Here is a 55,869-nt window from a genome sequence, read left to right as displayed (position 1 = left end):
CCCGCGCTGCTGTGGAACGATGTGCGCTCGGCACCCCAGGCCCGCCGCCTCACCGAGGAGTTGGGCGGCCCCGGGGCCTGGGCCGAGCGCACCGGCAGCGTGCCCGCCGCGTCGTTCACGGTCACCAAGTGGGCCTGGCTGGCCGAGCACGAGCCGGAGGCGGCACGGGCGACCAAGGCCGTGCGCCTGCCGCACGACTACCTCACCGAGCGGCTCACCGGCCAGGGCACGACGGACCGCGGAGACGCCTCCGGTACGGGCTGGTGGGCGTCGGGGACGGAGGCGTACGCCCCGGAGATCCTGGACCGCGTCGGGCTGGACTCCGCCCTGCTCCCCCGGGTGGTGCGACCGGGCGAGGTGGCGGGCACCGTGCGCGACCGTCACGACCTGCCGTTCTCCACGGGCACCCTGGTCGCCGCGGGAACCGGCGACAACGCCGCCGCCGCGCTGGGCCTCGGTCTGCTGCCCGGCGTGCCGGTGATGAGCCTGGGCACCTCGGGCACCGTGTACGCGGTCTCCCGGCGGCGTCCGGCGGACCCGACCGGAACCGTGGCGGGTTTCGCGGACGCCCGCGGCGACTGGCTGCCGCTGGCCTGCACCCTGAACTGCACGCTCGCCGTCGACCGGATCGCCGCGCTGCTCCACCTGGACCGCGAGGCCGTCGAGCCCGCGGCGGACACCACTCTGCTGCCCTACCTGGACGGCGAGCGCACCCCGAATCTGCCGGACGCCACCGGTCTGCTGACCGGTCTGCGCCACGACACCACGGCCGGCCAGCTGCTCCAGGCCGCCTACGACGGAGCCGTGCACGCACTGCTCGGCGCGCTCGACCTGGTCCTCGACGAGGAAGCGGACCCCTCGGCGCCGCTGCTGCTGATCGGCGGGGGTGCGCGGGGCCGGGCCTGGCAGGAGACCGTGCGGCGGCTGTCCGGCCGACCGGTGCGGGTGCCGGAGGCCAAGGAGCTGGTCGCGCTCGGTGCCGCCGCCCAGGCCGCCGGACTGCTGACCGGGGAGGACCCGGCAGCGGTGGCCCGTCGCTGGGACACCGCGCGGGGCCCGGTGCTGGAGGCCGTGGAGCGGGACGAGGCGGCACTGGCGAAGATCTCCGGGGTACTCTCCGACGGGGCCCCGCTGCTCCGGCGGGGGACGGAAACCCACTGAGGCACTTCGATCGAGGACTGGCTCCGGCATGACCGCACCGCCGCACGAGGCGCACCCGACCTCCGCCGGGCGCGCGCTGCCCGACACCCAGCAGGGCATGCGCCGCCGCAATCTCGCGCGGGTGCTGCACACGGTCAGCGCCGAGGGCCCGCTGTCCCGGGCCGCGGTCGCCTCGCGGATCGGACTGACGCGCGCCGCGGTGTCGACCCTGGTCGACGAGCTCATCCGCTCGGGCCTGTTGGAGGAACTGGGTCCGGAGCGCCCGGGGCGGGTGGGCAGACCCGGCTCCGCGCTCGCCGTCAGCGGGCGGGGCCCCGCCGGGATCGGCGCGGAGGTGGGGGTTGACCACCTGGCGGTCTGCGCGGTGGACCTGCGCGGCCGGGTACGGGCGCGGGCCGAGCGGCACGGCACCAACCGCGGCCGCTCCCCCGGCCCGGTGCTCGGCGAACTCGGCGAACTGGTACGCCGGGTGCTGGCCGAGACCGAAGCCGAGGGGCTGTGGCCGGCGGGGCTCGCGGTCGCCGTTCCCGGACTGGTGGCACGCGACGCCCGCACCGTCGTCCGCGCACCCAACCTGGACTGGCACGACACGGATCTGGGTCCGCTGCTGCCGGTCGGCTGCCCGCTGACCGTGGGCAACGAGGCCAACTTCGGTGCGCTGGCCGAACTCTGGCTCGGTGAGGGCACCCCCCGCGACTTCCTGCACGTCTCGGCCGAGATCGGCATCGGCGCCGCGATCGTCGTGGACGGGCGGCTGCTGCACGGAACGCGGGGTTTCGCGGGCGAGTTGGGACACGTGCCGGTGCGTCCGGACGGTCCCGCCTGCGCCTGCGGCGGCCGCGGCTGCCTGGAGCAGTACGCCGGTGAGGAGGCCGTTCTGCGGGCTGCGGGGATGGAGCCGGGCGAGGGCCGGGTCGGGCTGCTCGCCGAACGCGCCGCGGACGGTGACGAAGCGGTACGGCGGGCCCTGCGCGAGGCGGGTGAGGCGCTCGGCATCGCGCTGACGGGGGCGGTCAACCTGCTGGATCCCGAAGTGGTCGTGCTCGGCGGTGCGCTGTCCGAGCTGGCGCCGTGGCTGCTGTCCGCGCTGCGCGAGGAGCTGGCCCGCCGGACGGCGGGACCGGCGTGCCCGGTGGCGGTGTCGCGGCTCGGCCACGAGGGCCCGCTGCTCGGGGCCGCGCACTCGGTGGTACGCGGCGTCCTCGACGATCCCGCGGCCGCGGCCGAACGCGCCTGAGGCCGCCGGCCCGCTCCGGGTCGACCGGGAGGGGTGGCGTCAACGCGGTCCACCGGCCGCCGTTCCCCGCCAGGTGGCCCGCACCCTGACCCCGGGAGCCGCGGACGTCTTCCGCGCACACGCCTCCCTGCCCGCACGGCTCCCTGCACGGTCGGCCGTCCTGCACGGTCGGCTTTCCTGCACGGTCGGCTTCCCTGCCGGAACGACGTCGGCCGCCCGTCGCGGTGAATGCTCGGCTGCCGGGCCGGCCCGGGTCCCGCCCCGCGATTCGCCGCCCCCGGCCGGCCTCGGGGCCCACACGGCATCGGAGTCCTCGTGCGGCGGCCGCGGACTCCCCGGCTCAGGGCCGGAGGCTGCCGACCAGGTCCGCGGTGGCCGTGATCCCGCTGTGGATCGTGGGGGCGATGCTGCTGCCGGCCAGGAAGAAGCCGAGCAGCAGGCAGACCAGGGCGTGGGAGAACTTCAGTCCCCCGTTGCGCACGAAGATCACCACGAGGATCAGCAGCAGCAGTACCACAGAGATGGAAATCGCCATTGTTCGGCCTCCTCCGCCACGCCGCCGTCCCGGCAGGTCCGGTGGGCGGCGTCGGCGGCAAGTGTGGCGCAGCCGCGAGTCCGTCCGGGCGACTGACCTGTCCCCCGAACGTGTGGTGTTCCGCGCCCCGCCGCGCGGGTACGGCCCGACGGCGACGCGTCGCACACGCGCTCGCCGCTCCGGGGCCCGGAGCACTGCCGCCCGGCGCCGTGGGCGCGCAGCCCGCCCCCGGGCCCCCGGAGGCGGAGCCCCCTCCGTCCGGAGACCGGCGTGCCGGACCGTCCCGGACCGTGTCGGACCATCCCGGACCGTGTCGGACCATCCCGGACCGGCCCGCCCCCGCGGAGGGCGGGCCTCAGCCGAGGCGGCGCGGCCGGCTCAGGGGGCCTGGAGGCCGACCAGTTCGGCGACGGCGGCGCGGTGGGCGCCCGGCGTTCCGTAGGCGATCGAGTCGGCCTTGGCACGCTTGAGGTACAGGTGCACCGGATGTTCCCAGGTCATGCCGATGCCTCCATGGAGTTGCAGCGCCTCCTCGGCGGCACGGACGGCGACCGGGCCCGCGTATGCCTGGGCGACGGCGACCGCCAGCTCCGCCTCCGCGTCGTCCCCGCCCTGCGCGAGGGTGTCGGCGGCGTTGCGGGCGGCGGCCCGGAGGTGGACGACCTCCAGCCACGACTGGGCGAGCCGGTGCTTGAGGGCCTGGAAGCCGCCGACCTGCCGGTTGAACTGCTTGCGCTCCTTCAGGTAGCCGACCGTCTCGGTCAGCGCCCAGTCCGCGAGCCCGAGTTGCTCGGCGGCGAGGAGTCCGGCCGCGGCGCGCAGTGCGCGGCGCACTGCGGGGGCGGCCTCGCCGATCCGGCGGCCCTCGGTGCCGTCGAGGGTGACGGTGGCCACCGGCCGGGTCAGGTCGAGGGAGGTCTGCGCGGTGACGGTCGCGGCCCGGGCGTCGACCGCGTAGAGGCCGCCGTCCTGGGCGGGCACCAGCAGCACGTCCGCGGCGGCCGCGTCCGCGATCCCGGTCAGCTCTCCGGACAGCCGTCCGTCGACCTGCCGTACGGCGGGATGGCCGGCGCCCGGCGCCACGTGCAGCGCCACGGCGAGTACGCCGACGGTGCGTCCCGACGCGAGCCGGCCGAGCAGCGTCTCGTCCCCGCACTCCAGCAGGGCCTCGGTGGCGACCACGGCGCTGGTGAGATAGGGCACCGGGGCGACCGCGCGGCCCAGCTCCTCCAGCACCACGGCGGCCTCGCGGTGCGTGGCCCCCTGGCCGCCGAGTTCCTCCGGGACCAGCAGACCGGCCAGGCCCATGCCCTCCGCGAGGGTCTTCCACAGCTCGGGGTCGTGCGGTGCGTCGGTCTCCGCGCGGGCCAGCACGCCGGCGGCGTCGCAGTGGTCGCCGAGCATGTCCCGGACGGCGGCGCGCAGCGCCTCTTCCTCCTCCGAGTACAGCAGGTCGGGCTGGGTGCTCATCGGGCGAGGTCCTTCCAGGCGACGTCCTTGTCGGTGCGCGGCTCGGCGGGCAGGCCGAGGACGCGCTCGGCGACGATGTTCAGCAGGACCTCGCTGGTCCCGCCCTCGATGCTGTTGCCCTTGGAGCGCAGGTAGCGGTATCCGGCCTCACGGCCGGTGAAGTCCACCTGCTCCGGGCGGCGCATGGTCCAGTCGTCGTACAGCAGTCCCTCCTCGCCGAGGAGTTCCACCTCCAGGCCGCTGATCTCCTGGTTGAGGCGGGCGAAGGCGAGCTTCATGCCGGAGCCCTCGGGGCCCGGATGGCCGGCGACGAGCTGCTGGCGCAGTCGTTCGCCGGTGAGGCGGGCCACCTCGGCTTCCACCCACAGCTTCAGCAGGCGCTGGTGCAGGTCGTGGGTGCGCAGTTCGGGGCGCTCGCGCCAGGTCTTCGCGATCGGCCCGATCATGCCGCCCTCACGGGGCAGGCGCATGCCTCCGATGGAGACGCGCTCGTTCATCAGGGTCGTCTGGGCGACCCGCCAGCCGTCGCCGACCTCGCCCAGGCGGCGGTCGTCGGGGATGCGGACGTCGGTGAGGAACACCTCGTTGAACTCGGCCTCGCCGGTGATCTGCCGCAGCGGCCGGACCTCGACGCCGGGGTCGGTCATGTCGCAGAGGAAGTAGGTGATGCCCCGGTGCTTGGGCAGGTCCGGGTCGGTGCGGGCGATGAGGATGGCCCAGCGGGCGACATGGGCGCTGGAGGTCCACACCTTCTGGCCGTTCACCACCCAGCCTCCCCCGCTCCCGGTTCCGTCCGGGCCGGGGGCGCCTTCGTGCTCCCGGACGGCCCGGGTGCCGAGCGCCGCCAGGTCGGAGCCGGCGCCGGGCTCGCTGAACAGCTGGCACCACACCTCCTCGCCCGTCCACAGCGGGCGCAGGAAGCGCTGCTTCTGCTCGTCGGTCCCGAACCGCAGGATCGTCGGGGCGGCCATGCCGAGGCCGATGCCGATGCGGCGCGGGTCGTTGTCGGGTGCGCCGGCCGCCTCCAGTTCGGCGTCCACGACGGTCTGGAGGGAGCGGGGCGCGTCGAGTCCGCCGAGGCCCTGCGGGTAGTGCACCCAGGCGAGACCCGCGTCGAAGCGGGCCCGCAGGAAGTCCAGGCGCCCGGTCTCGGCAGGCGGGTGCGCGGCGAGGAGTTCCCGCGTGCGGCGGCGCAGTTCGGCTGCGTCGGTCATGCTGCTGCTCCGTTCTCCAGGGACGGCAGGACGGCGATGCGGCCCGTGGTCACGCCGTCGGCGACCCGCTGGACCGCTCCGGCTGCCGCGGTGAGCGGTACGCGTTCGCTGACCAGGGGCCGGATGGCGCCGCGGTCGGCCAGTGCGGTGAGCTGTTCGTGGCAGTGCCGGACCAGCTCGGGGTTCTTGGTGTTGTACAGGCCCCAGTGCAGGCCGAGGATCGAGTAGTTCTTGACCAGGGCGTGGTTCAGCGCGGGGCTCGGGATGACACCGCCGGCGAAGCCGACGACCACGATGCGTCCCTCGAAGGCGACGGCTTTGGCGGACTGCGCGTAGGCGTCGCCGCCCACGGGATCGAAGACCACGTCGGCGCCGCGCCCGCCGGTGGCCTCCTTGACGGCGGCGACCACGTCCTCGGTGCGCCGGTCGATCACCACGTCGCAGCCCAGCTCGCGGGCGACGGCGGCCTTGGCGGCTCCGCCGGCGACGCCGACCACCGTGGCTCCGGCCGCCTTGCCGAGCTGGACGGCCGCACTGCCGACGCCGCCCGCGGCGGCGTGGACGAGCAGCGTCTCCCCGGCCTGCAGCGCTGCCCGCCGGTGCAGGGCGAACCATCCGGTCTGGTAGCCGATGTGCAGCGCGGCGGCCTCCGCGTCGTCGAGGGCGTCGGGAGCGGGCAGCAGGGCGCGGGCGTCGGCGACGGCGTACTCGGCGAAGCCGCCGTGCGGCAGCGCCGGGTTGGCGAGCACCCGGCGCCCGTCCTCGGTCTCGCCGCAGATCTCCACGCCCGGTGTGAACGGCAGCGGCGGGCGGACCTGGTACTGGCCCCGGCACAGCAGGGCGTCCGGGAAGTTGATGTTGGCGGCGCGGACCCTCAGCAGGACCTGGCCGTCACCGGGGACGGGCCGTCCGACGTCCTCGAGGCGCATCACCTCGCTCGGCTCGCCGTTCTCGTGCACCTGCCATGCCTGCATGCGAAGCCTCCACCGACTGGGTCGTCCGTCCGGGATCGCTTCGCATACTAAGCGGTCGCTTGTCGATCGGGGAACAGCCGCACCGGTTTCGGCCGGTCGGGTCCGCCGCGCGGGCGGCGGCACCGGGTGTGGCTCCGGCGCCTTCGGTGCACCATGGCTCCATGCTGCTGCACCGGCTCGCCGACGTGTCCCGGGAGGTCGCCGCCACCGCCGCCCGGTCCCGCAAGACCGCGCTGCTCGCCGAGCTGTTCCGGGACGTGGAGGCGGACGACGTACCGATCGTCGTCCCCTATCTGGCCGGACGGCTGCCGCAGGGCCGGCTGGGGGTCGGCTGGAAGGTGCTCGGCCGGCCCGTGCCGCCCGCGGCCGAGCCGACGCTGACGGTGCGCGAGGTGGACGCACGTCTCTCGGAGGTGGGCGGATCGTCCGGCGCCGGTTCGCAGGCGGAGCGCGCACGGCTGGTCGACGCGCTGATGGCGGCGGCCACCCGGGACGAGCAGCGCTTCCTGACCGGGCTGATCACCGGTGAGGTCCGGCAGGGCGCCCTGGACGCACTCGCCGTGGAGGGACTGGCGGAGGCGACCGGGGCGCCCCCTGCGGACGTGCGGCGCGCGGTGATGCTGGCCGGCTCGCTCCAGCCGGTGGCCCGGGCGCTGCTCGCCGACGGGCCGGAGGCGCTGGACCGTTTCCGGCTCACCGTCGGCCGTCCCGTGCTGCCCATGCTGGCGCGCACCGCGCCCACCGTCACCGAGGCCGTGGAAAGGCTCGGGGCCTGCGCGGTCGAGGAGAAGCTCGACGGCATCCGCGTCCAGGTGCACCGGGACGGCGGTGCCGTCCGCGTGTACACGCGCACCCTCGACGACATCACGGACCGGCTGCCCGAGCTGACCGCGGCGGCCCGGGGCCTGCGGGGTGAACGCTTCGTCCTGGACGGCGAGGTGATCGCGTTCGGGGAGGACGGGCTGCCCCGCTCCTTCCAGGAGACCGCCGGCCGCGTCGGCTCCCGGGTGGACGTGGCGTCCGCCGCGCGCTCGGTCCCCGTCTCCCCCGTCTTCTTCGACGCGCTCGCCGTCGACGGACGCGACCTGCTCGACCTGCCCTTCACCGACCGCCACACGGAACTCGCACGGCTCGTGCCGGAGCCGATGCGGGTGCGGCGGACCCTGGTGTCCGGTCCCCGCGACGCCCGGGCCGCCGAGGAGTTCCTCGCCCGCGCCCTGGAGCGCGGCCACGAGGGCGTGGTGGTCAAGGCGCTCGAGGCCGGCTACAGCGCGGGCCGGCGCGGCGCGTCCTGGCTGAAGGTCAAGCCGGTGCACACCCTCGACCTGGTGGTACTGGCCGCCGAGTGGGGGCACGGCCGCCGCACCGGCAGGCTCTCCAACCTCCACCTGGGCGCCCGGACCGCGGACGGCGGCTTCGCGATGCTCGGCAAGACGTTCAAGGGCATGACCGACGCGATGCTGGCCTGGCAGACCGAACGGCTGCGGGAACTGACCGTCGAGGACCGCAGGTGGGGCGTGCGGGTACGGCCCGAGCTGGTCGTCGAGATCGCCTACGACGGCCTGCAGCGCTCCTCCCGCTATCCGGCCGGCGTCACCCTGCGCTTCGCCCGTGTCGTCCGCTACCGCGAGGACAAGCGGCCCGAGGATGCGGACACGGTCGAGACGCTGCTGGCCGCCCATCCGCGGGTGCGGCCGTGACCGCGCGGCGCAGCGCGGGACTGCTGCTGTTCCGGCGGACCGGCGAAGGGGTGCAGGTGCTGCTCGGCCATATGGGCGGCCCCTTCTTCGCCCGGCGGGACGCCGGGGCGTGGACGCTGCCGAAGGGGGAGTACGGCCCGGAGGAGCCTGCCTGGGAGGCGGCCCGCCGCGAGTTCCGGGAGGAGCTCGGACTGGAGCCGCCCGACGGGCCGGCCGTGCCGCTCGGCGAGGTCCGGCAGGCCGGCGGCAAGTCGGTCACGGCCTGGGCGATCGAGTCCGACCTCGACCCGGCGGCGGTCGTGCCGGGCACCTTCCGGATGGAGTGGCCGCCGCGCTCGGGGCGGATCCGGGAGTTCCCCGAACTCGACCGGGTGCGGTGGTTCGGCCTGGAACAGGCCCGCACGCTGATCGTCAGGGCCCAGATCGCGTTTCTCGACCGCTTGGCGGAGCACCCGCGCTGAGGGGACGCACCCGCGTTGCGGCACCGGCCGCCGCGCGGGAAGGTCGAGACACACCGCATCCACGGAGGTCAGCCATGCCCATCGCCACGGTGAATCCGGCGAACGGGGAGACGCTCAGGACGTACGAGGCCATGGGCGAGGAGGAGCTCGAACGGCGCCTCCAGCTCGCCGAGGCGACTTTCCGCACGTACCGGACGAGCACCTTCGCCGACCGCGCCCGGCTGCTGGACCGGGCCGCCGACCTGCTGGAGGAGGACCGGCAGGACGTCGCCCGGATGATGACCACCGAGATGGGCAAGCCGCTCACGCAGGCTCGCGCGGAGGCCGCGAAGTGCGCCAGGGCGATGCGCTGGTACGCCGCGCACGCGGAGGAGCTGCTGGCCGACGAGGAGCCCGCGGAGGCGGACGTGCGCGACTCGGGGGCGTCCCGGGTCCGGGTCCGCTACCGCCCGCTGGGCCCGGTCCTGGCCGTGATGCCGTGGAACTTCCCGCTCTGGCAGGTCGTCCGCTTCGCCGCGCCCGCGCTGATGGCGGGCAACGTCGGCCTGCTCAAACACGCCTCGAACGTCCCGCAGACCGCGCTGTACCTGGAGGACCTCTTCCACCGGGCGGGCTTCCCGGAGGGCTGCTTCCAGACCCTGCTGATCGGTTCCGCCCGGGTCGACGCCGTCCTGCGCGACGAGCGGGTGAAGGCGGCGACACTCACCGGCAGCGAGCCGGCGGGCCGGGCCGTCGCCTCCACCGCCGGTGAGATGATCAAGAAGACGGTGCTGGAGCTGGGCGGCAGCGACCCGTTCGTGGTCATGCCGTCCGCCGATCTGGAGCGGGCCGCGCAGGTGGCCGTGACGGCCCGGGTGCAGAACAACGGGCAGTCCTGCATCGCCGCCAAGCGGTTCATCGTGCACACCGACGTCTACGACGCCTTCACCGAACGGTTCGTCGCGGGCATGCGGGCGCTGAAGGTGGGCGATCCGATGGAGGAGGGGACCGATGTCGGTCCGCTCTCCAGCGAAAGCGGCCGGGAGGACCTGGAGGAGCTGGTCGACGACGCACGGCGGGCCGGAGCGAGCGTACTGTGCGGCGGCCGGCGGCCGGACGGGGACGGCTGGTACTACCCGCCGACGGTGCTCGCCGGCATCACCCGGGAGATGCGTATCCACCGCGAGGAGGCTTTCGGGCCCGTCGCCACCCTCTACCGGGCGGCCGACGTGGACGAGGCCGTGCTGATCGCGAACGACACGCTGTTCGGTCTGAGTGCGAACGTGTGGACGCGGGACGAGGGGGAGGCCGACCGGTTCGCACGGGACCTGGAGGCGGGCGGGGTGTTCGTCAACGGCATGACCGCCTCCCACCCGGCGTTCCCGTTCGGCGGGATCAAGCGCTCGGGGTACGGGCGTGAGCTGTCCGGGCACGGAATCCGGGAGTTCTGCAACATCACCACGGTTTGGCACGGTGCGTGACGGCGGCGCGGCTACGATCCCCGGTGTGAACGCCGAAGTGACTCTGCCTCTGATCGTCGACGACCGCGGGACGCTGCAGGTGGCTGCCGCCGATGTGAGCAAGCTGCTGCGGACGGTGGGTGGTCGGTGGCTGCGCCTGGTGGAGGGCGGGGAGGAGCGGCTCGACGAGGACACGGTGGCCGCACTGACCATCGAACTCGCCAAGCTGGCCGACCGGATCGACGTGGCCTGCATCGCCCACAGCAGCGGCACACCGTAGGGCCGGCACCGCCTCCCGACGGCCACCGCGGGCGGCCGGGCCCGGGCGGCGGGGTCCGGCCTTCCCCGTAACGGAGTAGTCCCGCGAGAGAGCACCGCTCCCCGGGGCGACCGCGGATGGGCACCCTCCCGATGTCCACCCGTGGGCAAGGTGACCGGCACGCACTCGCGCACCGCGTCCACCTTCGAGGTGGAGGCGCCGCCCGCTTTCGACGTCGGCACCCATGTGCACACGCGAAGTGAGGAGCTGTCCTGCGCCCTCGAAGGGGAGCTGGACGTACCGGCGTTCGAGCCCCGGGTGCGGACGCCCGACAACTGGCAGAGGTGGGAGTCGAGTCGGGGAGTGGCGTCCGGCGCGCACTCTCGGCACACCCGGACGCCGCGCAGAACCCTTCCCTTTCGCAAAGATGCCTAGCGGATGGGTACGCCCGCGAGGGTGCGGGCGATCACCAGGCGCTGGATCTCGCTGGTGCCCTCGAAGATCGTGTAGATGGCGCTGTCCCGGTGCATACGCTCCACCGGGTACTCGCGGGTGTAGCCGTTGCCGCCCAGGATCTGGACGGCCCGGGCGGTGACGTCCTTCGCGGTCTCGCTCGCGAACAGCTTGGACATCGAGCCCTCCGCGGCCGTGAACGGCCTGCCGTTGACCGCCATCCAGGAGGCGCGCCACACCAGCAGGCGGGCCGCGTCGATCCGGGTGCGCATGTCGGCGAGTTGGAAGGCCACGCCCTGATTGTCGATGATCGGTCGGCCGAACTGCTCGCGGGTGCGGGCGTAGTCGAGGGCGACCTCGTAGGCGGCGCGGGCGGTGCCGACGGCCATGGCGCCGACGGCCGGACGCGAGGCCTCGAACGTGGCCATGGCCGCGTTCTTCACCCGCTCCCCGCCGCCCTGCCTGGCCTTCTCCCGGGCCCGGGCAAGCCGCTCGTCGAGCTTCTCCTTGCCGCCGAGCAGGCAGGAGCCGGGGACCCGCACCCCGTCGAGGACGACCTCGGCGGTGTGCGAGGCCCGGATGCCGTGCTTCTTGAACTTCTGCCCCTGGGAGAGGCCGGGGGTGCCCGGCGGGACGATGAAGGAGGCGTGCCCCTTGGAACCGAGGTCCGGGTCCACGACCGCGACGACGACGTGGACGTTGGCGATGCCGCCGTTGGTCGCCCAGGTCTTCGTGCCGTCGAGCACCCACTCGTCCGCGGCCTCGTCGTACACGGCGCGGGTGCGCATCGAGGCGACGTCGGAGCCGGCGTCGGGCTCCGAGGAGCAGAAGGCGGCGACCTTGACGTCGTCGACGTCGCCGTACATCTGCGGGATCCAGGTGCCGATCTGCTCCTCGGTGCCGTTGGCGAGGACGCCCACGGCGGCCAGACCGGTACCGACGATCGACAGGGCGATGCCCGCGTCGCCCCAGAACAGCTCCTCCATGGCCATCGGAATGCCGAGGCCGGTCGGATCGAAGTACTGCTGGGCGTAGAAGTCGAGGGAGTAGATGCCGAGCTTGGCGGCTTCCTGGATGACCGGCCAGGGGGTCTCCTCGCGCTCGTCCCACTCGGCGGCCGCGGGGCGGATCACCTCGGAGGCGAACCCGTGGAGCCAGTCACGGACCTCCCTCTGTTCGTCGTTGAGCTCCATGGTGAACTCGGCCATGTCCCCTCCAGCGGCTGCGCAGGTGCGCGTTACTTACGGTAACTCGAGTCTGTTACCGGCTGGTAGGAAAAGTCAACTCCCGACGTCACCTCGGCATCCCGTTCGATGGAACGGGCCCCGTCAGTGTTAGTTTGCGCAGGCGTCACCGAACCAGCACGGGTGGGGAGAGCACATGGACACCACGCAGCGGACCGAGCAGCAGCGGTCCGCCGACCGCCGACGGCGCGAACTGCTGGAGGCCGCCGACCGGGTGGTGCTGCGCGACGGCCCGCACGCCTCCATGAACGCCATCGCAGCGGAGGCGGGCATCACCAAGCCGATCCTCTACCGCCACTTCGGCGACAAGGGGGGCCTGTACGCGGCGCTCGCCAAACGGCACACGGACGCGCTGCTGGACTCCCTGCGGGCGGCACTGGACGCCCCCGCGGACCGCCGGGAGCGCGTCGAGTCCACCCTCGACACCTACCTCGCGGCCATCGAGGCCCGCCCCCAGGTCTACCGGTTCCTGATGCACCCGGCGGACGGCGGCCAGAGCACGGACCAGGGCTTCGACGTCGGCAAGCACAGCGCGCCCCTGCTGCGCCGGATGGGCGAGGAACTGGCCACGGTCATCGCGGAGCGGCTCGACCTCGGGCCGAACAGCCAGCAGTTGGCACGGGTGTGGGGCCACGGCATCGTCGGCATGATGCACGCGGCGGGCGACTGGTGGCTGGGCGAGCGCCCCTGCTCCCGCGCGGAGTTGGTGCGGAGCCTGGCCGACCTGCTGTGGGGCCGGCTCGCCGCCGCCGGGGACAGGGTCGGCGGCCCCGGCTTCTGAGACACCGGTGCCGGCCGCACCGGCCGCCGGGCCCGGACCCGGCCTCCCTCCACCGCCCCGGCAGCTCGCGGGCCGGGCCCGCACCGGATGCCGAAGGCGCCGCGCCACACACCGCAGCTCCCGGCACCGCGCCGCCGCCGGACCGCGACGGCGACGACGCTCTCATCCGCTCCAGGAGGCGCGCGCCGCCTGCCGCAGCAGACGGCGGCGGCGCAGGCCGGTGAGCCGGTCCGCGTACACGGTGCCCGCCAGATGGTCGGCCTCGTGCTGCAGGCACCGCGCGAACCAGCCCGTGCCGTGCACCGTCACCGGCTCCCCGGTCACCGTGAACCCCTCGACCACCGCGTGGTCGTGGCGCTCGGTGCCGGCCTCCAGGCCCGGCAGGGACAGGCACCCCTCCGGGCCCCGCACCACCACGCCGTCCGCCACCACCAGCCGCGGGTTCACCACGTGCCCGAGGTGGCGGACGTCCTCGTCGTCCGGGCAGTCGTAGACGAAGACCCGCACCGGCTCGCCGATCTGGTTCGCGGCCAGGCCGACCCCCCGCGCCGCGTACATGGTCGCGAACAAGTCCTCCACGAGCCCGGCGAGTTCCGGGCCGAAGTCGGTGACCTCGGCGCAGGGCTGGTGCAGAATCGGGTCGCCGAACAGGGTGAGCGGCCGGACACGCCCGCGGGCGCCCGGGATCGAGCCGTGTCGCATGGCGGCAAGAGTACGGTCCGGGGGCCGGCCGGACGCCGCTCGGGCGGCTCGGCGGTCCCGAGATTCGGGAGTGCGAAGGGATCTCGATAGGCTGAGGTCCACACCACGTGGCCGTCAGGCTTCAGTCGCGGCGCGTACGCAAGGAGGATCCAGAACTGATGGCAGGCAACTCGGACCCGCTCACGCCGCGGGCCAAGCTGGCGGTGACCGCGGGCAAGGCGGTCGCGGCGGCGTCGCGCGCCGCGGGACGCGGCAGCGGATCGGTGATCGGCGGCCGAGTGGCCCTCCGGCTCGACCCCGATCTGCTGGCCCGGCTCGCCCAGCACCTCGACGTGATCCTGGTCTCGGCGACCAACGGCAAGACCACCACCACACGTCTGATCGCCGAGGCGCTGCGCGCCGCGGGCCCGGTGGTCTCCAACGCCCTCGGCGCGAACATGCCCGCCGGTATCACCTCGGCGCTCGCGGGCGGCTCCGAATCCAAGTTCGGCGTGATCGAGGTGGACGAGAAGTACCTGGCCGGAGTGGCCCGGGACACCGGCCCCAAGTGCATCGCCCTGCTCAACCTCTCCCGCGACCAGCTGGACCGCGCGGGCGAGACCCGGATGCTCGCCGAGGCCTGGCGTGAGGGCCTGTCCGGCTCCAAGGCCGTCATCGTCGCCAACTGCGACGACCCGCTGGTGGTGTGGGCGGCGTCCTCCTCCCCCAACGTGATCTGGGTCGCCGCGGGGCAGATGTGGAAGGACGACGCCTGGTCCTGCCCGTCCTGCGGCGGAGTGATGCAGCGCCCCGGCGACGACTGGTTCTGCAACGAGTGCGGCTTCCGTCGCCCGGCGCCGAGCTGGGCCCTCAGCGGCGAGCACGTCCTCGATCCGCACGGCTCCGCATGGCCGATCCACCTGCAGCTCCCGGGCCGCGCCAACAAGGCCAACGCCGCCAGCTCCGCGGCCGTGGCCGCGGTGTTCGGCGTGCCCCCGCAGGTGGCCCTGGAGCGGATGTACCAGGTGCAGGCCGTCGCCGGACGCTATGACATCGTCCAGTTCCAGGGCCGTGACCTGCGGCTTCTGCTCGCGAAGAACCCCGCCGGCTGGCTGGAGACGTTCTCGCTCATCGACCCGCCGCCGGCCCCGGTGATCCTCTCGGTGAACGCGCGGTCCGCCGACGGCACCGACACCTCCTGGCTGTGGGACGTCGACTACACCCGGCTGACCGGGCACCCGATCTGCGTCGTCGGCGACCGCAGGCTGGACCTGGCCGTGCGGCTGGAGGTCGCGGGCCAGCAGTTCCAGGTCTTCGACGACCTCGGGCAGGCCGTGGGGGCCTGCCCTCCGGGCCGGGTCGAGGTCATCGCCAACTACACCGCCTTCCAGGACCTGCGCCGCCGGGTCGGCAACTGAGCAACCGACGTATCCAGGGGACAGTGACTTCATGAGCGACAACAGCCTGCGGGTCGTCTGGGTCTACCCGGACCTGCTCAGCACGTACGGCGACCAGGGCAACGTGCTCGTCGTGCAGCGACGGGCGCGCCAGCGCGGCCTGGACGTGGCCCGGCTCGACGTGCGCAGCGACCAGCCGATCCCGACGTCCGGCGACATCTACCTGATCGGCGGCGGCGAGGACCGGCCGCAGCGGCTCGCGGCCGAGCGGCTGCGCCGGGACGGCGGCCTGAACCGGGCGGTGGAGAACGGCGCCATCGTGTTCTCCGTGTGCGCCGGCTACCAGATCCTCGGACACGAGTTCATCAACGACCTCGGGCAGCGCGAGCCCGGCCTCGGCCTGCTCGACGTGGTCTCGGTGCGCGGCGAGGGCGAGCGGTGCGTCGGCGACGTCCTCGGGGACATCGACCCGCGGCTCGGCCTGCCCCAGCTGACCGGGTTCGAGAACCACCAGGGCGTCACCCGCCTCGGCCCGACCGCCCGCCCCCTCGCACGGGTGCGGCTGGGCAAGGGCAACGGGACCGGCGACGGCACGGAGGGGGCGTACAACGACACGGTCTTCGGCACGTACATGCACGGGCCGGTCCTCGCCCGGAACCCGCAGATCGCGGATCTGCTGCTGAAGCTGGCACTCGACGTCAACGCGCTGCCGCCGACCGACGACCGCTGGTACGAGGCGCTGCGCGACGAACGCATCGCGGCCGCCCAGCAGCCCGCCTGAGCCCTTTCGGGGCAGCCGCCGGCCCGGTACCGCCACCGCGGTGCCGGGCCGCTGCCGTGCCGCCGGCGGTGCCGGTGGGCGGGCCGGCGCAGCGGGCCGGCCCGCGCGCCTTCCCGGGAGCGGCAGCGAGCCCGTCTGACGGTACATCCGCACAGGTGAGCGGGGTAGTCCAGCAGGCGGACGCCCCGTACGGAACCGCCCCCCGCAACCGCTAGGGTGTCGGGGATCGAGCCGGACAGCGCGGTCCGGTCCCCGGCCCACACGAGAAGGTTGTTTCGGGCTATGCGCATTGGTGTCCTCACGTCCGGCGGCGACTGCCCCGGCCTGAACGCCGTCATCCGGTCCGTCGTGCACCGCGCCGTCGTCGACCACGGCGACGAGGTCATCGGCTTCCGGGACGGCTGGAAGGGCCTCCTGGAGTGTGACTACCTCAAGCTCGACCTCGACGCCGTGAGCGGCATCCTCGCGCGCGGCGGCACCATGCTCGGATCCTCCCGGGTCCGTCCCGAGCACCTGCGGGACGGCGTGGAGCGGGCCCGGGGCCACGTCGAGGAACTGGGGCTGGACGCGATCATCCCGATCGGCGGCGAGGGCACGCTCAAGGCCGCCCGGCTGCTGTCCGACAGCGGGCTGCCCATCGTGGGCGTGCCGAAGACCATCGACAACGACATCGCCGTCACCGACGTCACCTTCGGCTTCGACACGGCCGTCGGCGTGGCCACCGAGGCGCTGGACCGGCTGAAGACCACCGCCGAGTCCCACCAGCGGGTCCTGATCGTCGAGGTCATGGGACGGCACACCGGCTGGATAGCGCTGCACTCGGGCATGGCGGCGGGCGCGCACGCCATCGTGGTCCCGGAGCGCCCCTTCGACATCGAGGAGCTGTCCCGCAGGGTCGGCGAGCGGTTCGAGGCGGGCAAGCGGTTCGCGATCGTGGTCGCCGCCGAGGGCGCCAAGCCGCGGCCCGGCGGCATGGACTTCGACGAGGGCGGCAAGGACGTCTACGGCCACGAGCGGTTCGCCGGGATCGCGCGGCAGTTGTCGGTGGAGCTGGAGAACCGCCTCGGCAAGGAGGCCCGGCCGGTCATCCTCGGGCACGTCCAGCGCGGCGGGACGCCCACCGCGTACGACCGCGTGCTGGCCACCCGGTTCGGGTGGCACGCGGTCGAGGCGGTGCACCGGGGCGAGTTCGGCATGATGACCGCGCTGCGCGGGACCGACATCGACATGGTGTCGCTGGCCGAGGCCGTGGAGACGCTGAAGACGGTGCCCGCCGAGCGGTACGCGGAAGCGGAGTGCGTGCTCTGACCCGCGCCACGGGAAGGTGAGCGGCGGGCGGTGCCCGGCCGCCGCCCGCCGTTTCTCCGACCGCCGTTTCTCCGACCGCCGCTTCTCCGTGCACCCGGACGCGCTGCGGGCGACCCGGCCGCGGCGGTGGACATCCCCGGTTCTAGTCTTGGTGCGGACAGACAGCGCACAACCGCACGAACCAGGAGCCGGTGGATGGATCACAGCGGGCACGGCATGACGATGGATCTGCCGCCGTTCACGCTGGCCCGGGGGCTTCAGTGGTCCACGGAACCGTTCTTCCTGACGGCCTGCCTGCTGGCGCTCGCCCTGTACGGCTGGGGCGTCCTGCGGCTGCGGCGCCGGGGGGACGCCTGGCCGCCCGGGCGGACCGTGGCGTACGTGACCGGCGTGCTCACCGTACTGCTCACCATGTGCACCGAGCTGAACGACTACGGGATGGTCATGTTCAGCGTGCACATGGTGCAGCACATGATCATCAGCATGCTGTCGCCGATCCTGATCCTGCTCGGCGCGCCGGTGACGCTGGCGCTGCGGGCGCTGCCGGTGGCGGGCCGGGGTCGCAGAGGGCCGCGGGAACTGCTGCTGGCGCTGCTGCACAGCCGCTATCTGAGCGTCGTCACCCACCCGGTGTTCACGATCCCGCTGTTCATCGCCAGCCTGTACGGCCTGTACTTCACTCCGCTGTTCGACTTCCTGATGGGTTCCAGGGTCGGGCACATCGGGATGATGGTCCACTTCCTCGCCGTGGGCGTGGTCTTCTTCTGGCCGATCATCGGCGTGGACCCGGGCCCGCACCGGCCGAACCACCTGATGCGGATGCTGGAGCTGTTCGCGGGCATGCCGTTCCACGCCTTCTTCGGCATCGCACTGATGATGGCGTCGACGACGATGGTCCGGACGTTCGAGAACCCCTCCACCTCGCTGGGCGTGGACCCGCTGTCGGACCAGAACGCGGCGGGCGGCATCGCCTGGGCGTTCAGCGAGGTGCCCTCCGTCCTGGTGCTGGTCGCCCTGGTGTTCCAGTGGTACCGGTCCGAGCAGCGGTACGCCAGGCGCTCGGACCGGGCCGCCGAACGCGACGGGGACCGGGAGCTCGAGGCGTACAACGCCTATCTGGCCTCGCTGCACGCGCGCAGCCGCTGAGCGGCGGCCCCCGGCGGGGCCCGTCCGGCTCGGCGGTGGGGAAAGACGTCCGCACGGGATCGCAACCGGGCGGGGCGGGGCACCATGGAGGGGAGCGAACCACGAGGAGGGTGTTGCCATGCACGGTTCCACGCCCGGTTCAACCAGGACCATGGGGGGTCTGACGATCGGCGGGCTCGTCGTGGTGACCGCCTACACGGTGGCCCTCGGCAGCAACGGCTGGCTGTGGTTCGGCTGGGTGGTGCTCGGCCTGATCACGCTCGCCATGGTGTTCACGCACAGTACGTGAGCGCGGTCACGGCGCGCTGAGCCGGCCATCGGGGTGCACGTCCGCCCGATGGCCGGCGGGCGCGGTCCGCGGGCGCGGAACACGTGCCCGGCGCGGCCGTTCACGCTGGTCCGGCTCGGTATGGTGCCGCCATGCACAGCAGGCCCACCGGGTTCGACGAGCTCGACCGGAAGATCATCACAGCGCTGATGGGGAACGCCCGGACGTCCTTCGCGGAGATCGGCGCGGCGATCGGACTGTCCTCGACGGCGGTGAAACGCCGGGTGGACCGGTTGCGGGACACCGGTGTGATCACCGGTTTCACGGCCACGGTGGAGCCGTCGGCGCTGGGTTGGCGCACCGAGGCCTACGTGGAGGTGTACTGCGAGGGCGCGGCGCCGCCCCGGCGGCTGGCGGAGGTGGTGCGCAACCATCCGGAGATCATCGCGGCGATGACCGTGACGGGGGGCGCAGACGCTCTGCTGCACGTCCGGGCCCGGGACGTGGAGCACTTCGAGGAGGTGCTGGAGCGGATCCGCACCGAGCCGTTCATCCGGAAGACGATCAGCATCATGGTGCTGTCCCACCTCCTCCCGGAGAGTCCCGAGGCGGGGGCGGACCGACCCGCACCCCACAGCGCACCAGACGTGCGCTGAACACCCAGAAGACGCAGCGTTGCTGCGCGAACACGCATGTTTCGTTCCTTGTCGCCCGTCTCTGTCGTTTCCTACCGTGGATTCGACCAGCTCACGTTTCCAGGAAGCGGAGGAACACCTCTGTGCCCGACAGCCGTGTGCCGCGCCGCCGGCGCTTCCTCGTCTGCGAACCCAGACACTTCGCCGTGCAGTACGCGATCAACCCGTGGATGCAACCCGACATCGCCGTCGACGCCTCCCTGGCCCATCAGCAGTGGCTGGCGCTGGTGCGCGCCTACCGCGCGCACGGGCACGACGTCGACACCCTGGAGCCGGCCCCCGGCCTGCCCGACATGGTCTTCGCCGCGAACTCCGCCGTCGTCGTCGAGGGCCGGGTCCTCGGCTCGCTGTTCCACGCGCCCGAGCGGCGCCCCGAGTCCGCCCTCTACGAGACGTGGTTCAAGGCGGCGGGATTCGACGTGTACCGGCCCGAGAACGTCTGCGAGGGCGAGGGGGACCTGGTCTGGACCGGGAGGTACCTCCTGGCCGGCACGGGCTTCCGGACGACCCGCGAGGCGCACCGGGAGGCGCAGGAGTTCTTCGGCGTCCCGGTGATCGGGCTGCACCTGGTCGACCCCCGCTTCTATCATCTGGACACGGCACTGTTCGTGCTCGACGACGACAACATCGCGTACTACCCGGAGGCCTTCTCGCCGGGCAGCCGTGAGGTGCTCGCGCGGCTGTACCCCGACGCCGTACTCGCCACCGCCGACGACGCGCTGGCGTTCGGCCTGAACTCCGTGTCCGACGGCCGTCACGTCTTCATGGCGCCGCAGGCCGAGGCGCTCGCCGCGCGTCTCGACGGCCACGGCTACGTCCCCGTCCCCGTCGACCTGTCGGAGTTCCGCAAGGCCGGCGGCGGCATCAAGTGCTGCACTCAGGAGATTCGTTCATGACCGCGCCAGTCCGTGTACCCGCCGCCCGGCGTTCCTCCGCCGACCTGATCGGCGCGGAGGCGCCGGTGCTGGCGCACAACTACCATCCGCTGCCCGTGGTGGTGGCCCGCGCCGAGGGCTCCTGGGTGGAGGACGTCGAGGGCCGCCGCTACCTCGACATGCTGGCCGGCTACTCGGCGCTCAACTTCGGCCACCGCCACCCGGCGCTGCTGGAGGCGGCCCACCGCCAGCTGGACCGGCTCACCCTGACCTCGCGCGCCTTCCACAACGACCGGCTCGCCGAGTTCGCCGAACGGCTGGTCGCGCTGACCGGCCTCGACATGGTGCTGCCGATGAACACCGGCGCCGAGGCGGTCGAGAGCGGCATCAAGGTGGCCCGCAAGTGGGCGTACGACGTCAAGGGCGTCCCGGCGGACCGCGCGACGATCGTGGTGGCGGCGGACAACTTCCACGGCCGTACGACGACGATCGTCAGCTTCTCCACGGACGAGACGGCCCGGGCGGGCTTCGGCCCCTTCACCCCCGGGTTCCGGGTCGTGCCGTACAACGACCTGGCCGCGCTGGAGGAGGCCGTCGACGAGACCACTGCGGCCGTGCTGATCGAGCCGATCCAGGGCGAGGCAGGGGTGATCATCCCGGACGACGGCTATCTGGCCGGGGTGCGGGAGCTGACCCGCCGCAAGGGCTGCCTGTTCATGGCGGACGAGATCCAGTCCGGCCTGGGCCGCACCGGCCGCACCCTCGCCGTGCAGCACGAGGACGTCGTGCCGGACGTGCTGCTGCTCGGCAAGGCCCTGGGCGGCGGGATCGTACCGGTGTCGGCGGTGGTGGCCCGCCGCGAGGTGCTCGGCGTGCTGCACGCGGGCGAGCACGGGTCGACGTTCGGCGGCAACCCGCTGGCCGCCGCGGTCGGGACGGCCGTGGTGGAGCTGCTGGAGACCGGCGAGTTCCAGCGCAGGGCCGCCGAACTCGGAGTGGTGCTGCGCGGCGGCCTGACCTCCCTGGTCGGCAAGGGCGTCCTCGGCTTCCGGGCGCGCGGGCTCTGGGCGGGCGTCGACATCGACCCGGCCATCGGCACCGGCCGCGAGATCAGTGAGCGGCTGATGCGGGAGGGCGTGCTGGTGAAGGACACGCACGGTTCGACGATCCGGCTGGCGCCGCCGCTCACCATCACCGGCGAGGAGCTGCAGTCCGCGCTCGGCACGCTGGAGGAGGTGCTCGCGCAGGGCGCATGAGTCCGGTCCGGGGGCCGTCCGGCGGGGCGGCCCCCCTTCCGCGGTGCCGCGTCCCGCGCGCACCCCGCGCCGGTCGGGGTGAGTATGGGGACAGGTGGTGGTGGACCACTCTCCGCGACAGAGAGGTCGGCCGTGGGTGCATACGAGAGGCCTCGTCTGGTCGGCCGATCGTTCGACGTGGCGGACGCGGCTCCGCTGCTGCTCGGCGCCCAGGGTTCGATCACCGGTTGGACCGGGGAGGCCGAACGGCTGCTGGGCCACGCCGCCGCCGAGGTGGTCGGCAAGCAGCTCGCCGATCTGCTGGTCCGGGAGGACGCCGTGCGGATGCCCAGGCTGCTGGAGCGCTGCCGCGCGGACGGCGGGTGGTCGGGGCTGCTGACCACCCGGCGGCGGGACGGCCGCCCGCTGCGCGTGATGGTGCGGATCTCCTCCGCCGAGGAGGCGCGGGGGCCGTCCCGCTGGCTGGTGCTGCTGTCGGAACTGGCCGAGGCGCACGGCTGGGACATGAGCCGCATCGTGCTGGAGCAGCTGGTCGCCCGGTCGCCGGTCGGCATCGCGATCCTGGACACCGACCTGCGCTACGTGTGGTCGAACGCGGCGCTGGCCGAGTTCGGCGGCGGTCCGCCGCAGGCGCGGCTGGGCCGGCGGCTCGCCGACGTGCAGCCCGGACTGGACGTCGAGGACATCGAGGCGCAGATGCGCAGGGTGCTGGCGACCGGCCGGCCGGTGGTGGGCTACGAGCACCTGGGCCGGGTGCGGTCCGCGCCGCTGCGCGAGACCGCGCACATGATGTCCTTCACCCGCCTGGACGACGAGCGGGGCCGCCCGATGGGCGTGTACTACACGGTCGTGGACATCACCGAACGGCACCGCGCCCGCGGTCGGCTGGCGCTGCTCGACCGGGCGGGCGAGCACATCGGCAGGACCCTGGACATCGGTCGCACCGCGCAGGAGCTGGCCGACGTGGCCGTACCCGACTTCGCCGACTTCGTCGCCGTGGATCTGCTGGAGGACGTGCTGCGGGGGGCGGAGCTGCCCCGCACGGCGGCCGACGGCTCGGGCACGGTGCCGCTGCGGCGGGCCGGCCACCAGTCGGTGAGCCCCGGAGTACCCGAGGCGGTCGTCGGTATCGGCGACATCGCCTCCTACCTGCCCGGATCACCGCCGATCCGCTGCCTGACCACCGGCCGGCCGTGGAGCGAGGAGCGGCTGGACCCGCTGGCCCGGGAGTGGGCCGCGGACCTCCCGGGGGGCCGCGAGGCGACCTTCCTCGAACTGGGGCTGCACAGCGTGCTCATCGTGCCGATCCGCGCCCGCGGCGTCACCCTGGGGGTCACCACGTTCTTCCGGCGCCGGCGCCACGAGCCCTTCGACCGCAGCGACCTGAACCTGGCCGAGGACCTGGTCGCCCGCGCGGCGGTGTGCGTGGACAACGCCCGCCGCTACAGCCGCGAACGCGATGCCGCCCTGGTGCTCCAGCGCAGCCTGCTGCCGCACCGGCTGCCTCAGCAGGACGCGGTGGAGGTGGCCGCCTGCTACCGCCCGGCCGACGAGCTGACCGGCCTCGGCGGCGACTGGTACGACCTGATCCCGTTGTCGGGTGCGCGGGTGGCGCTGGTGGTGGGCGAGGTGCCGGGGCACGGCATCGACGCGGCGGCCGGGATGGGCAGGCTGCGCACCGCGGTGCGCACGCTGGCCGCCCTGGACCTGCCGCCCCAGGAGGTCCTGGCCCATCTCGACGACCTGGTGGCGCGCACCGCACACGAGGAGGGCGTGCCGGAGGACGGCGAGGGCGCCTCCCAGGCGGTGGGTTCGGGCTGCGTCTACGTGGTGTACGACCCGGTCGGGGGGCGGTGCGCGATGGCCGCCGCCGGGCACCCGTCACCGGCCGTGGTCGAGCCCGACGGCACCGTCACCTTCGTGGAACTGCCGCAGGGTCCCCCGCTGGGCGCGGGCGGTCCGCCGTTCGAGTCGGTGGAGCTGGAGCTGGCGGAGGGCAGCGTGCTCGCGCTGCACACCGACGGGCTGCTGGCGCCCGGCGCCGCATGGGCGGCGGACGCGGACCGGGAGCCGCTGGGCCGCGCGCTGCGGCGGACGGCGGAATCGCTGGACCTGCAGTGCCGCACCGTCGTGGACGCGCTCGTCCCGGCCCGGCCGCAGGACGACGTGGCGCTGCTGATGGCCCGCGTCCGGCGTCTGGGCGCCCACCAGGTCGCGCTCTGGGACCTCCCCCGCGACCCGGCCGCCGTGGCCGAGGCCCGGCGGACGGTGGTCCGGCAGTTGGAGCGGTGGGGTCTGGACGAACTGGCGTTCACCACCGAACTGGTGGTCAGCGAGCTGGTCACCAACGCGCTGCGGTACACGGGCGGACCGATCGAACTGCGGCTGATCCGGGAGCGGTCGCTGATCTGCGAGGTCTTCGACGGCGGCGTCACGGCTCCGCGCCTGCGCCACCCCCGCGCCACGGACGAGGGCGGGCGGGGGCTGCTGCTGGTCTCCCAGGTGACGCAGCGCTGGGGGACGCGGTTCGCGTCCGACGGGAAGACCATCTGGGCGGAGCAGCCGCTGGCGGAGGCCCGGGCGTGACGCGGCGGCTGCCCGCGCCGCCGCGGGACGGAACGAGAATGCGGCGGCAGAGAGGGGGCGTCGAGCCACGATGACCACTTCGATCGACTACCGGGCGGTGTTCCAGGCGCTGCCCGGCATGGTGGCCCTGCTCACCCCCGAGCTGGTCTACGCGGATGCCAACGAGGACTACCTGAGACTGGTCGGGCGGCAGCGCGACCAGGTGGTCGGCCGGCACCTCATCGACGTCTTCCCGGACAACCCCAACGACCCCGCGGCGTCCGGCAGCCGCAACGTGCAGTCCTCGCTGTACCGCGTGCTGGCCACCGGCGAGCGCGACGCGATGGCGCTGCAGCGCTACGACATCGAGGATCCCGACCGGCCGGGAGAGTGGGCCGAACGCTACTGGAGCCCGGTCAACGCGCCGGTGCCCGGACCGGACGGCAAGGTGGTGCTGCTGGTGCACCGCGTGGAGGAGATCACCGAGCTGATCCGGGCGCGCGGCGGCCCGGCCTCCAGCCGCCGGCTGCTGGAGGCCGAGTTGTACACGCGGGCCCGGGAACTGCAGGAGGTCAACGAGCGCCTGCGCCAGGCGCACGCCCGCGAGCGCGAGGTGGCTTTGGCCCTGCAGGAGGCGATGCTGCCCGCCACCCGTCAGGGCCGCAGCCACCGGGCCGCCGTGCGCTACCGGCCGGCGATCGGCTCCCTGAACGTGTGCGGTGACTGGTACGACGTGGTGAACCTGGTCGGCGGCAACCGGCTCGGGGTGTCGGTCGGGGACGTCGTCGGGCACGGGCTGGCGGCCTCGTGCGTCATGGGCCAGTTGCGCAGCGCGCTGACCGCGGCCTCCCGGGTCGCCCTGGGGCCCGCGCAGGCTCTGGACGTGCTGGGCCACTACGCGCACGTCGTGGACGGCGCCGAGTCCGCGACCGCGGTGACCACGTTCATCGATTTCGACGAGCGCACCATCGCCTACAGCAGTGCCGGGCATCTGCCGCCGGCGCTGGTGCACGCCGACGGCCGGGTGGAGTTCCTCGACCGGGCAACCGATCCGCCGCTGGACGCGCGCCCCGACCCGAGGCCGCGCATCCAGGCGGCCACCCGCTACGCGGAGGGCGCCACGCTCGCCCTGTACACCGACGGCCTGGTCGAACGCCGCCGGGAGGACATCGACACCGGCCTGGCCCGGCTCGCGGACGCACTGCACAGGCACCGGCACGCGGAACCCGAGGTGCTCGCGGACGCGGTGCTGCTGGAGCTGCTGCCCCCGGGCGGGGCGACCGACGACACGGCGCTGGTCGTCGTACGGCTGTGAGGCGCGACCGGTGCCCGACCGCCGGCGGCGGTCGTGAACGCGCCACCCCGGGCCACCGGGTTGATGACTACCCGCCAGTAGGACCAGGCTGGTGCGGCGGCATCCCCATCACCCCCTGTCCGCGCCTACACTGGCCCCCACGAGAAGCCGGTTGACCTGCAAGAACGCGGCGGTTGAGCCACTACACCACGGTGAGGAGCGACCCCTTGTTCTACTATCTGCTGAAATATGTGCTGCTGGGCCCGCTGCTGAGACTGCTCTTCCGGCCCCGGATCGAGGGGCTGGACCACGTGCCCGCGTCCGGACCGGCCATCATCGCGGGCAACCACCTGTCCTTCTCCGACCACTTCCTGATGCCCGCCGTCCTCAAGCGCCGCATCACCTTCCTGGCGAAGGCGGAGTACTTCACCGGCTCCGGCCTCAGGGGCCGCCTGGTCGCGGCGTTCTTCCGCAGCGCCGGGCAGATCCCGGTCGACCGCTCCGGGAAGGAGGCCGGCCGGGCCGCGATCCGGGAGGGCCTCGGTGTGCTCCGCCGCAGGGAACTGCTCGGGGTCTACCCGGAGGGCACCCGTTCGCACGACGGGCGCCTGTACAAGGGGAAGGTCGGCGTGGCGGTGATGGCGTTGAAGGCCCAGGTGCCGGTGATCCCCTGCGCGATGATCGGCACCTTCGAGGCGCAGCCGCCCGGCCAGCTGGTTCCGAGCCTCCGCCCGGTCGTCATCCGGTTCGGCAGGCCCCTGGACTTCTCCCGCTACGCCGGCCTGGAGAACGAGAAGGCGGTGCTGCGCGCGGTCACCGACGAGATCATGTACGCCATCCTGTCGCTGTCCGAGCAGGAGTACGTCGACCAGTACGCCGCGGTGGCGAAGGCGGAGACGGCGGAGAAGGAGCGCAGGTTCCCGCGGCTGCCGCTCACCTGACGGCCCCCGCGCCAGGCGGCCGGAACGCCCCGGCCGCCTGCCGCCGGGCTCACCCCCGGGGCCCGCCCAGCAGGGCCAGCGCCTCGTCCAGCGCCCTCCGCAGCCGCAGCCCGTCCGGCGCCACCGCGCTGACCAGAGCGGCCGGCCCGGCGAGCGGCGCCAGTACGCACCCGTCGCCGACGCTGCGCACCGGAACCGGTTGCCGGGTGAACTCCGGCCGCACGACCACCAGCTGCCCCACCGCCCGGTGACCCGCCAGCACGGCGGGGCCCGCCCAGCCGCCCGGTGCGCCGGGACCGCAGGACAGCTCCTGGTCCAGGACCAGGCGCCCGGCGATGCGCACCCCGAGACGGCTGGTGAGCCGTCCGGGCTGCTCTCCCGCCCGGCCCAGCACCTGCTCCTCGCGCAGCACCAGCCGGCCTCCGGCCGCGACCTCGACGCGGGTGGTGACGCGCAGCTCGCTGCCGGCCGCCGCGATCAGCGGCTCGGGCAGCCACTCCGCCTCCGCCCCGTCGGCCACCCGCAGGTGCACGTCGTAGCGTGCCTCCCCCTTGTGCTGCCCCGGCAGGGCGATCGTCGCCGCGGCCGAGCCGACCCGGAGCCGGGCGTCCTCCCCGACCAGCGCCCGGACCGAGAAGTGGTCCCCGCCGAGCGGACCGCTCATCGCGCCCACCAGCATCACCCGCGCCTCGGTGCCGCTCCCCCGGGTCCGCCGGAGCGCGAGCGGCCCCTCACCGACCAGCTCGGGCAGGCGGGTGCGGCCGGCCGCGTCGGCGCGGGCGACGATCCGCGCGGTGGCCCTGACCCCGGCGCCGGTCACGCCGTCCACACGGCCAACCGGGTGCGCACCCAGTCGGCGACGTCCGCCACCCCGGACCCCTCTCGCAGCGACTGCAGGACGACCGGCAGTCCGCCCCGCCGGGCCTTGGCGTCGGCGGCCATCCGGGCGAGGTCGGAGCCGACGTACGGGGCGAGGTCCGTCTTGTTGACCACGAGCAGGTCCGCGGTGGTGACGCCCGGTCCGCCCTTGCGGGGGATGTCGTCGCCGCCCGCGACGTCGATCACGAAGACCTGCGCGTCCACGAGCCCCCTGGAGAAGGTCGCGGTGAGGTTGTCACCGCCGGACTCGACGAGGACCAGGTCCAGTGGACCGGTCTCGTCCTCCAGATCCTCCACGGCCTCCAGGTTGGCCGAGATGTCGTCCCGGATCGCGGTGTGCGGGCAGGCACCCGTCTCCACCGCGGTGATCCGCTCGGGCGGCAGCACCGCCTCGCGCAGCAGGAACTCGGCGTCCTCGCGGGTGTAGATGTCGTTGGTGACGACGGCCAGCGACAGTTCGTCCCGCAGGGCCCTGCACAGCGCGGCGACGGTGGCGGTCTTCCCGGACCCGACGGGCCCGCCGAGCCCGATCCGCAGAGCGCGGCGCGAACCGTCGGGCCGCCGGGCGTCGGCGCTGACGGCGGAGGGGCCGGCGTGGGAGTGGTCGAGGTGCATGTGCGGCTCCTGGGACTGGGAACGGTCGGGCGGGCGCCGGTCGGTGACCGGACCACGGGTCGGCGGGGGCGGGGACGGGGACGGGGCGATCAGGTGCGTGCGGCGGTCCGGCGCGTCCGGGTCCGCCCGGGGCGGGCCCCCACCGGTGGCGGAGCGGCCGGAGGGCCGGCGGACCGAACGGGCGCGGGCCGGCGGGTGCTACGAGGGGAACAGCCGCACGCTCCAGCCGGCGGGTGCTACGAGGCGAACAGCCGCACGCTCCAGCCGGCGTGCAGCTCCGCGCCGATCTCCAGCAGCGGCGCGGACGCCGCCGGCAACGCGTCGACGCCTTCGTCGAGCGCACGGCGCGCCGCGTCCACCGCCAGGTCCACCACCCGGTCCAGTTCCGGTGCCAGCCGGGCCAGCACGCGGGTCGCCTCGAACGGGTCGAGGCTCAGCAGCCGCACGGTCGCCGTCGCCGGGCCGCCGACGCTCTCGTAGGCCGCGCAGTGAGCGGCGTCCTCCGGCCCGAGTCCCGCGGCACGTGCGGTCAGCCCGAGCACCACCGGCTGGTGCGCGCCCTTGGGGAACTCGCGTGCGAGGGCGTCCAGTTCACCGGAGGGCCAGGTCGACCGAGCGGCCCGCAGCAACTGCCGGCCGAGCTTCCGGGCCGCGGTGCGCAGTGCCGGCGAGGGCGTGCGGGCCTCGGCGGCCGCGTGCAGTTCCGCCGGGTCCATGCCGAGTGCCGAAGCCGCGGCGAAGCCCGCCGCCACCAGACCGGCGGTGTGCAGCCGGCCCCGGCAGAACCGCTCCAGGTCCGCGGCGCCGGCGATGCGGCCGGCCCGCACCGCCTCCTCGGCGCCCCCGGAGTGCGCGTGCCCTCCGGCGGGAAAGCGGCCGTCCGCCAGGACGAGAAGTGCGGCCCTGGACATCAGAAGAGGAAGTAGCGCTGGGCCATGGGCAGTTCGGCGGCCGGTGCCGCCTCCACCAGCTCCCCGTCGATGCGCACGGCGAAGCTGTCCGGGTCGATCTCGACGCGGGGGCGGGCGTCGTTCTCCCGCATGTCCGCCTTGGACACCGAGCGGGTCGACTCGATGGCGAGGAACCGCTTGCCCAGTCCCAGCCGTTCCGGCAGACCGTCCTCGACGGCGGCCGGGGCGACGAAGTTGACCGAGTTCGCGGCGGGCGCCCGTCCGATCGCCCCGTACATAGGGCGCGGCAGCACCGGCTGCGGGGTCGGGATCGACGCGTTCGCGTCGCCCATCTGCGCGTAGGCGATCTGCCCGCCCTTGAGGACGAGGTGGGGCTTGACGCCGAAGAAGGCGGGTTCCCACAGGACGAGGTCCGCGAGCTTGCCGGTCTCCACGGAGCCGATCTCCCGGGCGAGTCCCTGCGCGACCGCCGGATTGATCGTGTACTTGGCGACGTACCGGCGCACCCGCAGGTTGTCCGCGGCGCCGTCGCCCGGCAGCGCGCCCCGCCGCCGCTTCATGACGTGCGCGGTCTGCCAGGTCCGCATGATCACCTCTCCGACCCGTCCCATGGCCTGCGAGTCGGAGGAGATGATGGAGATGGCCCCCAGGTCGTGGAGCACGTCCTCCGCGCCGATCGTCGACGGCCGGATCCGGGACTCGGCGAAGGCCAGGTCCTCCGGCACCGCGGGGTTGAGGTGGTGGCACACCATCAGCATGTCGAGATGCTCCTCGACGGTGTTGACGGTGAACGGCCGCGTCGGGTTGGTCGAACTCGGCAGCACGTGCGGTTCGGAGACCACGCTCATGATGTCGGGTGCGTGGCCGCCGCCCGCTCCCTCGGTGTGGTAGGCGTGGATGCTGCGCCCGGCGATCGCGGCGAGGGTGTCGCCCACGAACCCGGCCTCGTTGAGCGTGTCGGTGTGGATGGCGACCTGGACGCCGGTCCGGTCGGCCACGGTGAGGGCGGCGTCGATGGCGGCCGGCGTCGAGCCCCAGTCCTCGTGCAGTTTCAGGCCCAGGGCGCCACCGCGGATCTGGGAGAGCATCGCCTCGTGGGAGACGGTGTTGCCCTTGCCGAGCAGGCCGATGTTGAGCGGGTGGTCCTCCATCGCCTCCAGCATCCGGGCGAGGTGCCAGGGCCCGGGGGTCACCGTGGTCGCCTTGGACCCCTCGGCCGGTCCGGTGCCGCCGCCGACCAGCGTCGTGATCCCCGAGGACAGCGCCTCGTCGGCGATCTGCGGGCAGACGAAGTGGACGTGGGCGTCGATCGCGCCGGCGGTGAGGATCCGGCCGTTCCCGGCGATCACCTCGGTCTCCGGGCCGATGACCAGGTCGGGGTGGACGCCGTCCATGGTGTCCGGGTTGCCGGCCTTGCCGATGCCGGTGATCCGTCCGTCGCGGATGCCGACGTCGGCCTTGACGATCCCCCAGTGGTCGATGACGACGGCGCCCGTCACCACCGTGTCCGGGGTGCCCTCGGCACGGGTGGCCCGGGACTGGCCCATCGACTCCCTGATGACCTTGCCGCCGCCGAACACCGCTTCGTCGCCGGCGAGTCCGGGCCCACCGGAGCGGTCCTCCTCGATCTCGACGAGCAGCTCGGTGTCGGCGAGCCGGATGCGGTCACCGGTGGTGGGGCCGAACAGGTCGGCGTACGCGGCGCGCGAGATCTCAGGCATCGAGGGCACCTCCGGTCCGGCCGCGCAGGCCGGGTACGACGCGGGCGCCGGCCAGCGGGACGAGTTCGACCTCGACGGGGATACCGGGTTCGAAGCGCACGGCGGTGCCGGCGGGAACGTTCAGCCGCCTGCCGTGGGCCGCCGCACGGTCGAACTCGAGGCCCGGGTTGGCCTCCGCGAAGTGGTAGTGGGAACCGACCTGCACGGGGCGGTCGGCGGCGTTCAGCACGAGCAGTGCCGTGACCTCGCGGCCCGCGTTGCACACGATCGGACCGTCGGCGAAGAGGATCTCTCCCGGTGTCATCGCCGCCCCCTCAGACGATCGGCTCGTGCACGGTGACGAGCTTGGTGCCGTCCGGGAAGGTGGCCTCCACCTGCACGTCGTGGACCATCTCGGCCACGCCGGGCATGACGTCGTCGCGGGTGAGCACCTTCCGCCCGGAGGACATCAGCTCGGCGACGGTCCTGCCGTCGCGGGCGCCTTCGAGGAGGTGCGAGGTGATCAGGGCGACGGCCTCGGGGTGGTTCAGTCTCAGCCCTCGGGAGCGGCGCTTCTCGGCGACGTCGGCCGCCACGTGGATCAGCAGCCTCTCCTGCTCGTGCGGGGTCAGTTGCATGTCCCACCTCACCTCCTCGCTCCGGACCGTGCGGGGTCCGGCTGCCGCAGCCACCGCGCCAGGGAATACACGTAGCACACGGACGAACCGCGCGAACCTTCGCGAACCGGATACGAAAACCCCAGGTGGCGTGGTGGGGCAGGTTAGTTCGGTGGAGTTTCAACGACGTTAAACCGAACCTTGATCACCTCATGACCGCGTCCTGGCGTGCCGCATACCGCCGCACACGGGCGAGTCGCGCGCCGACCGGGTGACGGTCCGGGACAGAAGTCGTCCTCCGGGGCGCAGGACGCCCCGTGAGGCGGAGGACGGTCCCTGGGACGGAGGACGGGCGGGCGGCAGGGCGGCGGTCCGGGGCGGGGCGACGCACGGGAGGGGGCGGCTCGCCGGCCGCGCGCCGGGACAGCTCGTCGAGGGCGGGGCGACGCGCGGGAGGGGGCGGGCACCGGTTCGGGACGACGCGGGCGTCGGTTCGGGCGGGCGGGACCACACCCTGCCGGTCGGACGGCCGCGGTGCCTCCCGGCGCGGGCGGTGCGCCGCCGCGCGTCGGCGGTTGACAACCTCCGTTCGCGCCGCCCTGTACCGGACCCCGCGACGGGTCCGGCGCGGCCCCGTTGAAACGCGCCGAACGACGGTCCCCTCATCGGCGTATCCGCACCGGTTTTTTCGGGCTCGCCGCGGTTGCGCCGCCCTCCCGGCCCGGCAACCCGCCGTACGTCTACGCCGCTGGTCCGGGGCAGGTCCGCAGGGTGGACGCCGGGTCCGGCCGGCCCGCACCCACCCCAACGGAGGAAGGGTGACCAACGACACATAGGCCAGGTTCCGTTGTGATTCTCCGGCGCCCGTGGGTGAGGATCCCTGACTGACGGCAAGCCCCCGCCACAGACGGCGGGGCGGTCCGGGCGGACGCCGAGTCCTGCCGCCGTCCGGGCGACGGGTCGACAGAAGTGGATCGGCAGGAGTGGAGGACCCGAGCACGACGGGCTGCCGGAGCGTCAGTTCCGAGCGGTCCTTGGGGTGAAGTCGCCGCCACGGCGACCGGGCAACTTCGCCAGCCCGAATCCGACAGGTCATCCTTCACAGGCGGATGACGAAGGGTTGCGCATGACTGTGCCCAATCGTGTCCCGTCCCTCATGGCCCGCGCCGGGACCGCCTCGGCCCTCACGCTCGCCGCGGTCGGCGGCTCGGTCCTGGTACCGGGCTTCGCCCCGGACGCCGCGGCCGCCACGGTGGCGACGAAGGCGCTCCACGTGGCGGCCTCCAAGAAGGGCTCGCCCTACCAGTGGGGCGCCACGGGCCCGTACCGCTTCGACTGCTCCGGTCTGACGCTGTACTCGTACAAGAAGGCGGGTAAGAAGCTGCCCCGAACGGCGGCCCAGCAGTACAACCGCACCCATCACGTTGCCGCCCGCCACCGCAGAGTCGGTGACCTGGTCTTCTTCCACTACGGCCGGAGCGTCTACCACGTCGGCATCTATGCCGGACGGGGGCGGATCTGGCATGCGCCGAAGACCGGCGACGTGGTGCGGCTGCAGAAGATCTGGACCGGCAGCGTCTGGTACGGCCGGGTCCGCTGACGGCCGCGTCGGACGACGGCCGGGTCCGCCGGCGAGCAGGCCCGGCGGCGGCCGGGCGGGGGCGGCGGCCGGGCGGGGGCGGCGGCCGGGCGGTGGCGGCGGCCGGGCGGGGGCGGCGGCCGGGCGGTGGCGGCGGCCGGGCGGGGGCGGCGGCCGGGCGGTGGCGGCGGCCGGGCGGTGGCGACCAACGAGGTGCCGTCGAGGCCGTGTCCGCCGGGCGCCGCGTCGCGGGCCCGGGTGACGCCCGTACACGGCAGTGGCCGCGTGTACCGGGTGATGGCGGTGCGGGCCCCGGGCTCCCTCCGGGCGGGCCCGGGCCGGCCCGGCCCGGGCCGGACGTGCCGGTCGCGGGCGGAGCCCCGCCGGCACCGGTGCCGGCGTGAGCCGCGCCCCGCCCAGCGGGGGCTCATGGCTCGGGCCGGTGGACCGCGGGGACCGCGTCGACCGCGGTGACGGTCCACGGCAGGGCGATGGAGACGGTCTTCCCGCCCTCCGGCGTGGGGCGCACGGTGAGGCTCCCGCCGCACTCCGCGGTCAGGCATCGGATGATCACCATCCCGCGGCCGTTGTCCTGCTGAACGGCCGCGGGGAGCCGTCTGGGGAAGCGGGGATGGCTGTCGGTGACGCCGATGCGCAGCTCCTCGTCCCGTTCCAGGGTGAGGCCCACCGTGAAGGTCGGCGACTGGCCGAAGGTGTGCTGGACGGCGTTGGTGGCCAGCTCGGAGACGATCAGCCGGATGGTGTCGGCGGTGTCCGAGTCCTCCGCCAGCCCCCACTCCGCGAGGGTGCCGGCCACGAAGGCACGGGCCGCGGGTACCGAGGCGGGATCGCTCGGCAGAGTGACGGATGCTTCCAGAAGATCTGCCATGGCGACGTCGTCCTTTTCCCGCGGGACCGCGGTCCGGCACGCGAGGCGGATGGTTCGAGTACGGTCCCGGACTGGTGCTTGGCCGCCAGACTGCCACCACAGGGGCGCTCATGGGCGGCGATCCACCAAGATGTGCATATATCTGTCGCTCGAAGCGGTGAACTCTGTTACTGCAGCACATATTTGGCAGGGCGACAGGAGTAAAGGAATACGAGGAGGAGTGGCGCGATGCAGGACGGTCCCGCGGTCCGCCGCCGGAAGCTGGGCGCCGAACTTCGCTCCCTGCGCACCGGTGCGGGTTTCACCAGCGGCGAGGCGGCTCGGCTGGTGGGCTGGCACCAGTCGAAGGTCAGCCGAATCGAGACGGGCACGAGCGGCGCGAAACCGGCCGATGTGCGGTTACTGCTGGACGCCTACGGGGTCGAGGACACCGGGATCCGCGAGCTGCTGCTGGTGCTCGCCGGTTCCCGCAACACGGTGCGGGACCACTGGTGGCACGCCTACCGCGGGGTACTGCCGCCCACCTACCGCGACTTCATCTCGCTGGAGTCGCAGGCGAGCGCGATGCGGACACTGGAGACCTCGGTGGTGCCGGGACTGCTGCAGACGCCGGAGTACGCCCGCGCGGTGACCAGGGCCGCCGTGGACGAGGTCGACGACGACCGGCTGGACGCCCTGGTCGAGGTGCGGCTGGCACGCCAGGACGTGCTGCGGTCGGACCCGCCGCTCAGGCTCAGCGCGGTGCTGGACGAGGCCGTGCTGCACCGGGAGGTGGGCGGGCCCGAGGTGATGGCCCGGCAGCGGGCGCGACTGGCAGAGGCCGCCGGCCTGCCCCAAGTACTGCTCCAGGTGCTGCCGTTCTCCGCGGGGGCGCATATCGGCATCACCGGGCCTTTCGTTATCTTCTCATTTTCGAGCACTTCCGATCTGGATGTTGTCGTTATCGACCACTTGACGAGTAGCCTCCACCTCGAACGGAAAGAAGACCTCCGGGCTTACTCGGAGGCCTTCGACTCCCTGAGGGCGCACGCCCTTTCACCCGAGGACTCGCTGGAACTCATCGCCGCGACAGGTGACGGAACGTAGGGAGGACCCATGACCGCTCCGCCTCGCAACAAGTGGTCCGCTACCCAGCTGCCCGAGGTGCGCTGGCTGCGCAGCAGCTACAGCACCGGGGCCAACAACTGCGTCGAGACGGCACGGCCGGCACGGGGGCCGGCGGCCGGGCTGCTCGCCGTGCGCGACTCCAAGCATCCGGCCGGGCCCGCGCTGCTCTTCTCCCCCGGAAGCTGGGCGGACTTCACCGCCGCGGTGAGCCGGGCCTGACCCGGTACGGCCCCGCTCCCCCGGGGCGACGCACGGCCGTGGTACGCCGACTCATGGTCGCGTCTCGCCGATGACCCGTACAGCGCGCTCGATCTGCGCCTCGGAGAGGTCCGCTCGGGCGGTCAGCCTGAGCCGCGAGATCCCGTCGGGCACGGAAGGGGGCCGGAAGCAGCCCACGGCGAGCCCGGCCGCCCGGCAGTCCGCGGCCCATCGCACGGCCCCCTCGGGTGACGGCGCGCGCACGGAGACGACCGCGGCGTCGGGGCGTACCGCGTCCAGCCCCGCGGCCGTCAGGCGGTCGTGCAGCTCGCCCGCCACCGTGCGCGCCCGCACCGCCCGCCGCGGCTCCCGTCCGATCAGCCGGAGGGCGGCCAGCGCCGCTCCCGCCGCGGCGGGAGCCAGGCCGGTGTCGAAGATGAACGTCCGGGCCGCGTTGACCAGGTGGTCGATCACCCGGGCCGGACCGAGCACGGCGCCGCCCTGGCTGCCGAGCGACTTGGACAGGGTGAGCGTCACGACGACGTCCTCGGCTCCCGCGAGACCGGCCGCCGCGGCCGCTCCCCGGCCGCCGGGGCCGAGCACACCGAACCCGTGCGCGTCGTCGGCCACCAGACCGGCGCCGTGTTCCCGGCAGGCCGCGGCGAGCTCCGCCAGCGGAGCGGCGTCCCCGTCGACGGAGAACACCGTGTCGGACACCGCGACGGCGGTCCCGTCGTGCGTGTGCAGCGCCTTGCGCACGGCCTCGGGATCGGCGTGCGCCACCACCTGGGTGGCCCCCCGGGCCAGCCGGCAGCCGTCGATCAGCGAGGCGTGGTTGCCGCTGTCGGAGACGATCAGCGAGCCGTGCGGGGCGAGGGCGGTGACCGCCGCGAGGTTGGCGGCGTAGCCCGAGGAGAAGACCAGCGCGGCCTCGAAACCGCAGAATCCGGCCAGCTCCCGCTCCAGCTCGGTGTGCAGTTCGGTGGTGCCGGTGACCAGCCGCGAGCCGGTGGCGCCGCCGCCCCAGGTGCGGGCCGCCCGCGCGGCTCCCTCGACGACCTCCGGGTGGCGGGCCAGCCCCAGGTAGTCGTTGCTCGCGAGGTCCAGCAGCGGCGTGTCGGCCGGGCGCGGGCGCAGGGTCCGTTCGAGTCCGGCCCGGCGGCGCGTCCGCGCCTGCTCGTCGATCCAGCCGAACGCCATGGGCCCCTCCGGTCGTTTTGTAGGCAGTGCACAGACACTAGCGGCACGACCAGCCACCCAGGATGTGGCAATACCCACACGGTGAAGCGCCGCCGTTGTGCGGACTCTCCTTGGCCCGGGGCGGGTCCGTAGGACAGGATCGTGCCTCATGGACCTGCTGAACACGCTGGTGGACAAGGGACTGCGGCGCGAGACGCCGACCCGCGAGGAGGCGCTGGCCGTCCTCGAGACCTCCGACGACGACCTGCTCGATCTGGTGGCCGCGGCCGGGAAGGTGCGCCGCCACTGGTTCGGGCGACGGGTGAAACTCAACTACCTCGTCAACCTCAAGTCCGGGCTGTGCCCGGAGGACTGCTCCTACTGCTCCCAGCGGCTGGGCTCCAAGGCGGACATCCTCAAGTACACGTGGCTCAAGCCGGACGAGGCATCCCGGGCCGCCGCCGCGGGCCTGGCCGGCGGTGCCAAACGGGTGTGCCTGGTGGCCAGCGGCCGCGGACCGACCGACCGGGACGTGGACCGGGTCTCGGACACCATCAAGGCGATCAAGGACCAGAACGAGGGTGTCGAGGTGTGCGCCTGCCTCGGCCTGCTCTCCGACGGCCAGGCCGAGCGGCTGCACGCGGCCGGAGCCGACGCCTACAACCACAACCTCAACACCTCCGAGGACACCTACGCGGACATCACGACCACGCACACCTACGCCGATCGGGTGGACACGGTCGAGAAGGCGCACGCGGCCGGCCTGTCGGCCTGCTCCGGCCTGATCGCGGGCATGGGCGAGAGCGACCGGGACCTGGTGGACGTGGCCTTCTCGCTGCGTGAGCTGGACCCGGACTCGGTTCCGGTCAACTTCCTCATCCCGTTCGAGGGCACCCCGCTGGCCAAGGAGTGGAACCTGACCCCGCAGCGCTGCCTGCGGATCCTGGCGATGGTCCGGTTCGTCTGCCCCGACGTGGAGGTCCGCATCGCCGGCGGACGCGAGGTGCATCTGCGGACGATGCAGCCGCTCGCCCTGCACCTGGCCAACTCGATCTTCCTCGGTGACTACCTGACCAGCGAGGGCCAGGCCGGCAAGGCGGACCTGGAGATGATCGCGGACGCCGGGTTCGAGGTGGAGGGCGCCGACGAGGTGACCCTGCCCGCGCACCGGTCGGGCGGCGGCTGCGGATCCCACGAGAGCGACGGGTGCGGATCCCACGCCGAGGCGGGTTGCGGTTCGGCGCACGGGGCCGGCGGCTGCGGCTCACACGAGGGCGCCGGGGTGTGCGGTGCGGCACCGGCTCCGGCGGCACCGGCCGATGAGCCGCGCACGGATCTGGTCGCGGTGCGCCGGCGCGGTGCCGGAACGGATCTCGCGCCCAATGCCTGAGCCGGACCTGTCGGAGCTGCTGGACCTGGACCGGCGGCACGTGTGGCATCCGTACGCCCCGATGCCGGGGCAGGCCGATCCGCTCGTCGTCGCCTCGGCGAGCGGGGTCCGGCTCCGGCTCGCGGACGGCGGCGAGCTGGTCGACGGCATGTCCTCGTGGTGGTCGGCCATCCACGGCTACAACCATCCGGTGCTCAACGAGGCCGCCCGCGCGCAGCTCGGGCGGATGAGCCACGTGATGTTCGGCGGGCTCACCCACGAGCCCGCCGTGCGGCTGGCCCGGCTGCTGGTCGACATCGCGCCGGAGGGACTGGAGCACGTCTTCCTCGCCGACTCCGGCTCGGTGTCGGTCGAGGTCGCGGTGAAGATGTGCCTGCAGTACTGGCGTTCGCTCGGCCGTCCCGCGAAGCGGAGGCTGATGACCTGGCGCGGCGGCTACCACGGGGACACCTGGCACCCGATGTCGGTGTGCGACCCCGACGGCGGCATGCACGAACTGTGGTCCGGGGCGCTGCCCCGGCAGGTGTTCGCCGAGGCGCCTCCCGCCGAGTACGAGGAGGCGTACGCCGAGCACCTGCGCCGGACCGTCGAGCGGCACGCGGACGAACTGGCCGCGGTGATCGTCGAGCCGGTGGTCCAGGGGGCGGGCGGGATGCGGTTCCACTCCCCCGCCTACCTGCGGGTGCTGCGCGAGGCCTGCGACGCCCACGACGTGCTGCTGGTGTTCGACGAGATCGCCACCGGCTTCGGCCGGACCGGGGAGCTCTTCGCGGCCGGACACGCGGGCGTGGCGCCGGACGTGATGTGCGTGGGCAAGGCCCTCACGGGCGGCTATCTGACGATGGCGGCGACGCTGTGCACCCCCCGGGTGGCGGACGGCATCTCGCGCGGCGAGGTGCCGGTGCTCGCCCACGGGCCGACCTTCATGGGCAACCCGCTCGCCGCCGCCGTGGCCCGCGCCTCGGTCGAGCTGCTGCTCGGCCAGGACTGGCGGGCCCGGGTGGCGCGGATCGAGTCCGGGCTGCGGACCGGGCTGGCCGAGGCGGCGGAGCTCCCCGCGGTGAAGGACGTCCGCGTCCTCGGCGCCGTCGGTGTGGTCCAGCTCGACCGTCCGGTGGACACGGCGGCCGCCACGCGGGCCGCCGTGCGCGAGGGCGTGTGGCTGCGGCCCTTCCGCGACATGGTCTACACGATGCCGCCCTACGTCACCGGTGACGAGGACGTGGCGCGGATCGCCCGCGCGGTGTGCGCGGCGGCGCGGGAGGGGTGACATGCCGGTACTGGTGATCACGGGGACCGGCACGGAGGTCGGCAAGACGGTCGCCACCGCGGCGGTCGCCGCGGCCGCGGTCGCCGCGGGCCGGTCGGTGGCCGTGCTGAAGGCCGCGCAGACCGGCGTACGGCCGGACGAGCGGGGCGACGCCGGGGAGGTGGCGCGTCTCGCGGGCGCGGTCACCACCGCCGAGGTCGCCCGGTACCCGGAGCCGTTGGCGCCGGCGACGGCGGCCCGGCGGGCCGGGCTGCCGCCGGTGCGGCCGCAGCAGGTCGCGGCCGCGGCCTCCGGGCTGGCCGCCACGCACGACCTGGTGCTGGTGGAGGGGGCGGGCGGGCTGCTGGTGCGGTTCGACGACGCCGGCTCGACGCTGGCGGACGCGGCCCGGCTGCTCGGCGCGCCGGTCCTGGTCGTGGCGTCGGCGGGGCTGGGCACGCTGAACACCACCGAGCTGACCGCGCGGGAACTGCGGCGGGGCGGACTGGAGTTGCTGGGGCTGGTGATCGGCAGTTGGCCGGGCGGCCCGGACCTGGCCTCGCGGTGCAATCTGGCCGACCTGCCGGAGGTGGCCGGGGCCCCACTGCTGGGCGCGCTGCCCGAGGGGGCGGGGTCGCGGACGCCGGAGGACTTCAGGGCGGCGGCGCCCGGATGGCTGTCGCCCCGGCTGGACGGCACCTGGGACGCGGAGGCCTTCCGGGCGCGGGAGGCACCCGCGCCGCTGCGGGCCGGCGTGGACGGACCGGGCACCGGCGGAGGACAATCCGACTGAGGCCCGCCGCACGGAGGAGGTCCCCATGCCGCTACGGTCCACCGGCACCCGGAAGACGGCCCGCGATGCCGTCCACCACCCCGTGTTCGCCCGCTTCTACGCCCGGGTCAGTGTGAACGCCGAGACCGGGGCGGGCATGGCCGGGGTGCGGGAGCGTCTGCTGGCCGGTCTGTCCGGGCGGGTGATCGAGGTGGGCGCGGGCAACGGGCTGAACTTCGCGCACTACCCGCAGGCGGTCTCCGAGGTCGTCGCGATCGAGCCCGAGCGGCTGCTGAGGGCGTTGGCGGTGGAGTCGGCGCTGCGTGCGGAGGTGCCCGTCGATGTCGCGCCGGGCACGGCGGAGGCGCTGCCGGTCGGGAGCGGGGCCTTCGACGCGGCGGTGGTCTCGCTGGTGCTGTGCAGCGTGCGGGACGTGGCGCGGGCCCTGGCGGAGGTGCACAGGGTGCTCAGGCCGGGCGGGGTGGTGCGGTTCTTCGAGCACGGCCGGGGCGGCGGGCCGGTGATGGGGTTCACCCAGCGGGCGCTGGACCGCACGTTCTGGCCGCCGCTGTGCGGCGGCTGCCACGTCTCCCGGGACCCGGTGGGCGCCCTGCGCTCGGCGGGGTTCGAGCTCGGCCCCTACCGGCGGATGACGATGCCGGAGAAGGGGCCCGTGCTGCCGACCTCGCACTGCGTGCTGGGCACCGCCTGGCGGCCGGCGGAGCGGGGAACCGCACGCGGGCCGCAGGGTCGCGTGTAGGCCCCCGGTCGGCGGCTCGGACCGCGGCTGCCCGGCGTTGCAGCGGCAAGGACGTGCCGAGCGGCCGCAGCGGAGCCGCACGGTGCCCCCGCCCTGTCCGGATGGCGGAACTCCCGGCCCCGCACTCGCCCGCGTGATGGGATCGGGGCATGTCTGATCTGCGCATACGGGCCGCGGCGCCCGAAGACCTGGACGCCGTGCTCGCCTTCTGGAAGTCGTCCGCCGAGGGCGCCAGCATCAGCGACGACCTGGCCGGGGTGGAGCGGCTGGTCGCCCGTGACCCCGAGGCGCTGCTGCTGGCGGAACGGGAGGGCGAACTCGTCGCAACGGTGATCGCCGGGTTCGACGGATGGCGCTGCCACCTCTACCGGCTCGCCGTTCACCCGGACCACCGCCGCCGGGGAATCGCGGCGGCGCTGCTCGCGGCGGCCGAGGAGCGGTTCGTACGGCTCGGCGGGCGACGCGGGGACGCGATGGTGCTCACCCGCAACCGGACCGCCCACCGTGCCTGGCGGGCGGCGGGATACGCACCCGAGGAGCACTGGCGGCGCTGGGTGAAGCCGCTGACGGGCTGAGGCCGCCCGTCCGCCGGGCGCAGCACCCGCGCCGCGCCGGCGGCACTCCGACGGACCCCGTGTGCCCGCCGCCCCGGCCTGCCGCCCACTGCTCCGGCCGCCCCTCTTACAGGCGTCGACTTTGCCCGTACTTTACCCTTGGGGGACGAGACCGGTCCCCAGCGAAAGGTTGAGCGTCCGCACATGGGCGAGCCTCCCCCGGCGCGACATCGCGCGATCCCTCCCGCCCTGTCCGATCATGGGACGGAGGTGACCCGATGATGGAAGTGCTTCTGCTGCTGGTGGCGGTCCTGCTGTCGCTCGCCTGCGGCGCCTTCGTGGCGGCCGAGTTCTCGCTGACCACGGTCGAGCGCGGCGAGCTGGAGCGCGCCGCGGCGCGCGGCGAACGCGGTGCGGCGGGCGCGCTCAAGGCCGTCCGCCACCTCACCTTCCAGCTCTCCGGCGCCCAGCTCGGCATCACCGTCACCAACCTGGTCGTCGGCATGCTGGCCGAACCCTCGATCGCCCGACTGCTCGCCGGCCCCCTGGAACGGCTCGGCATCTCGGGGGGCACGGCGACCACCGTCGCGCTGGTGCTGGGCACGGCGCTGTCCACGGTGTTCCTGATGGTCGTCGGCGAGCTGGTGCCGAAGAACTGGGCGATCTCCTCGCCGCTGGCGGTGGCCAGACGGGTCGGCAACCCGCAGCGCTGGTTCAGCGCGGCCTTCCGCCCCTTCATCACGCACCTCAACAACACCGCCAACCGCGTGGTGCGCCGGTTCGGCGTGGAGCCCGCCGAGGAGCTGGCGTCCGCACGCAGCCCCCAGGAGCTCGCGGCGCTGGCCCGGCACTCCGCCCGGGAGGGCGCCCTGGAGGCGGACACCGCCGAACTCTTCGTCCGCACCCTCAACCTCGCCGACCTGACCGCCGAGAACGTGATGACGCCCCGCGTCCAGGTCATCGCCCTCGATGCGCAGGCGACCTGCGAGGACGTCGCGAACGTGACCCGCGCCACCGGCCTGTCCCGGTTCCCGGTGTTCCGGGGCGGCCTCGACACGGTGGTCGGCACCGCGCACATCAAGGACGTCCTGGCGGTGCCCGCGGAGCACCGTCCCCGGGTGCCCGTCACGGACCTGATGCGGGAGCCCCTGCTGGTACCCGAGTCGCTCACCGTCGACCGGCTCCTGGACCGGCTGTCGGGCCGGAACACCATGGCGGTGGTCATCGACGAGTACGGCGGCACCGCGGGCGTGGCCACTCTGGAGGACATCGTCGAGGAGGTCGTCGGCGAAGTGCGCGACGAGCACGACCCGCACGAGACGCCGGACCTCGCCCCGGCGGGCACCGACGAGCAGGGCCGCACCGTGTACAGCGCGGACGGCGCCGCCCGCACGGACCAGCTCGCGCGGGTGGGCCTCAGAACGCCCGAGGGGCCGTACGAGACGCTGGCCGGCCTGGTCGCCACCGAACTCGGCAGGATCCCGGCCGTCGGCGACACCCTGCACCTGGCGGGGTGGCGGATGGACGTGGTGGACGCCTCGGGGCACCGCGCGGCTCGCGTGCTGCTGCACGCTCCACTGGCCGACGAGGCTGCCGAGGACGAGGAGGAGGTGCAGCGGTGACCGCCGTGCAGTTGCTGATCGGACTGGCGACGCTGGTCCTCAACGCCTTCTTCGTCGGCGCCGAGTTCGCGCTGATCTCGGTACGGCGGTCCCAGATCGAGCCGCACGCGGAGGAGGGCGACCGGCGTGCGAGGGGCGTGCTGTGGGGTCTGCAGCACGTGTCCGCGCTGATGGCGGCCGCCCAGCTCGGCATCACGCTGTGCACCCTGGTGCTCGGTGTGGTCGCCGAACCCGCGATCGCGCACCTGCTGGAACCGGTGTTCCACGCGGCCGGGGTGTCGACGGGCACCGGCCACGTGGTGTCGTTCGTGATCGCGCTGTCCCTGGCGACCTATCTGCACATGCTGCTCGGCGAGATGGTCCCGAAGAACGTCGCGCTCGCCGAGCCGGTGCGCACCGCTCTGCTGCTCGGCCCGCCCCTGGTGGCGCTGGCCCGTGCGCTGCGCCCGGTGATCTTCACGGTGAACGCCTTCGCGAACGCGCTGCTGACGCTGATGCGCATCGAGGCCAAGGAGGAGGTCACGGCGACCTTCTCGGACGAGGAGCTGGCGCAGATCGTCAAGGACTCCGGCGAGGCGGGACTCATCGACGAACGCGCCCGGGAACGCCTGCGCGACGCGCTGGAACTCGGCAGCCGCCCGGTACGCGACGTGGTCCTGCCGGTGGAACGCGTGGTGTCGGCCGGGACGGGCGTCACGCCGGAGGAACTGGAGCGGCTGTCGGCCGAGTCCGGCTTCTCCCGCTTCCCGGTCGTCGACGACGACCGCCGGATCGTCGGCTACCTGCACGTGAAGGACGCGCTGGACGCCTCCCCGCGCAGGACGCCGTTCCGGCTGCGGGACATGCGGCCGATCGCCCGCGTTCGGGAGACCACGCCCCTGGACGACGTGCTCACGGCGATGCGGGGCAGCCGCACCCATGTGGCGGCGGTGCTCGACGCGGAGGGGCGGCTGGCCGGGCTGGTGACGATGGAGGACGTGCTGCGGGAACTGTTCGGGCAGCGGGCCTGACCGGCCGCCGGCCGGGGTGCCCGGGGCCCGGGGCCCGGGAGCAGGCCGACCGACCGACGGGTATGGACTCGGGTTACCATCGCTGACGCCATGCAGACGAACCCCACGTACACCAGCCTGGTCGCGGTCGGCGACTCCTTCACCGAGGGCATGTCGGACCTGCTGCCGGACGGCTCCTACCGCGGTTGGGCGGACCTCCTGGCGGCCCGGATGGCCGCCCGCACGCCCGACTTCCGGTACGCGAACCTGGCCGTGCGCGGCAAGCTGATCCGGCAGATAGTCGACGAGCAGGTCGACGCGGCGGCCGCCATGGGCGCCGATGTGGTCACCCTGGTCGGCGGCCTCAACGACACGCTGCGGCCGAAGTGCGACATGGGGCGGGTGCGCGGACTGCTGACCGAGGCGGTGGAACGGCTGGCGCCGTCCTGCGGACAGCTCGTGCTGATGCGCAGCCCGGGCCGCCGGGGACCGGTCCTGGAACGGTTCCGGCCGCGGATGGAGGAACTGTTCGCCTGCGTCGACGACCTCGCCGCCAGGCACGGCGCACTCGTCGTCGACCTGTACGGGGCGCCTTCGCTCGGCGACCCCCGGCTGTGGGACGTCGACCGGCTGCACCTGACCGCCGAGGGGCACCGCCGGGTCGCGGAGGCCGTCTGGCAGACGCTCGGCCACGAACCCGGGGACCCCGACTGGCGGCTGCCGCCGCCCGCGGCGGCCGCGCCGAACTGGGCCGCCCGGCGGATGGCCGACGCCCGTTTCACCCGCCGGCACCTGCTGCCGTGGATCGGCCGCCGGCTGACCGGCCGCTCCTCCGGGGACGGCCGGCCGCCGAAGCGGCCCGAACTGCTGCCGTACGAGGCGGTCGCCGACGCCGGCGCGTGACCGGCGCCCGAGCCCCCTCACGCAGCCGGCGTCGCGCACGCCCGGGCATGACCGGCGTCGCGCATGACCGACTCCCCACATGCCCTCACGTGACCGACGTCTCGTCGATTCCTCCGAGCCGGAGCGTGGCGCTGGCCTGCACGAACCGCCAGTACAATCAGGACGCGTGACTTCAGCGCCCGCCAAGCCCCGCATCCCGAACGTCCTCGCCGGACGTTACGCCTCCGCCGAGCTCGCCACGCTCTGGTCGCCCGAGCAGAAGGTCAGGCTGGAGCGCAGGCTCTGGCTCGCCGTGCTGCGGGCCCAGAAGGACCTCGGTATCGAGGTGCCGGAGCAGGCGCTCGCAGACTACGAGCGTGTCCTCGACACCGTCGACCTCGCCTCCATCGCCGAGCGCGAGAAGGTCACCCGGCACGACGTGAAGGCCCGCATCGAGGAGTTCAACGACCTCGCCGGGCACGAGCAGATCCACAAGGGCATGACCTCCCGCGATCTGACGGAGAACGTCGAGCAGCTGCAGGTCCGGCTGTCGCTGGAGCTGGTCCGCGACCGGACCGTGGCCGTCCTGGCCCGTCTCGGCAGGCTCGCCGGCGAGTACGGCGAGCTGGTCATGGCCGGCCGCTCGCACAACGTCGCCGCCCAGGCCACCACCCTCGGCAAGCGGTTCGCGACGGCCGCCGACGAGCTGCTCGTCGCGCACGGCCGGCTGGAGGAGCTGCTGGGCCGCTACCCGCTGCGCGGGATCAAGGGTCCGGTCGGCACCGCCCAGGACATGCTGGACCTGCTGGGCGGTGACTCGGCGGCGCTCGCCGAGCTGGAGCACCGGATCGCCGGGCATCTGGGCTTCTCCCGGGCCTTCACCTCCGTCGGCCAGGTCTATCCGCGCTCGCTCGACTACGAGGTCGTCACCACGCTGGTGCAGCTGGCGGCAGCCCCGTCGTCGCTGGCGAAGACCGTCCGGCTGATGGCGGGGCACGAGCTGGTCACCGAGGGGTTCAAGCCGGGCCAGGTCGGCTCCTCCGCCATGCCGCACAAGATGAACACCCGTTCCTGCGAGCGCGTCAACGGACTGATGGTCATCCTGCGCGGTTACGCCTCGATGACCGGGGAACTGGCCGGAGACCAGTGGAACGAGGGCGACGTGTCCTGCTCGGTGGTGCGCCGGGTGGCGCTGCCGGACGCCTTCTTCGCGCTGGACGGGCTGCTGGAGACCTTCCTCACCGTGCTCGACGAGTTCGGCGCCTTCCCCGCGGTCGTGGCCCGCGAGCTGGACCGCTATCTGCCGTTCCTGGCCACCACCAAGGTGCTGATGGGTGCCGTCCGCGCCGGCGTCGGCCGCGAGCTGGCGCACGAGGCGATCAAGGAGAACGCCGTCGCCACCGCACTGGCGATGCGGGAGCAGGGCGCCGAACGCAACGACCTGCTGGACAAGCTCGCCGCCGACGAACGGCTCCCGCTGGACCGGCGGCAGCTCGAGGAGCTGATGGCCGACAAGCTGTCCTTCACCGGCGCGGCCGCCGACCAGGTGTCCGCGGTCGTCGGCCGCATCGAGGAGATCGTCAAGCGGCACCCGGCGGCCGCGGACTACACCCCGGGGGCGATCCTCTGACCGTCCCGAACCGGCAGGAGCTGGAGGCCGCCCGCGACCGCCCGGTGGCGGACGTCGTCGCGGACGGCCTGCGGGTGCTGTTCTGCGGCATCAACCCGAGCCTGACGACCGCGGCGACGGGGCACCACTTCGCCCACCCCGGCAACCGGTTCTGGCCGGTGCTGCATCTGTCCGGGTTCACGCCGAGGCTGCTGCGGCCCGCGGAGCAGCGGGAGCTGCTGCACCACGGCCTCGGCATCACCAACGTGGTGGCCAGGGCCACGGCACGGGCGGACGAGCTGAGCGCCGAGGAGTACCGGGAGGGCGGGCGGCTCCTCGCGGAGAGGGTGGCCCTGCGGCGGCCTGGGTGGCTGGCGGTGGTCGGGGTGACGGCCTACCGGGCGGCGTTCGGCGACCGCAGGGCCCGGGTGGGTCCGCAGGAGCGGCGCGTCGGGGGCGCCCGGGTGTGGGTGCTGCCGAACCCGAGCGGGCTCAACGCCCACTGGACGGCGGAGACCATGGCGCGGGAGTTCGCGCGGCTGCGCGAGGAGGCGGCGCAGACCGAGTCGGTCAGGGCGGACCGGTCGCGGTGACGGTGAGCAGCAGCCGTATCTCGTCGGCGGGGTCCCGGTCGGCGACGCCCAGGACGATCCAGCAGCCGCACTCCGGCGCCTGCCAGACGTACGCGTCGCCCACGAGGTGACTGAGGCGGGCCCACGGCTCGGGTACCTCCTCCGCCGCGGTGCGCAGCAGCAGCGTCTGCAGGCCCAGGTGGAACGGCTCGCCCCAGTGCTCGGTCAGCTCGGCGGCCAGCGCCTCCCGGCGCTCGTCGAGCCGCTCCCATTCGGCCTCCCGCGCCACGGCGTCCGCGGTCCGCAGGCCGTGACTGGTCGCCAGCGCGGCGGTGCGGTGGCCCGCCCCGCCACGGCCTCCGTCCCTTCCGCGGCTCTCTCCGCCGTCGCCCGCGGGGAAGTCGCGTGCGCACGGCAGCCCGGTGACGGCGTGGCACTTCTCGCTACCCATGGCAGTCAGTAAACCGCCCGCCACTGACATATGGCGGGGCGTCAGCGGCCAGGGGACATCAGTTGCCGGGCGGCGTCGGCGGTCGGGGGTCGGGGGACGTCGGCGGTTGCGGGGCGCCCGGCCTCCGGATGGGGGGCCGCACGGCGGTCCGGGGCGGTACCCGCGACCGGGACGAGGCGGATGGCCGGGGCGGGGCGAACCACCGGGCCGGGGCGGACGGCCGGGTACACGCGGGGAACCGGCACGGTCGGAGGGCCGGGCATGCGGGAAACCCGGACGGCCGGAGGGCGGGGTGCCTGACGGGGCCGCGCGGAGGCACGGGACGGCGTGCGGGGAGGCGCGCGGCAGGGACAGCCCGGCCCGCCGGACGGGACCGCTCGCCGGAGCTGCCCGTTCCGAGTAGCATCCGGGCGACACGCGCACGAGCTGGGAGGACGGACGGTGGGGCGGCTGAACGGCGGGGATCCCTCGCTGCTGCGGAGGATCAACTCCGCGGTGGTACTGCACGCGCTGCGCGCCACCGACAGCGCGACGCTCACCGAGATCGCCCGCGTGACGGGGCTGTCCCGGCCCACCGTCGAGGGCGTGACGGAGGACCTCATCGGGGCCGGTCTGGTCGTGGAGAAGGCCGCCGAGGAGGGCGCCGCGCGGCGTCAGGGGCGGCCGGCGCGCCGGTTCCGGTTCCGGGCCGAGGCGGGCCACCTGCTGGGCCTGGAGATCGGCGCGCACCGGGTGGCCGCGCTGCTGGCCGACCTGGACGGCCGGGTGGTCGGCGCGCAGGCCCGGGACGTGCAGGAGACGGCCGAGGCGGACGAGCGGCTGGAACGGCTGCGCGGTGCGGTCGCCGAGCTGCTGCGCCGGGCCGGAGTGCCGCGCGGGTCGCTGCGGGCGGTGGGGGTGGCCACGCCCGGCATCGTGGAGGCGGACGGCACGGTGCGGCTGGGCACGGCGCTGCCGGAGTGGACGGGCCTGCGGCTGGGTGAGAGGTTGAGCCGTTCCTTCAGGTGCCCGGTGCTGGTGGAGAACGACGCCAACGCGGCGGCGGTGGCGGAGCACTGGAAGGGCGCCGCGACCGAGTCCGACGACGTCGTGTTCGTCCTGGCCGGGCTGAGCCCGGGCGCCGGGGCGCTGATCGGCGGGAGGCTGCACCGGGGCTTCGGCGGAGCGGCCGGGGAGATCGGGGCGCTGCACCTGCTGGGGCGGGAGGCCACTCCCGAGACGCTGCTGTCGACGACGGACGAACCACTGCACCCGCTCGACGAGCAGGCCGTGGCCCAGGTCTTCACCGAGGCCCGCCGCGGCGACCGGCGGGCCCGGGCCGCCGTGCACCGGTTCATCCAACGGCTGGTCCACGACGTGGCCGCGCTCGTCCTCGCCTTCGATCCGGAGCTGGTGGTCGTCGGCGGCTGGGCGGCCGGGCTGGACGATGTCCTGGAGCCGCTGCGCAGCGAGCTGGCGCGCTACTGCCTGCGGCCCCCGCAGGTGGCGCTGTCCATGCTGGGCGAGGCGGCGGTGGCGACGGGCGCGGTACGGCTGGCGCTGGACCACGTGGAGGAGCAGCTCTTCGCGGTGGAGGGCACGGTGACGGCCCGGCGCCGGGGCACCGGCCGCAGCGGGATCACGGCACCCGGGAGTCGGTGAGGGGGCGCGGCCCGGGCCCCCAGGGTGGCGCGCCCCAGGAGGGCGGGCGCGGCCGAGGTCGGTCGGTGAGGGGGTCTCCCGCAGGTGGCGAGCTGAGGCCCGGTGAGAGGCGCGGCGGCACACGGGCCGGGCCGCGCACGGACGGACCGGCGTCCGGGCGGCGCGCGGCCGCCCGGCACGGCTCAGCTGGCCTGGCGTTCCGGCCCGTGGTGTATCTCCACTCCGCCGCCGTCGCCGAAGGTCAGGCGGCAGGTGTCCGCCCGGTAGGTGGCCACGGACAGCGCCGCGGTGCGCCCCTCGGCGAAGAACCGGGTGGTGACCACCAGGACCGGCGCGCCGGGGAGGCGGTCCAGCGCCTTGGCGTCGTCGGCGCGGGCCGACCCCAGTTCGACGGCGCGGTCCTCGCCGTCGAGCCGGAGGCGGTACAACTCGCGCAGCACGGCCCGGGCGCGTGCGGTGCCCGAGGGGGCGTCGATGCCGGAGAGCGCGGGCACCGAGCCGCGGGGGACGTACAGCAGTTCGGCGGCGACGGGTTGGCCGTGCGTCATCCGGGTGCGGGACACCAGGTGCACCTCTTCGTCGCGGGCCGTCTCCAGGGCGTCGGCGACGGTCGCGGGCGGCACGGCCGGCACGCTGTCCCGGGGCTGCCAGTCGTCCCCGGACGCCCCCGGCCAGGTGCGCTGCTCGGTGCCGACGGCGACACCCACGCGCGGCGGGGCGACAGTGGTGCCGACGCCGCGGCGGCGCTGCAGCCGGCCCTCCAGTTCGAGCTGCTCCAGGGCCTGGCGGAGGGTGGCACGGGCGACGCCGAAGCGGGCGGCGAGCTCCCGCTCGTTGGGCAGGATCTCCCCCACCGCGAACTCGGAGTCCAGTGCCTCGCTGAGCACGGTCTTGAGGTGCCAGTACTTCGGTTCCGGCACCGATTCCAGCTGCGTGGTCCCCACCCTGTCCTCCGCGATCGCCGTGACCGGCGGCGTTTTAGCGCCCTTGTTTATTAAAGGTTGTTGCACTTGTCTGCGACCATAAGGCGGCCCTCCCCCTTGGTCAAGACCAATCGTCCGTCCCGCGCCGGAGCGGCGGGCCCGCCGCGGCGAAGCGTTCATGGGACGTTCGCCCGATGACACACACATGACGTGCAGGTCAGGCCCAGGTCAGGCCCCTCGGCAGGCCCGGGGCGCGCCGGGCCCGGGGCGCGCCGGGCCGGCCCGTGTCCCGGGCGGGACGGCCCCCGCCCGGGAGACAATGGCCGTGACGGCCGCGGCCGGCGGCGGTGCCGGTCTCGGCGACGGGAGGCAGCCATGCGGTACGCGGTACTGGGCACGGGCGAGGTCGGACGCACGCTCGGCGGCAAGCTGGTGGAGCTGGGTCACGAGGTGGTCCTGGGCTCGCGCAGCCGGGACAACCCGGCGGCCGCGGAGTGGGCCCGGCGGGTGGGCGGCGGTGCGCGGACCGGAACGTTCGCCGAGGCCGCGGGGGCGTCCGAGGCCGTGGTGAACGCGGTGGGCGGCCGGGTGGCGCTCTCCGCCCTCGGGTCGGTCGGAGCGGCGGGCCTCGACGGCAAGGTGCTCATCGACGTCAGCAATCCGCTGGCCTTCGAGGACGGCGGGGTGCGGCTGTCGCCCGCCGAGTCGGACAGCGTGGGCGAGCAGATCCAGCGCGCGTTCCCGAACGCTCTCGTGGTGAAGACGCTGAACACCGTGAACTGCCGGGTGATGGTGGACCCGGCACGGGTGCCGGGCGAGCACGTGCTGTTCGTCTGCGGCGAGGACACCGGCGCCAAGGAGCAGGTCACCACCCTGCTCGGGGAGTTCGGCTGGCCGGCGGAACGGGTCCTCGACCTGGGCGGCATCCGCGAGGCACGCGCGGTGGAGATGATGCTGCCGCTGTGGCTGGACCTGTTCCGGCGCTTCGGGCACCCGGACTTCAACCTGGAGGTCCGGCGGGCCCGTTGACCGGCGGGCGGCCCGTCGGCCGGACCCCCGAGGGGCTACCCGTGGGTAGTAATCGCTGACAAGCTGTCTACACGCCGTTCGTCAGCCAGCCCCGAGGAGCACCATGCCTGCCACCGTCTCCTTCAAGGTCCCCTCCGCACACGGCCCGCGCGCCGTCACGGTCGCCTACACGCGTGCGGGCCGCGGGGAGCCGCTCCTGCTGCTGCACGGCATAGGCCACCACCGCCAGGCCTGGGACCCGGTGGTCGACATCCTCGCCGCCGAGCGCGACGTGATCGCCGTGGACCTGCCGGGCTTCGGCGCCTCACCGGGCCTGCCGGAGGGCCTGGCCTACGACCTGCCGACCACCACCGCCGTGTTCGACGGGTTCTGCGCCGCGCTGGAACTGGACCGGCCCCACGCGGCCGGGAACTCGCTGGGCGGCCTGATCGCCCTGGAGCTCGGCCGCGAGCGGCTGGTGCGGTCGGTCACCGCCTTGTCGCCCGCGGGCTTCTGGACCGAGGCCGAGCGGCGCTACGCGTTCGGTGTACTGCTCGCGATGCGGCACATATCCCGGCGGCTGCCGCAGCCGCTGGTCGAGCAGCTCTCCCGTAGCGCGGCCGGGCGGACCGCGCTGACCAGCACCATCTACGCCCGGCCGGCGCGCCGGTCACCCGAGGCGGTGGTCGCAGAGACCCGGGCGCTCGCCGGCGCCACCGGTTTCACCGAGACGCTGCGGGCCGGGGCCGGGGTCCGGTTCACCGACGACCTGAGCGCGCTGCCGGTCACCGTCGCCTGGGGCACCCGGGACCGGTTGCTGCTGCGCCGCCAGGGCGTCCGTGCCAAGCACGTCGTGCCGCGGGCCCGGCTGGTGCGGCTGCCCGGCTGCGGGCACTGCCCGATGAACGACGATCCGGCGCTGGTCGCGCGCGTCATCCTGGACGGCAGCCGCTGAGCGGCGCGGAGCCGGGCCCCGGGCCACCCGAGCCCAGCACCTCACCGGCTCCGCCGAGGACGCTGCCGAGCGCTTGGACGAGCCCGTGGGAACCCGTGCCGACCAGCGCCGCGGTGGCGGCGGCCGGGACCGGGATCAGCCCGGAGAAGAGCGTGGGGCACTCGGCGCCGATCCGCTGCACCCCCTGTACCAGCACACGAAGCCGACGACGGTGACGACCGCCGCCTGCCACAGCAGCGCGGCGGTCCCGGCGCCGTCCGTCGGCCGCTGCCAGGCACCCCGTTCCAGCAGCAGACCGGCCGCGGCGGACTCCACGGCGCCGACGACGCACACGGCCGCCGGCAGCAGCCGCGGACCGAGCGGACGCAGCACCGTACGGCATCCGGGCGACCCGGGGCCCCAAGGCCGGTCACGCGGCTCCATGCACGACTCCGGGCGGCAGGGCAGACAGTGAGGCGGACAAGGGGACGCGCGCGCGGACACCGTCCTGGGAGGACGCTGCCGTGAGGTGCACGGCTGGATGCGCGACGGAGCGACGCGGACCGCGGGGGCCCTCCCAAAACCGGAGGTGATCCCGTCGGGTCGATGCCAGGATGTCAGTCGGTCGATGTACGGCGGACTCACGGGGTGGCGGTGGCGGGGACTTCGGTCGAGGCGGTGGACGCGGTGGACTGGAGCCGCTTCCGGACGGGCGTGTCGGAGCATCATCCGGTCGAGGAGGTCCCGCGGGCGCTGCGCCGCCTGGTCAGGCGGGGCCCGGCGGCGACGGAGGAGGACTGCCACCCGCTGTACTCCTGCCTGTTCGCCCCGGGAGGCGGGCTTCCATCAGCCGCGGCCGCGGCCCTGCCGTTTCTCACGGCGCTCGCATCCGACTCCGCCAACGGCGCACGCGTCACTCTCGTCGAACTGCTCGGCGCTCTGAACGGTGCGGCGCGCGAGGCCGGTGAACAGGGCACGCACGAAGCATGGCGGGAGGAGTGGCGGCGTCAGGGCGACAAGGTCACGGCGCTCCTCGCGGACCCCGCGCCGAGCGTCCGGCGGGCCGCCCTCCTCCTCGCGGACGACGACGCGCTGCTGGAACGGTGGCACGCCGAGAGGGACCCGGCCGTACGCCTGCCCGTCCTGCTGGCGCTGGGCACCTGCGCCGCGACGACCGCCGGGGCGCCCGGGACCGGGTCTCCTGGCGGCCGGCACCGGTTCAACGGCGCGGTGGAGGCGATGCTGAGCCGGGTGCTGCGCGACGACGAGCCGGTGATGAAGGTGGCGGCCGTGATCGCCTGGGCGTCCCTCGACCGCGACGTCCCCCTCCGGCATACCGACGTGCTGCTGGACGTCCTCGCCGATCCGGCCGTACGGCCCCGGTTCGAGCAGATCTGGTGGCTGCCTGACGTCGAGGTCCCCTTCACCCGTGACGACGTCGCCGCATGGGTGTCCGGTCTCCTCGACCACGTCCCCCCGGCCGCCCTGTCGTTCGTGACCCGGCTGGCTGAGGCGGCGGAACGCACCGCGGACGACGGGCTGCGCCGGGTCGTCCTGGACGAGGCGTGGCGGCACATGGTGCTGCGGCGTTCCGCGGCACCGACGGTGCTGCCCCTCGCGGCACGGCTGCTGGACTGCACCGACGACTGCGTGCGGCTCAAGGCCGCACACCTCCTCGCGATGCTCGCCCCTGACTCCGGCCCGTACGCCGACCGCCTGGCGGCACTGCTCGACGATCCCGGGACCGACACCGTCTCCTGGATCGAGGGGACCGTCGGCGACTTCGCCCGCTGGGCCCTGGTCCGGCTGGGCGACCCCCGCGGCCTCCCCGGCCTGGTCGAGTCGCTCTGGGCGCCCTACCGGGAGCAGTTCGGGCGCAGCTGGGTGGAAGGCGATCCGCGCCGGCCGGAGATGCACGAAGTCCTCGCGCCGCTGCGCGAGCACGCGGACGTCCTGCTGCCCGCGCTGCTGGAGGAGGTGCGCCAGGACCACGAGCGGCACGGCGGCCACGGCGTGATCATGGGCACCCTGCTGCACGTCGCCGAGGAGTGGGGGCCGGACGCGCTGCCGGTGCTCCCGGTCGTCCTGCCGCTCCTGAAGGACACGCGGTACTCGTTGCGCGTGATCGACGTGCTGCTGGCGATGGGTCCCGGTGCCGCCTCGACGGCGCCCGCCGTGCGCGACGCGGTTGTCCTCGGCCACCCGAGCAACCACCACACGACCGCGTGGGCCGCGTGGCGCATCGCGGGGGGTGACGACGGCACTGCCCTGCGAATCCTGGGGGAGGCGGTGCACGACGAGCAGGCGTCGCCGTACGGACCGGTCACCCTCCTGTCCGACTTCGGCCCCGCCGCCGCGGCGCACGCCGGCCGGGTGCGTGAGGTCATGGAGAACTCCGAGTACGGAAGGGTGGTGGCGGCGGTCGCCCTGTGGGCGATCACCGGCGATCAGGGAACCACCCTGCCGGTGCTGGAGCAGGTCGTCGTGCGCTTCACCGAGGACGACGACCGCTACGGCGACTTGGCCGAGGCGCTCCGCGGGTTCCTGCGCATCGGCACGGTAACGCCCGCCGCACGGCGGGCACTGCGCCTCGTCGGGGCCCGCGATCTGCGGCTCTCCAACCACCGCGACTACCGGGCCGTCCTCGACGACCAGGAACTCCGCTCCGTCATCGCCGCGGTGCTCGCGCTCCCCTGACGTCCGGTGGCGCGGCGGGCCCGCACGTCATCGCCGAACTGCCGGAGCGCTTCGGTCCCGAGCGGGGTTCCGCGCCCGGCTCGACGTTGCCGGGATCGCCGTTCGCCTCCTGTCGGACTGCGCCCACACCGCCGACCCGGCGGAGGCGGACGCGGAACACCGGCCGGTGCGGCCGGTGGTGGGATACGCCCACCTGCCGCCGGCGCGGATCAGGGACGGGGTGCGGCCGGTGGCGGAGAGCGCCTCCGGTTGAGGACGGCCGGCCGGCTGCTCCCGCCCGGATCGCGCGGGACGGGTTCCCGGACACGACCATGCGCACATAGCGGGCAAAGAGTCGGAAGCATGCTTTACCCATCGGTCACAAGGCGTTCGTGATCAGGCAACAGCGCTCCTGCACAGTGGCTGCATGAATCGGGACATGACTGATGTGACACGTAAGAGAAACGGCCGGCCGGTCCATCACTGGCGCCGCGACCTGGTGGAACTCGCCGCGCTGTTCACGGCCGTCGCCGTGGCGGACGTGGTGGCGAACCTGATCGGGCACGGCCCCGACGGCCCTGCCCTGCTGGTGATCTCGGCGCTGGTCCTGGCGGCCACGGCGGGCTTCCACACCTGGTGGGCACGGCACCACGGGCACGCACCCCCGGCGGGCGATACCGGCGCCCGGTCGCCGTCCGCGGGACGGCAGACCGGGCCGTACGACCACGGCGCACCGCACGGTGCGGAGTCCGCGGCGGCGAAGACGCTGTGGCGGATGCGCACGACGGTACGGGACGCGCCGGGTGCCCTGGCGGCATTGTGCACGGCGCTGGCCGGCCACGAGGTCGACATCCTCAGCCTGCAGACGCACCCGCTGGGTGTGACGACGGTCGACGAGTTCCTGGTGCGCGCACCGGAGGAGCTGACCGCGGCCGACCTCACCCGCGCGGTGTCGCTGGCGGGCGGCAGTGGCACCTGGATCGAGCGGGCCGACGCCCACGACCTCGTCGACGCACCGACCCGGGTGCTCGGCCTGGCCACCCGGACCGCCCTGGACACTGCCGAACTTCCGCTGGCGCTCAGGCAGTTGCTGGGGCGGTGCACCATCCGCTCACTGCCCGTAGGATCCCCCGGCCGCGGGTCGGTGCCGGTCGAGGGCGTGCTGGAGGACACGGTGATGCGGCTGCGGGCCCCCGGAGGGGGCGTGCTCACCGTCGAGCGCCCCCATCTGGCGTTCACCCCGACCGAGTTCGCGCGGGCCAGGGCGCTGGTGGAGCTGGACGCCCGCCTCGGTCCGCGGGTGCCCGTCGGCCGGGACGTCCTGACACTTCCGGAGGGCAGGGACATCACGGTGCGCCGCGCGGACCCCGGCGACCGGGCCGCCGCGAAGGCGATGCACGAGCGCTGCTCGGCGGAGACCCTGTCCCGGCGGTACCACGGGCCGGTCGGCGACGCCGACCGCTACCTCGGCCACGTGCTGAGCCCGCGGTTCGGACGCACCCTCGCCGTGCAGACCGCGTCGGGACGCATCGTCGGCCTGGGCCATCTGCTGTGGGACGGCGACGAGACCGAGGTGGCCCTGCTGGTCGAGGACGAGTGGCAGCGGCGCGGTGTCGGCGGCGAACTGCTGGGACGCCTGGTGGGCATGGCCGTCGAGGCGGGCTGCGAGAGCGTGTACGCGGTCACCCAGGCCTCCAACACCGGGATGGTGGCCGCCATGCGCGGCCTCGGACTGCCGCTCGACTACCAGGTGGAGGAGGGCACCCTGGTGATCACGGCGCGCCTGGACTCGACACCGGTCGGTTCGCGCCTGCCCTACGACCGGCAGCAGACGGCCCCGCAGTACGGGGAACGGGTCGCCCGGGACTGACCGGGGACCCGTTCGACACGTCGGCGCATCGGCATGCCGGGGCTCTCGGGACGCCGGCTCGCCGGTCCCGGGGGTCCCGGGGGGAGCCTCGGCTCCCCCCGGGGAGCACCTCCCCCACGCGGGCCGTGCCGCAGGGCGGCCGGTGGCGGGAACCGGAG

53 protein-coding genes, 1 pseudogene and 1 riboswitch (1 of these 55 only partly in view) are annotated in these 55,869 nt (G+C 74.1%); of the genes and pseudogenes, 37 read left to right on the top strand and 17 right to left on the bottom strand.

The annotated features are described in order from the left end of the window. Both xylB and ACL02U_RS18425 read left to right on the top strand, forming a co-directional pair. Window positions 1-1,161: the 3' portion of a xylulokinase gene (gene xylB, locus ACL02U_RS18430; protein WP_412791949.1), read on the top strand. Its footprint begins 285 nt before the window's first position; only the last 1,161 of its 1,446 coding nucleotides appear in the window; its start codon lies off the left edge, out of view; it ends in the stop codon at window positions 1,159-1,161. Window positions 1,162-1,189: 28 nt separating this feature from the next. Continuing rightward, a complete protein-coding gene (locus ACL02U_RS18425) occupies window positions 1,190-2,398 on the top strand; it encodes an ROK family protein (protein ID WP_412791948.1) in 1,209 nt (402 codons plus the stop codon). Between the two features lie 340 nt (window positions 2,399-2,738). Here ACL02U_RS18425 and ACL02U_RS18420 read toward each other — a convergent pair whose 3' ends face one another. From ACL02U_RS18420 to ACL02U_RS18405, 4 genes are all read right to left on the bottom strand, one after another. Further along, on the bottom strand, window positions 2,739-2,933 hold the full coding sequence (locus ACL02U_RS18420) for a hypothetical protein (protein ID WP_412791947.1): 195 nt from the start codon (window positions 2,931-2,933) through the stop codon (window positions 2,739-2,741). A gap of 378 nt (window positions 2,934-3,311) precedes the next feature. Next, on the bottom strand, window positions 3,312-4,403 hold the full coding sequence (locus tag ACL02U_RS18415; RefSeq protein ID WP_412791946.1) for an acyl-CoA dehydrogenase family protein: 1,092 nt from the start codon (window positions 4,401-4,403) through the stop codon (window positions 3,312-3,314). Next, window positions 4,400-5,617 (bottom strand): acyl-CoA dehydrogenase family protein, encoded by a 1,218-nt coding sequence (locus tag ACL02U_RS18410; RefSeq protein WP_412791945.1) that lies wholly within the window; start codon window positions 5,615-5,617, stop codon window positions 4,400-4,402. Before ACL02U_RS18410 ends, ACL02U_RS18415 begins: the two co-directional genes overlap by 4 nt. Then, window positions 5,614-6,591 carry an NADPH:quinone oxidoreductase family protein gene (locus ACL02U_RS18405; protein ID WP_412791944.1) on the bottom strand — a complete coding sequence of 326 codons (978 nt, stop codon included), beginning with the start codon at window positions 6,589-6,591 and terminating at the stop codon, window positions 5,614-5,616. Before ACL02U_RS18405 ends, ACL02U_RS18410 begins: the two co-directional genes overlap by 4 nt. Window positions 6,592-6,752: 161 nt before the next feature. Here ACL02U_RS18405 and ACL02U_RS18400 point away from each other — a divergent pair, with 161 nt between their 5' ends. The 5 genes and pseudogenes from ACL02U_RS18400 to ACL02U_RS18380 all read left to right on the top strand — a co-directional run. After that, complete coding sequence (locus ACL02U_RS18400; RefSeq protein WP_412791943.1) at window positions 6,753-8,291, top strand: ATP-dependent DNA ligase; 1,539 nt, start codon at window positions 6,753-6,755, stop codon at window positions 8,289-8,291. Beyond that, window positions 8,288-8,752, top strand: coding sequence for an NUDIX domain-containing protein (locus tag ACL02U_RS18395; RefSeq protein WP_412791942.1), 465 nt, complete (start codon window positions 8,288-8,290; stop codon window positions 8,750-8,752). The genes ACL02U_RS18400 and ACL02U_RS18395 overlap by 4 nt, the downstream gene beginning before the upstream one ends. Window positions 8,753-8,826: 74 nt before the next feature. Continuing rightward, complete coding sequence (locus ACL02U_RS18390; protein ID WP_412791941.1) at window positions 8,827-10,212, top strand: NADP-dependent succinic semialdehyde dehydrogenase; 1,386 nt, start codon at window positions 8,827-8,829, stop codon at window positions 10,210-10,212. A gap of 25 nt (window positions 10,213-10,237) precedes the next feature. Beyond that, window positions 10,238-10,471, top strand: a complete 234-nt coding sequence (locus ACL02U_RS18385) for a DUF6213 family protein (protein ID WP_412791940.1) — start codon at window positions 10,238-10,240, stop codon at window positions 10,469-10,471. Window positions 10,472-10,612: 141 nt separating this feature from the next. After that, window positions 10,613-10,813, top strand: a pseudogene (locus ACL02U_RS18380) (cupin); the annotation flags it as partial. Window positions 10,814-10,881: 68 nt separating this feature from the next. On the opposite strand, the gene ACL02U_RS18375 reads toward ACL02U_RS18380, so the two are convergent. Then, complete coding sequence (locus tag ACL02U_RS18375) at window positions 10,882-12,111, bottom strand: acyl-CoA dehydrogenase family protein (protein WP_412791939.1); 1,230 nt, start codon at window positions 12,109-12,111, stop codon at window positions 10,882-10,884. Between the two features lie 172 nt (window positions 12,112-12,283). On the opposite strand from ACL02U_RS18375, the gene ACL02U_RS18370 reads away from it, so the two are divergent. After that, a complete protein-coding gene (locus ACL02U_RS18370; RefSeq protein ID WP_412791938.1) occupies window positions 12,284-12,928 on the top strand; it encodes a TetR family transcriptional regulator in 645 nt (214 codons plus the stop codon). A 162-nt stretch (window positions 12,929-13,090) separates the two neighbouring features. Here ACL02U_RS18370 and def read toward each other — a convergent pair whose 3' ends face one another. Next, window positions 13,091-13,630 (bottom strand): peptide deformylase, encoded by a 540-nt coding sequence (def, locus tag ACL02U_RS18365; protein ID WP_412791937.1) that lies wholly within the window; start codon window positions 13,628-13,630, stop codon window positions 13,091-13,093. 158 nt (window positions 13,631-13,788) lie between these two features. On the opposite strand from def, the gene ACL02U_RS18360 reads away from it, so the two are divergent. The 11 genes from ACL02U_RS18360 to ACL02U_RS18310 all read left to right on the top strand — a co-directional run bounded on the left by ACL02U_RS18360 (window position 13,789) and on the right by ACL02U_RS18310 (window position 26,135). Then, window positions 13,789-15,027: a MurT ligase domain-containing protein gene (locus ACL02U_RS18360; RefSeq protein ID WP_412791936.1), complete on the top strand. Its 1,239-nt coding sequence runs from the start codon at window positions 13,789-13,791 to the stop codon at window positions 15,025-15,027. Between the two features lie 31 nt (window positions 15,028-15,058). Next, window positions 15,059-15,787 carry a type 1 glutamine amidotransferase gene (locus tag ACL02U_RS18355; RefSeq protein ID WP_412791935.1) on the top strand — a complete coding sequence of 243 codons (729 nt, stop codon included), beginning with the start codon at window positions 15,059-15,061 and terminating at the stop codon, window positions 15,785-15,787. A gap of 282 nt (window positions 15,788-16,069) precedes the next feature. Next, window positions 16,070-17,095 (top strand): 6-phosphofructokinase, encoded by a 1,026-nt coding sequence (locus ACL02U_RS18350; protein ID WP_412791934.1) that lies wholly within the window; start codon window positions 16,070-16,072, stop codon window positions 17,093-17,095. Between the two features lie 195 nt (window positions 17,096-17,290). Beyond that, window positions 17,291-18,241: a cytochrome c oxidase assembly protein gene (locus ACL02U_RS18345; protein ID WP_412791933.1), complete on the top strand. Its 951-nt coding sequence runs from the start codon at window positions 17,291-17,293 to the stop codon at window positions 18,239-18,241. Between the two features lie 118 nt (window positions 18,242-18,359). After that, window positions 18,360-18,530: a hypothetical protein gene (locus tag ACL02U_RS18340; protein ID WP_412791932.1), complete on the top strand. Its 171-nt coding sequence runs from the start codon at window positions 18,360-18,362 to the stop codon at window positions 18,528-18,530. Between the two features lie 131 nt (window positions 18,531-18,661). Then, window positions 18,662-19,165 carry an Lrp/AsnC family transcriptional regulator gene (locus tag ACL02U_RS18335; protein WP_412791931.1) on the top strand — a complete coding sequence of 168 codons (504 nt, stop codon included), beginning with the start codon at window positions 18,662-18,664 and terminating at the stop codon, window positions 19,163-19,165. Window positions 19,166-19,287: 122 nt separating this feature from the next. Beyond that, on the top strand, window positions 19,288-20,100 hold the full coding sequence (ddaH, locus tag ACL02U_RS18330) for a dimethylargininase (RefSeq protein WP_412791930.1): 813 nt from the start codon (window positions 19,288-19,290) through the stop codon (window positions 20,098-20,100). Next, a complete protein-coding gene (gene rocD, locus ACL02U_RS18325) occupies window positions 20,097-21,335 on the top strand; it encodes an ornithine--oxo-acid transaminase (RefSeq protein ID WP_412791929.1) in 1,239 nt (412 codons plus the stop codon). Before ddaH ends, rocD begins: the two co-directional genes overlap by 4 nt. Before the next feature lie 132 nt (window positions 21,336-21,467). Then, the gene (locus ACL02U_RS18320) at window positions 21,468-23,921 is read left to right on the top strand and encodes a SpoIIE family protein phosphatase (RefSeq protein WP_412791928.1); all 2,454 of its coding nucleotides are present in this window, start codon (window positions 21,468-21,470) and stop codon (window positions 23,919-23,921) included. Between the two features lie 70 nt (window positions 23,922-23,991). Continuing rightward, a complete protein-coding gene (locus ACL02U_RS18315; protein ID WP_412791927.1) occupies window positions 23,992-25,215 on the top strand; it encodes a PP2C family protein-serine/threonine phosphatase in 1,224 nt (407 codons plus the stop codon). A gap of 206 nt (window positions 25,216-25,421) precedes the next feature. Continuing rightward, window positions 25,422-26,135 carry a lysophospholipid acyltransferase family protein gene (locus ACL02U_RS18310; RefSeq protein WP_412791926.1) on the top strand — a complete coding sequence of 238 codons (714 nt, stop codon included), beginning with the start codon at window positions 25,422-25,424 and terminating at the stop codon, window positions 26,133-26,135. Between the two features lie 49 nt (window positions 26,136-26,184). On the opposite strand, the gene ACL02U_RS18305 is transcribed toward ACL02U_RS18310, so the two are convergent. From ACL02U_RS18305 to ACL02U_RS18280, 6 genes are all read right to left on the bottom strand, one after another. After that, on the bottom strand, window positions 26,185-26,964 hold the full coding sequence (locus ACL02U_RS18305; protein ID WP_412791925.1) for an urease accessory protein UreD: 780 nt from the start codon (window positions 26,962-26,964) through the stop codon (window positions 26,185-26,187). Beyond that, window positions 26,952-27,629: an urease accessory protein UreG gene (gene ureG / locus ACL02U_RS18300; RefSeq protein WP_412791924.1), complete on the bottom strand. Its 678-nt coding sequence runs from the start codon at window positions 27,627-27,629 to the stop codon at window positions 26,952-26,954. The genes ACL02U_RS18305 and ureG overlap by 13 nt, the downstream gene beginning before the upstream one ends. Window positions 27,630-27,865: 236 nt before the next feature. Next, window positions 27,866-28,540 (bottom strand): urease accessory protein UreF, encoded by a 675-nt coding sequence (locus ACL02U_RS18295; protein ID WP_412791923.1) that lies wholly within the window; start codon window positions 28,538-28,540, stop codon window positions 27,866-27,868. Then, the gene (locus ACL02U_RS18290; protein WP_412791922.1) at window positions 28,540-30,261 is read right to left on the bottom strand and encodes an urease subunit alpha; all 1,722 of its coding nucleotides are present in this window, start codon (window positions 30,259-30,261) and stop codon (window positions 28,540-28,542) included. Before ACL02U_RS18290 ends, ACL02U_RS18295 begins: the two co-directional genes overlap by 1 nt. Further along, window positions 30,254-30,565 carry an urease subunit beta gene (locus tag ACL02U_RS18285; protein WP_412791921.1) on the bottom strand — a complete coding sequence of 104 codons (312 nt, stop codon included), beginning with the start codon at window positions 30,563-30,565 and terminating at the stop codon, window positions 30,254-30,256. Before ACL02U_RS18285 ends, ACL02U_RS18290 begins: the two co-directional genes overlap by 8 nt. A gap of 10 nt (window positions 30,566-30,575) precedes the next feature. Beyond that, complete coding sequence (locus ACL02U_RS18280; RefSeq protein WP_412791920.1) at window positions 30,576-30,878, bottom strand: urease subunit gamma; 303 nt, start codon at window positions 30,876-30,878, stop codon at window positions 30,576-30,578. A gap of 898 nt (window positions 30,879-31,776) precedes the next feature. Then, a riboswitch (cyclic di-AMP (ydaO/yuaA leader) is annotated at window positions 31,777-31,980 on the top strand. 3 nt (window positions 31,981-31,983) lie between these two features. Between ACL02U_RS18280 and ACL02U_RS18275 the strand changes: the two genes are divergently transcribed. Next, window positions 31,984-32,457 (top strand): C40 family peptidase, encoded by a 474-nt coding sequence (locus tag ACL02U_RS18275; RefSeq protein WP_412791919.1) that lies wholly within the window; start codon window positions 31,984-31,986, stop codon window positions 32,455-32,457. A gap of 406 nt (window positions 32,458-32,863) precedes the next feature. Here ACL02U_RS18275 and ACL02U_RS18270 read toward each other — a convergent pair whose 3' ends face one another. Further along, on the bottom strand, window positions 32,864-33,325 hold the full coding sequence (locus ACL02U_RS18270) for an ATP-binding protein (protein WP_412791918.1): 462 nt from the start codon (window positions 33,323-33,325) through the stop codon (window positions 32,864-32,866). Between the two features lie 228 nt (window positions 33,326-33,553). On the opposite strand from ACL02U_RS18270, the gene ACL02U_RS18265 reads away from it, so the two are divergent. After that, a complete protein-coding gene (locus ACL02U_RS18265; RefSeq protein WP_412791917.1) occupies window positions 33,554-34,411 on the top strand; it encodes a helix-turn-helix domain-containing protein in 858 nt (285 codons plus the stop codon). 9 nt (window positions 34,412-34,420) lie between these two features. Next, entirely contained in the window at window positions 34,421-34,651 is a 231-nt protein-coding gene (locus ACL02U_RS18260) for a DUF397 domain-containing protein (RefSeq protein WP_412791916.1), read from the top strand. Between the two features lie 51 nt (window positions 34,652-34,702). Here ACL02U_RS18260 and ACL02U_RS18255 read toward each other — a convergent pair whose 3' ends face one another. Then, window positions 34,703-35,830, bottom strand: a complete 1,128-nt coding sequence (locus tag ACL02U_RS18255; RefSeq protein ID WP_412791915.1) for an 8-amino-7-oxononanoate synthase — start codon at window positions 35,828-35,830, stop codon at window positions 34,703-34,705. Between the two features lie 148 nt (window positions 35,831-35,978). Here ACL02U_RS18255 and bioB point away from each other — a divergent pair, with 148 nt between their 5' ends. The 10 genes from bioB (at window position 35,979) to mug (ending at window position 46,229) form a co-directional block, all read left to right on the top strand. Next, entirely contained in the window at window positions 35,979-37,199 is a 1,221-nt protein-coding gene (gene bioB, locus ACL02U_RS18250; protein ID WP_412791914.1) for a biotin synthase BioB, read from the top strand. Next, on the top strand, window positions 37,192-38,469 hold the full coding sequence (locus tag ACL02U_RS18245; protein WP_412791913.1) for an adenosylmethionine--8-amino-7-oxononanoate transaminase: 1,278 nt from the start codon (window positions 37,192-37,194) through the stop codon (window positions 38,467-38,469). Before bioB ends, ACL02U_RS18245 begins: the two co-directional genes overlap by 8 nt. Window position 38,470: 1 nt before the next feature. After that, window positions 38,471-39,241, top strand: a complete 771-nt coding sequence (bioD, locus tag ACL02U_RS18240) for a dethiobiotin synthase (protein ID WP_412791912.1) — start codon at window positions 38,471-38,473, stop codon at window positions 39,239-39,241. A gap of 25 nt (window positions 39,242-39,266) precedes the next feature. Beyond that, entirely contained in the window at window positions 39,267-39,980 is a 714-nt protein-coding gene (locus tag ACL02U_RS18235; RefSeq protein ID WP_412791911.1) for a class I SAM-dependent methyltransferase, read from the top strand. A gap of 149 nt (window positions 39,981-40,129) precedes the next feature. Then, the gene (locus ACL02U_RS18230; RefSeq protein ID WP_412791910.1) at window positions 40,130-40,555 is read left to right on the top strand and encodes a GNAT family N-acetyltransferase; all 426 of its coding nucleotides are present in this window, start codon (window positions 40,130-40,132) and stop codon (window positions 40,553-40,555) included. 257 nt (window positions 40,556-40,812) lie between these two features. Continuing rightward, the gene (locus ACL02U_RS18225; RefSeq protein WP_412791909.1) at window positions 40,813-42,156 is read left to right on the top strand and encodes a hemolysin family protein; all 1,344 of its coding nucleotides are present in this window, start codon (window positions 40,813-40,815) and stop codon (window positions 42,154-42,156) included. Beyond that, a complete protein-coding gene (locus ACL02U_RS18220; RefSeq protein ID WP_412791908.1) occupies window positions 42,153-43,166 on the top strand; it encodes a hemolysin family protein in 1,014 nt (337 codons plus the stop codon). Before ACL02U_RS18225 ends, ACL02U_RS18220 begins: the two co-directional genes overlap by 4 nt. A 90-nt stretch (window positions 43,167-43,256) precedes the next feature. After that, the gene (locus ACL02U_RS18215; protein ID WP_412791907.1) at window positions 43,257-44,048 is read left to right on the top strand and encodes an SGNH/GDSL hydrolase family protein; all 792 of its coding nucleotides are present in this window, start codon (window positions 43,257-43,259) and stop codon (window positions 44,046-44,048) included. Between the two features lie 166 nt (window positions 44,049-44,214). Continuing rightward, entirely contained in the window at window positions 44,215-45,657 is a 1,443-nt protein-coding gene (gene purB, locus ACL02U_RS18210) for an adenylosuccinate lyase (protein ID WP_412791906.1), read from the top strand. Between the two features lie 44 nt (window positions 45,658-45,701). Continuing rightward, window positions 45,702-46,229: a G/U mismatch-specific DNA glycosylase gene (gene mug, locus ACL02U_RS18205; RefSeq protein WP_412791905.1), complete on the top strand. Its 528-nt coding sequence runs from the start codon at window positions 45,702-45,704 to the stop codon at window positions 46,227-46,229. On the opposite strand, the gene ACL02U_RS18200 is transcribed toward mug, so the two are convergent. After that, complete coding sequence (locus tag ACL02U_RS18200) at window positions 46,207-46,659, bottom strand: hypothetical protein (protein ID WP_412791904.1); 453 nt, start codon at window positions 46,657-46,659, stop codon at window positions 46,207-46,209. The two genes, mug and ACL02U_RS18200, sit on opposite strands and share 23 nt — an antisense overlap. Window positions 46,660-47,100: 441 nt before the next feature. On the opposite strand from ACL02U_RS18200, the gene ACL02U_RS18195 reads away from it, so the two are divergent. Beyond that, a complete protein-coding gene (locus tag ACL02U_RS18195) occupies window positions 47,101-48,300 on the top strand; it encodes an ROK family transcriptional regulator (protein ID WP_412791903.1) in 1,200 nt (399 codons plus the stop codon). Window positions 48,301-48,482: 182 nt separating this feature from the next. Here the strand turns inward: ACL02U_RS18195 and ACL02U_RS18190 are convergent, their stop codons facing one another. Next, on the bottom strand, window positions 48,483-49,244 hold the full coding sequence (locus ACL02U_RS18190) for a GntR family transcriptional regulator (protein ID WP_412791902.1): 762 nt from the start codon (window positions 49,242-49,244) through the stop codon (window positions 48,483-48,485). Window positions 49,245-49,598: 354 nt separating this feature from the next. On the opposite strand from ACL02U_RS18190, the gene ACL02U_RS18185 reads away from it, so the two are divergent. Both ACL02U_RS18185 and ACL02U_RS18180 read left to right on the top strand, forming a co-directional pair. After that, window positions 49,599-50,252 carry an NADPH-dependent F420 reductase gene (locus ACL02U_RS18185; RefSeq protein ID WP_412791901.1) on the top strand — a complete coding sequence of 218 codons (654 nt, stop codon included), beginning with the start codon at window positions 49,599-49,601 and terminating at the stop codon, window positions 50,250-50,252. A gap of 103 nt (window positions 50,253-50,355) precedes the next feature. Beyond that, entirely contained in the window at window positions 50,356-51,186 is an 831-nt protein-coding gene (locus tag ACL02U_RS18180; RefSeq protein WP_412791900.1) for an alpha/beta fold hydrolase, read from the top strand. A 135-nt stretch (window positions 51,187-51,321) separates the two neighbouring features. Here ACL02U_RS18180 and ACL02U_RS18175 read toward each other — a convergent pair whose 3' ends face one another. After that, window positions 51,322-51,558 carry a hypothetical protein gene (locus ACL02U_RS18175; protein ID WP_412791899.1) on the bottom strand — a complete coding sequence of 79 codons (237 nt, stop codon included), beginning with the start codon at window positions 51,556-51,558 and terminating at the stop codon, window positions 51,322-51,324. Window positions 51,559-51,819: 261 nt separating this feature from the next. On the opposite strand from ACL02U_RS18175, the gene ACL02U_RS18170 reads away from it, so the two are divergent. After that, on the top strand, window positions 51,820-53,862 hold the full coding sequence (locus ACL02U_RS18170; protein ID WP_412791898.1) for a hypothetical protein: 2,043 nt from the start codon (window positions 51,820-51,822) through the stop codon (window positions 53,860-53,862). Between the two features lie 418 nt (window positions 53,863-54,280). Then, the gene (locus tag ACL02U_RS18165) at window positions 54,281-55,711 is read left to right on the top strand and encodes an N-acetyltransferase family protein (RefSeq protein WP_412791897.1); all 1,431 of its coding nucleotides are present in this window, start codon (window positions 54,281-54,283) and stop codon (window positions 55,709-55,711) included. Window positions 55,712-55,869: the final 158 nt, after the last annotated feature.

Origin of the sequence: Streptomyces sp. MS06 (assembly GCF_047200655.1) — a bacterium.
Lineage (GTDB): Bacteria > Actinomycetota > Actinomycetes > Streptomycetales > Streptomycetaceae > Streptomyces.
Note: the sequence above shows the minus strand (reverse complement) of the source record. Positions and strands in the feature narration are given on the sequence as shown.

Coding starts and splice junctions, on each gene's coding strand:
- ACL02U_RS18425 (WP_412791948.1), top strand. CDS start 1,190: ATGACCGCACCGCCGCACGAGGCGCACCCGACCTCCGCCGGGCGCGCG.
- ACL02U_RS18420 (WP_412791947.1), bottom strand. CDS start 2,933: ATGGCGATTTCCATCTCTGTGGTACTGCTGCTGCTGATCCTCGTGGTG.
- ACL02U_RS18415 (WP_412791946.1), bottom strand. CDS start 4,403: ATGAGCACCCAGCCCGACCTGCTGTACTCGGAGGAGGAAGAGGCGCTG.
- ACL02U_RS18410 (WP_412791945.1), bottom strand. CDS start 5,617: ATGACCGACGCAGCCGAACTGCGCCGCCGCACGCGGGAACTCCTCGCC.
- ACL02U_RS18405 (WP_412791944.1), bottom strand. CDS start 6,591: ATGCAGGCATGGCAGGTGCACGAGAACGGCGAGCCGAGCGAGGTGATG.
- ACL02U_RS18400 (WP_412791943.1), top strand. CDS start 6,753: ATGCTGCTGCACCGGCTCGCCGACGTGTCCCGGGAGGTCGCCGCCACC.
- ACL02U_RS18390 (WP_412791941.1), top strand. CDS start 8,827: ATGCCCATCGCCACGGTGAATCCGGCGAACGGGGAGACGCTCAGGACG.
- ACL02U_RS18375 (WP_412791939.1), bottom strand. CDS start 12,111: ATGGCCGAGTTCACCATGGAGCTCAACGACGAACAGAGGGAGGTCCGT.
- ACL02U_RS18370 (WP_412791938.1), top strand. CDS start 12,284: ATGGACACCACGCAGCGGACCGAGCAGCAGCGGTCCGCCGACCGCCGA.
- def (WP_412791937.1), bottom strand. CDS start 13,630: ATGCGACACGGCTCGATCCCGGGCGCCCGCGGGCGTGTCCGGCCGCTC.
- ACL02U_RS18360 (WP_412791936.1), top strand. CDS start 13,789: ATGGCAGGCAACTCGGACCCGCTCACGCCGCGGGCCAAGCTGGCGGTG.
- ACL02U_RS18355 (WP_412791935.1), top strand. CDS start 15,059: ATGAGCGACAACAGCCTGCGGGTCGTCTGGGTCTACCCGGACCTGCTC.
- ACL02U_RS18350 (WP_412791934.1), top strand. CDS start 16,070: ATGCGCATTGGTGTCCTCACGTCCGGCGGCGACTGCCCCGGCCTGAAC.
- ACL02U_RS18345 (WP_412791933.1), top strand. CDS start 17,291: ATGGATCACAGCGGGCACGGCATGACGATGGATCTGCCGCCGTTCACG.
- ACL02U_RS18340 (WP_412791932.1), top strand. CDS start 18,360: ATGCACGGTTCCACGCCCGGTTCAACCAGGACCATGGGGGGTCTGACG.
- ACL02U_RS18335 (WP_412791931.1), top strand. CDS start 18,662: ATGCACAGCAGGCCCACCGGGTTCGACGAGCTCGACCGGAAGATCATC.
- rocD (WP_412791929.1), top strand. CDS start 20,097: ATGACCGCGCCAGTCCGTGTACCCGCCGCCCGGCGTTCCTCCGCCGAC.
- ACL02U_RS18315 (WP_412791927.1), top strand. CDS start 23,992: ATGACCACTTCGATCGACTACCGGGCGGTGTTCCAGGCGCTGCCCGGC.
- ureG (WP_412791924.1), bottom strand. CDS start 27,629: ATGCACCTCGACCACTCCCACGCCGGCCCCTCCGCCGTCAGCGCCGAC.
- ACL02U_RS18295 (WP_412791923.1), bottom strand. CDS start 28,540: ATGTCCAGGGCCGCACTTCTCGTCCTGGCGGACGGCCGCTTTCCCGCC.
- ACL02U_RS18290 (WP_412791922.1), bottom strand. CDS start 30,261: ATGCCTGAGATCTCGCGCGCCGCGTACGCCGACCTGTTCGGCCCCACC.
- ACL02U_RS18285 (WP_412791921.1), bottom strand. CDS start 30,565: ATGACACCGGGAGAGATCCTCTTCGCCGACGGTCCGATCGTGTGCAAC.
- ACL02U_RS18280 (WP_412791920.1), bottom strand. CDS start 30,878: ATGCAACTGACCCCGCACGAGCAGGAGAGGCTGCTGATCCACGTGGCG.
- ACL02U_RS18275 (WP_412791919.1), top strand. CDS start 31,984: ATGACTGTGCCCAATCGTGTCCCGTCCCTCATGGCCCGCGCCGGGACC.
- ACL02U_RS18270 (WP_412791918.1), bottom strand. CDS start 33,325: ATGGCAGATCTTCTGGAAGCATCCGTCACTCTGCCGAGCGATCCCGCC.
- ACL02U_RS18265 (WP_412791917.1), top strand. CDS start 33,554: ATGCAGGACGGTCCCGCGGTCCGCCGCCGGAAGCTGGGCGCCGAACTT.
- ACL02U_RS18260 (WP_412791916.1), top strand. CDS start 34,421: ATGACCGCTCCGCCTCGCAACAAGTGGTCCGCTACCCAGCTGCCCGAG.
- ACL02U_RS18255 (WP_412791915.1), bottom strand. CDS start 35,830: ATGGCGTTCGGCTGGATCGACGAGCAGGCGCGGACGCGCCGCCGGGCC.
- bioB (WP_412791914.1), top strand. CDS start 35,979: ATGGACCTGCTGAACACGCTGGTGGACAAGGGACTGCGGCGCGAGACG.
- ACL02U_RS18245 (WP_412791913.1), top strand. CDS start 37,192: ATGCCTGAGCCGGACCTGTCGGAGCTGCTGGACCTGGACCGGCGGCAC.
- bioD (WP_412791912.1), top strand. CDS start 38,471: ATGCCGGTACTGGTGATCACGGGGACCGGCACGGAGGTCGGCAAGACG.
- ACL02U_RS18235 (WP_412791911.1), top strand. CDS start 39,267: ATGCCGCTACGGTCCACCGGCACCCGGAAGACGGCCCGCGATGCCGTC.
- ACL02U_RS18230 (WP_412791910.1), top strand. CDS start 40,130: ATGTCTGATCTGCGCATACGGGCCGCGGCGCCCGAAGACCTGGACGCC.
- ACL02U_RS18225 (WP_412791909.1), top strand. CDS start 40,813: ATGATGGAAGTGCTTCTGCTGCTGGTGGCGGTCCTGCTGTCGCTCGCC.
- ACL02U_RS18215 (WP_412791907.1), top strand. CDS start 43,257: ATGCAGACGAACCCCACGTACACCAGCCTGGTCGCGGTCGGCGACTCC.
- ACL02U_RS18200 (WP_412791904.1), bottom strand. CDS start 46,659: ATGGGTAGCGAGAAGTGCCACGCCGTCACCGGGCTGCCGTGCGCACGC.
- ACL02U_RS18185 (WP_412791901.1), top strand. CDS start 49,599: ATGCGGTACGCGGTACTGGGCACGGGCGAGGTCGGACGCACGCTCGGC.
- ACL02U_RS18180 (WP_412791900.1), top strand. CDS start 50,356: ATGCCTGCCACCGTCTCCTTCAAGGTCCCCTCCGCACACGGCCCGCGC.
- ACL02U_RS18165 (WP_412791897.1), top strand. CDS start 54,281: ATGACTGATGTGACACGTAAGAGAAACGGCCGGCCGGTCCATCACTGG.